The organism is Streptomyces sp. AA4 (assembly GCF_000158875.1).
In the GTDB taxonomy this organism is placed as follows: Bacteria; Actinomycetota; Actinomycetes; order Mycobacteriales; family Pseudonocardiaceae; genus Amycolatopsis.
The window spans coordinates 2,656,275-2,713,945 of the sequence record NZ_GG657746.1 but is presented as its reverse complement, the minus strand read 5'-3'; the positions used below and the strand labels follow the sequence as shown (position 1 = coordinate 2,713,945).

Genomic DNA, 57,671 nt, shown 5'->3' with positions numbered 1-57,671 from the left:
ATGCGGCGCGCTCGCCGCGGGCATCTTGATCTTGTCCGGATATTCGAACACCACACGCCAGGAGAGCAAATCCTCCCGCGTGCGGACTCCCTCGGCGAGACACAACTGGACCGCCTTCCCGAGGTCGACCGCGCTCCCCCCTCCCACGCTGAGAATCCCGTCCGCCCCCGCTTCCCTGGCGGCGGCGGCCGCGGCGAGCACCACTTCGTCCGGGACGTGGGGGCGACCGCCGGTGAATACCCCGGCCACCCGCCCTCCGGTCGCGCGCGCGGCCGTCGTTCGCACGTCGATCTGCCGATCGAGGCTCGGCGACGCCACCACGAACAGCCTGCCCACCTCCAGCCGGGCGCACTCGTTCGCCAGCGAAGCCATCGCACCCGCGCCGAACAGCACCCGCTCCTGGGGAACCGAATCGAACCGCCCCGCGGGCGGAGGGGGCGTCGAAACCGAGCTGCGAGTAGGCATGGGACCTCCTGGAAGACGTGGTCATCGCGGGCGCGCAGGCTCAAGCTACGCCCAGTTTCAGCAAAGGCCAACCGGTTGACCTTTGCTGAGGACGGTGCGAAGCTAAGCCGGTGGACTTCGCGATACCGCCTGAACTCGCCCTGTTCGTCGACTCGGTCCGACAGTTCCGGGAGAAGGAGCTGATGCCGCTCGAGCCGGCTTTCCTGCGCGACGGCCGGCTGACTGCCGAGACCCGGACCGCGCTGGAAGAGACCGGGCGGCGCAAGGGATTCTGGGCGCTCGAGGCACCCGAGGAGTACGGCGGTCAGGGCATCGGAATGCTCGCGACCTGCCTGGTGTCCGAAGAGCTGTTCAAGCACCCGGCGATGTTCGAATTCGGCGGCAGTCCCGAACCCGTGCTGTACGAGTGCTCCGACGAGCAGAAGCAGCGTTTCCTCTTTCCGGTCATCAAGGAAAACCTCCGTTGCTGCTATGCCTTCACCGAGCCGGGCGGCGGGTCCGACGTGGCCGCGATCCGGACGACCGCGGAGCGGAAAGGCGACACCTGGGTCATCAACGGCGTCAAGACGTTCATCTCCTACGCCGAACGCGCCGGCTTCGTCATTCTTTTCGCGACCACCGACCGCGCACGGGGCGCGAAGGGGGTGACCTGTTTCCTCGTCGAGAAGGGAACCCCCGGATTCAGCTTGTCCCGCCCGATCCCGACGATGGGCGACGATTGGGAGCCGCACCAGCTGACGTTCGAAGATTGCGTGATCCCGGACGCCAACCGGCTGGGTCCAGTCGGCGGCGGCTGGAAGCTCGCTGTCGAGCAGCTGACGCACGGCCGCCTGAAGATCGCGGCCTACCAGCTCGGCATCGCACAGCGCTGCCTTGACATCGCCGTTGAATGGGCCAGAAACCGGACCACCTGGGGCAAGCCGATCGCGTCCAGGCAGGCAGTGCAATGGATGGTCGCTGACTCAGCGACCGAGCTCGATGCCGCGCGGCTGCTCACCTATCGCGCCGCGTGGCTTTACGACCAGGGCAAGCGCAGCGAGACCGAGGCATTCATGGCCAAGCTGTACGCGACCGAGATGGCGCAGCGAGTCACCGACCGGTGCTTGCAGATCCTCGGCGGCCTGGGCTACAGCAAGGAACTTCCGATCCAGAGTTTCTACCGGCAGGTGCGCGTGTGGCGGATCGGCCACGGCACGTCCGAGATCCATCGATGGATGATCGCCCGCGACCTGCTCGGCTCCGCGGCACGAGACTGAGGAGAAATCATGGACGTCGTCGGGAACCGGACGCTGAGCGACCTCCTGACCGAACGCGGACGGCGGTTCGGCGGCAAGAACTTCCTGACCTTCGTGGATCGCGACCGCTCCGTCAGCGAATACACCTACACCGACTTCGTCGAACGCGTCCAGCGCGTGGCCGCGGGCTTCGCCGCGTCCGGTATCGGGAACGGCGACAAAGTCGTCGTCCATCTGCCCAACTGTCCCGAGTTCCTCTTCTCCTGGTTCGGCCTCGCCTGGCTGGGAGCGGTCACCGTCCCGTCGAACGTCGCCAACACCGCGGCCGAGTTGGACCACGTCGTGTCCTTCTCCGACGCCACCGCCGTGATCACCACGGCAGAGTATGCCGCGCTGCTCGACCAGGTCACCGCAGGCAAACCGGCCATCCGGACCCGGCTGCTCGCCGGCGATCCGGTGCTCCGCTCCGGATGGGTGCCGTTCACGGAACTTCTGGACCACGGACTCGCCGCCGCGAATGCGGAGGTCGGTTCCGACGATCTTGCCGAATTGCTGTTCACCTCAGGGACGACTGCCCGGCCGAAGGCCGTCATGCTCACCCATGCCAACTGTCTCTCCGCCGGCGAGAGGGAATGGCGGGCACTCGGCCTGGACCCCGCCGACCGCTGCCTTACCGCGCTGCCGGCATTCCATGTCAACGCACAGACGCTCACGATCTTGTCCGCACTCACGGTGGGAGCAAGCTGCGTACTGCTCGCCGAGTATCGCGCGAGCAGATTCTGGGAGCAGGTGCGCGAACACCGCGCCACTGCGCTTTCCCTGGTCGCTATGCAAGTCCGCACGCTGCTCGCCCAGCCGCCCGGTGCCGCCGACCGCAACCACTCGGTGCGTCGGGTGATGTTCGCGATCAACGTGCTCGACGACGAGAAGGACGCGTTCGAACGACGGTTCGGCGTCGAACTCATCAACGGCTACGGGCTGTCGGAAGCGATGACGATCGTGACGATCGCGCCGGTTCACGGCGAGAAGCGGTGGCCGTCGATCGGGCTGCCCGCTCCGGATCGGCGGGTGCGCATTGTCGACGAGCGCGGAGCCGACGTCGGGACCGGCGTCGTCGGCGAACTCATCGTCGGCGGCGTTCCCGGGCGCAATCTCATGCTGGGCTACTACAAGGACCCCGTTGCGACAGCGGAAGCCCTGCGGGATGGCTGGCTCCATACCGGAGACAACGCCTATGCGGACAAGCTCGGCTACGTCTACTTCTTCGACCGCCGCAAGGACGTGATCAAGGTCGCCGGCGAAAACGTCTCCGCGAGCGAGGTCGAGCGGGTATTGCTCACCCACCCTGGCGTGGCCGAAGCGGCCGTCGTCGCGGCGTCGCACGCTATTCGTGACGAAGTGCCCGTAGCGTTCGTCGTCAGCGCTCCGGGCAGTGCGCCAACGGCTGCGGCGCTCATCGAATACTGTGCGCAGCACCTGGCGAAGTTCAAGGTGCCCGCAGAAGTGACGATCATGGATGCGCTTCCGAAGACCTCGGTCGGCAAGATCGAGAAACGGTCTTTGCGCCAGCAGCCCGACGCTGCGAGGGCACTCCGATGACCGCGATGACCGCCCACTACCACCGTCTGCGGGACGAGCTGGGCAAGGTGTGCAGCGCTGACCTCGGCGTCCTGACGCAACGCGACATGGACAGGTTCTCCATCGCCGCCTGGTCACCGCACAGTCAGGCGGCCACCGCGCCGCCGCTCTTTCTCAGCTCGGTCATGGGGTGGGGCGCGGGCCCGCCCGAGGAGGAACTCGACACCGACGGAACGTCGAGTTCGGACACTCGCGGACTGGCTCTGACCGGCGTGCGGCTGATGGGCGCGGGCCAGAACCTGGAATTCCACGCCCCCGTCCGCGAAGGCACCCGGGTAACCGCGCGCACCAGCCTCCGGGACATCGAGCTGAAGCGGGGCCGGACCGGCCAGCTGCTCGTGCTTTCCATCGAGCGGCAGTTCACCGACGAGCACAGCCAGTTGCTGGTCACCTGCCAGGAAACGTTCATCGCACGCTGAGGAGCCCCATGACGAGATCGCGGACAGCATCGACGCGCCGGTTCGAAGCCGGAGCGCCGGTCGCGCCCTACACCGTCCGGCCCACCACCGTGCAGCTCTTCCGCTTCAGCGCGGCCACCTGGAATGCACACCGGATCCATTACGACGAAGCGTATGCCCGCAGCGAGGGGTACCCGGGGGTGCTGGTGCAGTCCCACCTCCACGGCTGTTTCTTGGCCAATGCTCTCCTCGAGTGGGCAGGACCGGACGCCATGCTGAGGTCGCTGAGCTGGCGGAATCGCCATGCGGCAATCGCAGGCGACGTTCTGACGGTCACCGGCCACGTGATGTCAGCTGAGACCGACGGAGCCGAAATGCTCGTCGAGGTGGAAATCGCCGAACGCGACCAGCGCGGTGCCCTGTGCGTATCCGGGCACGCAGTCGTCCGGGTGCCGGGACAAGCAGGTGCGCAATGAAGCTGCGTCTCTACCGGACGATGTCCCTGATCCGGCAGTTCGAGACCGCCGCGTCCCGGCTGATGGCATCCGGCGAGCTGGCCGGCTTCCTGCATCTGTCGATCGGGCAAGAGGCAGTCGCGGCGGGTGTCTGCGACGCGCTGGACCGCGACGACTACCTCACGACGACGCATCGCGGACACGGACACTGCCTCGCGAAGGGCGCGAACGTCCGGCAGATGATGGCGGAACTGTTCGCCCGCGCCGGCGGCTATTGCGGCGGGCGGTCGGGCTCGATGCATGTCGCCGACCCGGCGCTGGGGATCCTCGGCGCCAATGCCATCGTCGGAGCGGGAGTGCCCATCGCGCTCGGCGGCGCTTTCTCGGCCCAAGTGCTGGGGGATGCCCGGATCGCGGTGACGTTCTTCGGAGAAGGCGCGGTCGCCGAGGGCGTGGTCCACGAGTCGTTCAACATCGCGGCACTGTCGAAGCTGCCGATCGTCTTCGTATGCGAGAACAACGGTTACGCCGAAATGACACCGGTCGAGACTCACCTGCGCGCCGCATCTGTCACCGAATACGCGCGTCCCCACCGGATGCCGGCAGAAAGCGTGGACGGCAACGACGTGCTCGCGGTCCGGGACGCGGCGCGGCGGGCAGTGGAACGAGCGCGAGCCGGAGAGGGGCCGACGCTGCTGGAATGCCGCACCTACCGCTGGCACGGCCATTTCGAAGGAGACGCCCAGGGCTACCGGAACGCCGAGGAAGTCGACCAGTGGAGGACGCGGGATCCGCTCCTTGTCCTGCGCGCGCACCTGGACGGCACCGGTGACCAGCTGGACGCTATTGACCGTGCCTGCGCGGACGAGGTCGCTGACGCCATCGCGTGGGCCCGAGTCCAGCCTGACGCTTCTCCTGACTCACTGACCGCACACGTCTACCGCTCGAAGGAGGTCGTCGCATGACGCGCCGCAAGTACTGGCAGGCGATCAACGACGCGCTGCGCGAAGAACTCGCTCGCGACGAACGCGTCGTGCTGTTCGGCGAAGACGTGGGTGCACCCGGCGGCCCGTTCGGTGCGACCAAAGGACTGTTCGACGAATTCGGGCCGGTCCGGGTCCGGGACACCCCGATCAGCGAGGCGGCGTTCACCGGCATGGCAGTCGGTTCAGCAATGGCCGGACTGCGCCCCGTCGTCGAGATCATGTTCCTCGATTTCCTGCCGCTGGCGCTGGACCAGCTGGCCAACCAGGCGGCCAAAACCTGCTACCTGTCGATGGGCCATTACTCGGTGCCTCTCACCCTGCGCACCATGTGCGGGGCGCATCTGGGCGCCGGGCCTCAGCATTCGCAGAATCTCGAAGCGTGGCCGGCGTCGGTGCCCGGGCTCAAGGTCGTGTGGGGCGGGACCCCTGCCGACGCCAAGGGACTCCTGAAGTCCGCCGTCCGCGACCCCGATCCCGTTGTCGTCATCGAAAGCGCGGGGCTCTGGTCGGCCCGCGGCGACGTACCCGACGACCCCGACCACGTGGTTCCGCTCGGCGAAGCCGCGATCCGCACTCCCGGCACGGACGTCACCCTGGCGTGTTGGGGCGGCATGGTTCCCCGCGCCGACGCCGCCGCAGCCGCGCTCGCTGAAGACGGCATCAGCGTCGAGGTGCTCGACCTTCGCACTCTGCTGCCGATGGACTCCGCCCGGATCCTCGCCTCGGTCGCCGCAACCGGCCGTTTGGTGGTCGCCCAGGACGCGACCGGCCCGGGCAGCGTCGGCAGCGACGTCATCCGGATCGTGGCCACGCAAGGATTCGGGTCGCTGCGCACCGCGCCCGAACTCGTGACGCCGCCCTTCGCACCAGTGCCATTCCCGCCGTCGCTCGCACAGGCGTATTTCCCGCAGGAGAGCGAGATCGTCGCCGCGGTCCGCCGCGTCATGTCGAAGGAGACCGTCGTCGCATGAGTGAAATCGTGGTGCCCAAGTGGGGCTTGACCGTCGAAGAAGTCACGATCCTGGAGTGGTACAAGAAGCCGGGCGACCCGGTGGCTGCCGACGAACCGGTCTGCCTCGTCGAGACGGACAAGGTGACCCAGGAGATCGTCAGCCAGGTCGACGGCACCGTCCTCGAACTGCTCGCGGAGGACGGCGACGAGGTCCCGATCGGCCAGCCCATCGCGAAACTCGGTCCCTGAAAAGGGAATCAGTCCGCCGCGTTCCGAACGTGAAGGGGTCCAAGGCTGTCGCATCACGGATCGCCACGGGTGCCTCGCCAGCTCTATAACTGGCTAAGTGACCTACGCCTCTGCTGTTCACGACGGACCACGCGCCCCCGGCCTGTACACCTACAGCCCCAGGGTCAGCTCTTGGACGGTGCGCGCGGACAAGCCTGTTTCCTACGAGATCCGTTTCCGCCCCGATGTTCTCGCGCCTGATCACCCCGACCTCGCGTCCGCCGGCGGCACGGTCGCCGGTGCGCGCCGCCGCATCGTCGTCATCGACGAGAACGTAGACCTGCGCTACGGCGACCGTGTCCGGAAGTACTTCAAGCATCACGAAATCGACGCGACGATCACTGCGATCCCCGCCGACGAAACAGTGAAAAACTGTGACACGGCGACACAAGTGATCCGGGACATCGACAGGTTCGGCATCGCCCGGCGCACCGAGCCGATCATCGCCATCGGCGGCGGCGTGCTGATGGACGTCGTCGGCATGGTCAGCAGCCTCTACCGCCGGGGAACCCCGTTCATCCGGGTGCCGACCACGCTGATCGGCTTGGTCGACGCCGGCGTCGGGGTAAAGACCGGCGTCAATTTCGACGGGCACAAGAACCGGCTCGGCACCTACCACCCGGCAGACCTCACGCTGCTGGACACCTCGTTTCTCGCGACACTCGATCATCGCCACATCAGCAACGGCCTCGCCGAGATCCTCAAGATGGCGCTGATCAAGGACGCGCGGTTGTTCGCGCTGCTCGAGCGATCCGGTTCCCGTTTGCTGGCCGGGAAATTCCAGGACGACAGCGGTGAAGGCGTCGAGGTGCTCACCCGCGCGATCCACGGGATGCTGGACGAACTGCAGCCCAATCTGTGGGAAGCGAAGCTGGAACGCGCAGTCGACTACGGACACACATTCAGCCCCACCGTCGAAATGCGCGCGCTGCCGGAACTTCTGCACGGCGAAGCGGTCTGCATCGACATGGCGATGACAACGCTGATCGCCTGGGACCGCGACCTGTTGAGCACCGAACAGCGCGACCGCATCTTCTCGGTCATGCGCAAGCTCCAGCTGCCCACCTGGGATCCGGTACTCGAGCCGGACTTGCTGACGAACGCACTGCGCGAAACGGTCCGGCACCGCGACGGCAAGCAACGCCTCCCCCTGCCGCGAGGTATCGGCGACGTCGTGTTCGTCAACGACGTCACTCCGCGGGAGATCGAACTCGCGCTCGTCCGGCAGCGCGATCTCGGCACCAGCCACGCCGACCTGAGGGGAGGACCCCACGGCAATGGCCACCAACACCCCACGCCTCTTCGTGGCCGCGGCGAGTGAGAGTGAAGGCTTCCGCAGGACGGTCACCGTCGCGCTCGCCCACCTCGGCAGCGGAGACCGGCGCGTGACCAAACAGGCCGCCGTCGTCAGCGCGGCAGAACATTCGTGGCCGGACACCTTCGCGACACTGGCGGCTCGTGCCAACGCGTTCCTCGACGAGGCAGTGCCGGCAGCTGAAATCGAGCTTGTCCTTGCCCCGCGGATCGACGAGCTGACCGGGGAACTCGGCCGGCGTCTGACCGCTCGCGAAAGCACAGACGACGGACCGAAGCCTTGGACGGACGCGGACACCGTGCTCTTCCTCATCGACGCACGGACGGCAGCACCCGGCGACGACGTCAACGCCCGGCTCGAAGCGGCGCTGCACTCGCTCGACCGTCTGCAGCAGAAGACCGGGCTGGGACTTTCGCCGTACTCTGTGCTCGTCTACGACGACCACGACGAAAGCGCCGTGTATTCGCACGCCGGCTGCACCGCACGCAAGACCCCCGACGAAGCATGGGTGCTCGCAGTCGATGCGATCCGTGCATTCGCCGACCTGGTACAGCTGCGGCACGCCAACGCACGCGCAGTCCTGCCGCAGACGGAAGTCCCGGCGACTCTCGCAACAGCCTTGACCGACTTCCTCACCGACGAGTCCGGCGAGAAATGGGGACTGCACTTCTTCACCGGCTCGATCGTGTCCAAGGTGATCCAGGATGCGACGACGATTGCCCGTCGCGCAGGCAATCCAGTGCTGCGGGGCCCTAGCGAACACAGTCTCGCCTGCGGCGCGCTCGCACGCTGGCAGCTGCGGGAAGCCCCTTTCCTGATGGTCATGACGGCGGGCATGGTGGACGAACTTCGCGGCACGCTCGCGAACCTGCGCGACTCACAAGCCCGCGGCTTCATCGTGATCGGCGAAACCGAACCTGGGCAATGGCAGCCCTTCCAGGGAACCGTCCACGACCACGAGGACGCCCGCGCGGTGTTCGCCGCCCGGCGAGTTCCGTGCATCCACCTGACAGATCCCGCCCGGATCTCGCAAGACCTGCAGGCCGCGTTTCGTGCTTACCACCAGCGAAGCGGCCCGGTGGTGCTGCTGGCCTCGCCAACCGTTCTTGCCCACGCCGGCGGAGTGGAGCTGCCGAAGCCGACGTCCGGCGTCGCTCGCCCCCAGGTCTGCGAAGATACCGTTGATGCCATCGCGCGCATCGTCAACACCGAGCAGAGTGTGCTGGTCTGGCAATGCGGGCATCTCGCCGAGCCCGAACGCGAACTTGTCCATCGCCTGGCGCGCCTCGCCGGAATCGCGCTCACCGATTCTCTCGGCCGTCCGGGCACCGTCGCCCGTTTCCATCGCGGCAAAGCAGTGAAGGAGTACCTCGGCACGCTGAGCCTCTACGGATCTTCGCCGGCAGTGTGGCGGCTTTTGCACCCGTCCGGCAAGTCCCTGGGCTACGACGAGCACGCGATCTTCTTCCTGAAGAGTCGGATCCCCGACCTGGCGACGCCGTTCAGCGAGAAGGCGCTCTTCACCCGGTTACGGGTCGTCCAGGTCACCGACACGCCGCGGCACATCGCGCCGTTCACCGACCTGCCGGTCGTCGAGGACCTGCACTCCTTTCTCGTCCGGTTGAGCCGGCGCGTAGCTCCCGACGCGGAGGTCGTCCGGTTCCGGCGAGAGGCGATAGCCGCGGCGCTCTCCGCTCCTCCGGACCCGTTGCGCGACGTCCCCACCATGCCGATGACGCACGAGTACTTCTTCACCCAGCTCAACGGGGTGCTCGAAAACCTGATCCAGCACAACGGATATCGCTACACCGGGTTCTATGACGTCGGCCGCGGCGGCGTCTCCGCGGTGCGCAACCTCTCGAGAACGGGCGAAGGGCTGTCCGGCTGGTACGGCCGCGCGCTCATGGGCGATGCCTTGCTCGGCATCCCGGCATTGGCACTCAGCGAACAGGGAAACATCCTCGCGTTCATCGGCGACGGGGCCGCCGCATTGGTGCCGTCCTTCCTCCCGAGTCTTGCCCAGCAACTGCGGTACGAGTCCGGCCGAGTCGACGGCAACGTCACCATCTTCACACTGCTCAACGGCGGGTTCTCGATCATCCGCTCCTACCGCGAACTCCAGCACGCGACAACTGCCGACGCGCAGATGTCGCTGCTCACCCAGGTGGAGGGCGGCTGGAAACAGCAATGGGGCGGCACGACCGTCACCCATGAGCGGCTGACGACCATGAATGCCGAGCGGATGAAGGAACGGCTGCTCGCTCCGGCCACCGTCAACCTCGTCTCGGTGTACCTGGCGCACGAGAACGAGGGCGACAGCGTCATGCCGGCGTCCCGCAAAAACTGGCGGATGCCGTGACCGTCCGCGACAACGGGAGGTAACCGCGTGGATTTCGAAATCCCCAGCGAACTCGCGCTGTTCGTCGACGGCGTGCGGCAGTTCCGCGAGCGCGAGCTGATGCCGCTCGAGCCGGACTTCCTGCGCGACGGCCGATTCAGCACCGACCAACGGGCGGAGCTCGAGAACCGGGCCCGCCGGCAAGGTTTCTGGGCCCTCGACGTACCCGTCGATTACGGCGGCCAAGGCCTGAGCACTCTCGGCACCTGCCTGGTTGCCGAGGAGTTGTTCAAGCACCCCGCCATGTTCGAGTTCGGCGGCAGCCCCGAGCCGGTGCTCTACCACGGAACCGATGACCAGAAGGAACGCTACCTCCACCCGATCGTCAAAGAAGACAAGCGCTGCTGCTACGCCTTCACCGAACCCAGCGGCGGATCCGACGTGGCAGCAATGCGCACGACCGCGGCCCGCAAGGGCGACGACTGGATCATCAACGGGACGAAGACGTTCATCTCGCACGCCGAACGGGCCGACTTCGTGATCCTCTTCGCCACCACCGACCGCACGCTGGGTGCTCGGGGGGTAACGTGCTTCCTGGTCGACATCGACACTCCCGGATTCACCCTGTCCCGCCCGATCCCGACAATGGGCGACGACTGGGAGCCGTTCGAGCTGGCCTTCGACCACTGCGTCGTCCCGGACGCCAACCGTCTGGGCGACGTCGGCGGAGGCTGGGCATTGGCCAATGACCAGCTCACCCACGGCCGCCTCAAAATCGCCGCATACCAGCTCGGCATCGCCGAACGGTGCCTCGACATCGCCGTGGAATGGGCGAAGCAGCGGGTCACCTGGGGCAAGCCCCTGGCAAGCCGGCAGGCAGTGCAGTGGATGCTGGCCGATTCGGCGACAGAGCTGGAAGCCGCACGATGGCTCGTGTACCGCGCCGCCTGGCTGGCCGACGAAGGCCGCCCGGTCAAAACCGAGGCATTCAAGGCAAAGCTCTGCGCCACCGAGATGGCCCAACGCGTCACCGACCGCTGCCTGCAGATCCTCGGCGGCCTGGGTTACAGCAAGGAACTCCCGATCCAGAGCTTCTACCGGCAGGTCCGGGTGTGGCGCATCGGGCACGGCACCGCGGAAATCCACCGGTGGATGATCGCGCGAGATCTTCTTGCATGAACGATCCCCCAGCGAGTTCCCTATTCCGCACCCAACAGGCCAAAAATCTAAACGTCACCAAGAAGGGCAGCAATGGCAGTCGAACGACACCTTGATTTCGTCGAAGAAAAATGGAGGGACAAATATTTCGCACTTAGCCTTCGCTATCGCGGACAAATCAAACAAGAGCAGATGAAAACAGCATACGAGTCACTCTTCTCCCGTTACGCTATCATGCGCTCTATAATCGTAAACGAAGGAGACCGGGCGATTCTGAGACTTCCAGAAAACCACTTCCCAGAATATACATTCCTCCATGGAGGATCCGACCTACTTCGAAGCGAGCTACGTTATCAAACTCGTTCGCCCAACGGACTGTCACGGCTCATCATTGTCCAGGATGAAACTGGCGGACACATTGCCCTCCAGCAGAACCATGCAGTCTTCGATGGGCCGTCGACACAGCACCTTATTCGAGAACTCTGGAGGGCCTACACCAGAATAATTAGCGGACACAAGATATCATTCCTCAAAAAATCGAAGCTGACTCAGCCCCCTTCGAATTTCATGCTGGGAGTATGGAATGCGACCGATCGCATGATCCTCGAACTAGATGCACAGACTGCCAGCCCACTTCCCGAATATCACACCCCAATGACAATACATCGAACGACGCGGCTACCAGCGACGGCAACAGCCAATTTGATCAGCGCTTCACGCAAGCACAAGGTGTCACTGCATGGCATGATCTGCGGTGCGTTACTGAAGTCATTTAGTGCTGCACGCGAGAGTTCCGGCGCTGAAATCATGACTTGCTATTCTCAGGTCGACTTTCGAAATCGAGTAACGCCGCCAATCGGACCAGTCGACACCGCGCTCGTCGATTTCAAGCACCGGGTCGACATTGCAGTCGGACCGGAATCGACCTCTCTCGAACTCGCCAAAGAAGTCAAGAAATCCTTGCAGCAGGAGCTTCGTCGCCGGACAACGAATAGTAGTGCCGAGACGGCACTCCTCGCCGAAAACGCCCAGACCAGTCCGAGGGAAAGGACCTTGCAAGTTGGCAATGCGGGTCTCATTACACACTTTCAGACCCCACCCGACCTAGAAATACTGGAGCTTACCCTTCTCTCCGAGGTTGCGGTAAACGACACTATCCCGATAAACCACGCAGATTTCACAGCTTTCACCTTTGGCGATCGACTGTCGATCGATGTGCGATTTCCGTGCGATATTTTCAGCGAGGGCGACGCGCGAAAGATCGAGGATGCTTATGTCCATGAATTAGCAAATGCGCACCGATATTTGACCACTTGACGACCGCAATTCCCCGCACTAGCCACGTACGCAGAGAGATCCAAGCTTCTCAGCATAGCCAGGTGCACATAAATTCGCGAACTGGATCCGTCAGGCGATTCGCGACCCGGAAGACGAAGGCCAAGCAGTCTTGGCCCGCTCGAACAACGGCGGTCCTCCGACAAGTTCATGCGAGCGATGACATGCAACAAGTGATCCGTTGGAAACGCCATCGAGCGTAGGCCGTCTTGTGCGGCAGATGTCGATCACGTGCGGACATCGGAAGGCGAACGGACACCCCCCCGTTCCGGTCGTACGGACTCCGACTTCGACTCGGCGTCGGGCGATGCGCCGGCGCTGTTGTTCGTCCGGATCCGGGACAGGCGCTGCGTCGAGAAGGGACTGTGTATACGGATGACTTGGATGGTCATACACAGTCGCAGCATCGCCCTGCTCCATGATCCGGCCACGATAGAGAACGACGATCCGATGTGACAGATAGCGGACAACCGAGAGATCATGGGCGACAAACAAGTATGACAACCCCAGCTCTTGCTGAAGCTCGCGGAAAAGATTGAGAATTTGTGCCTGGACCGAGAGGTCCAGAGCGCTGACCGGCTCGTCGCAGATCACAAGTTTCGGATGGACCAACAGGGCACGGGCGATGGCAATCCGCTGGCGTTGCCCGCCCGAGAACTGGGCAGGATAGCAGGCAGCCGAGTCGGCAGAAAGGCCGACTCGTTCCAACATAGAGTTCACTCGTTCCGTGACAACAGCCGCTGGCAGAGCGCGGCCGCGCAGCGTTTCGGCCAGTGTCTGCCCGATCGTTCGCGTCGGGTTCAACGAACTGTAGGGATCTTGGAATACCACTTGCAGCTGCTGGCTCGCCTGCCTCCGGCGCCGATGGGAGGCTTGTGTCATTTCGACACCATCGAACAGGATCCGGCCGCGGGTAACCGGGGTGAGGCCGAGCACTGCGCGACCGATAGTGGTCTTCCCCGATCCTGATTCGCCAACCAGACCAACGGTTTCCCCCTTCGCGATCTCGAGGTCTACGTTATCGACCGCCAGCAAGGGCGGCCTGCTCCGACCGACGCGAAACTGTACGGTGAGTCCCTGCACGTCAAGTATGCGGTTGGGGATCTCGGCAGGCGTAGTTTCGTTGTTCATCGCACTCCAGCCCTTCGCAGCGTCCAGTCAGTTCAAGGCAATTCGCTCAGGCGGATGCACCGAGCCTGACGGTCCGGAGCTGGCCCTTCAAACGGGATCCACCGGTCTGCGCACGCCTCGGTCGCATAGCAGCAGCGAGCTTGAAAGTGGCAACCGGCAGGCCATTGCCCCGGTCGAGGCACGTCCCCTCTAATGGACGGAAGCACTGCCGTGGTGATCGCCCGATGCGGGTTCGCCGCAAGGAGCGCCCGTGTGTATGGATGTAAAGGTTCGTGGAACATCGGGCCGAGGGGGGCTTGCTCCACGATCTGCCCGGCGTACATGACCACAGCCCGAGTGCAGAGGTCAGCGACCACTCCCCAGTCATGAGTGATCATGAGGACCGCCATATCCCGCTGCACCTGGAATTCACGCAGCAGGTCCAGGATCTCCGCCTGGACGGTCACGTCCAGTGCCGTCGTTGCTTCGTCCGCGATGAGCAGCTTGGGCTCGCCGGCCAGCGCGCGGGCGATCGCCACCCGCTGCGCCATCCCTCCCGAGAGTTCGTGCGGATAGCGTCTCGCAACAGCCTCTGGGTCGGGCAAACGCACCTCGCGCAGAAGTTCAATGGCCCGTTCCCGCGCCCGCTGCGGCGACACACCCTGATGCTTTCGGACAGCCTCAGCCAACTGCCACCCGACCTGAAATCCAGGGGTCAGGCTGACCATGGGATCTTGCGATACCAGGCCGATCTGCCGTCCCCGCACCCGACGCAACTCTCGCTCACTGAGTTCCGCCAGATCCCGGCCGTCAAACCAAATCCGTCCAGCTTCTATCTGTCCGGCGCTGGGGAGCAGACCCATGACAGTCATCGCCACTGTCGTCTTTCCGCACCCGGACTCGCCGACGATGCCCAGCGCCTCGCCTCGCTCGATCTTCACGCTCACGTCTTCGAGTACTGCACTCGGCCCAAACCTGACGCAAAGGCCTTCAACCGCGAGCAGCGCCTCCTCGACTGGCAGGGACCTGCGCTCGCACGACGCTCGCCGCTCCCCGGACTGCCGTGCTTTCGGGCGTGAATGTCTTCCGAGGCGAGCAGAAGGTGACCAGCTTTCTGTCGTCGCTTCCAGAACCACGTCGCCGAGCACACCAAGCGCCAGAATAGTAAAGGCCACCATGATGCCAGGCGGCCATATCAGCCACGGTTGCAGCACGATGGCCTTTGCCCCGTCCGCGATCATTCCCCCCCAGCTAGGCGCTGGTGCCGGCACCACCAAATCCAGGAACCCCAGGCCACTTTGCACCAACAAGGCAACCCCGGCCAACAGAGATGCTTGGACGATCACGACACCGGAGATCCGGGGAAGTACATGCCTGGTGATGATGTACGACCGGGATAACCCGGACACCTGAGCGGCAGCGATGTACAGCTCCTCACGAACCGGCAAAGTGGCGGAACGCACGACCCGCATCAATCCCGGCGCCGCAAACACCCCTAGGGTGATCATTCCTGCAGCCATGCTCTGCGGGAACACAGACAACACAACGAGGACGACCACGATCCCAGGCATCGAGAAGGTCATGTCTGCCAACCAGCTGACGATCCGATCTAGCCAACCGCCGAAGTACCCCGCCATGAGCCCGAACGGCACGCCAAGTGCGAGCACGACGACCAGTGCCTCGACCACTCCCACAATCGTGACGCGCGTACCGACCAGCAGGCGCTCCAAGACGTCCCTGCCTAATGAGTCTGTACCAAGCCAATGGTTGCCGCTAGGAAGTTGAAGTGCAGCCAGCAAGTCACCAGCGTGCTCATCAGCGACGTGTGGAAACAACAAGGGTGCCACTACCGCGACGCCTGCTAGCAACGCTAAGTAGCTCAAACACGCAACCGCTAGAGGACGATGCAGAAGGTTCGGTGACCTGACGCTGCCGACGGGGACAGTCGGCGTAATTGTACGACCGTAGGCTCTTTTTAATCTAAATCCAGTAAAGTTCAACGGACACGCACCTTTGGGTTTAACCACGTGTACGCGAGGTCGATGATCAAATTGATCAACACAACGATGATTGTGTAGTAAACGACGACGCCCTGAACCATAGGCAGGTCGTGCCGGATCGAAGAGGTGACTGCGAGCGACCCGACGCCAGGTAATGCAAAAACAGATTCGATCACGACCGCGTCACCGAGTAGTCCAATAACTTGCACGCCCAGGACGGTGACAACCCGAATGGAGGCAGTCTTCAAGGCATGCCGAAAGAAGATCGACGACGGCGAGATCCCGTTCGCCCAAGCCATCCGGATACACTCGCTGCCCAACGCGTCAAGCATCGCTTCGCGGGTCTGTTTCGCTACCGCCGCAACTCCGCCCATTGACAACGCAGTCACAGGCAGAGCGAGGGACAGAAGCCAATCGCGAGGCGACTGCTCCAACTGCACGTAGCCAGTCGCCGGGAACCACCTCAACTGTACCGCAAAGAACATAATCAGCATCACACCCAACCAGAACGAAGGGATCGCAAATCCCGCCAGAGCGAAAGCGTCGACAGCCCGCCCCAGCAGACCACCGCGGACCGCGCTAAACACTCCAATGCTCACCCCTGCAACGAGCATGACCAGTAACGCGCCGAAAACGAGCCATAAAGTGACCGGAAGCCTGCTCGCAATCGAGGTCGTGACGTCCGGGCCATACAAGGACGTCCCGAGGTCGCCCGTAACGGCATGCCGGAACCAGTTCCAATACTGCTCGTAGATAGGCCGGTCGAGGCCAAGCTGGTGACGGAACCGGACGTAGTCGCTGGGCGATGCGTTCAACCCAAGGATTTGCCGTGCGGCGTCACCCGGCGTCAGTGAGACGAGCACGAAAGTCAAAGCAGTTACCACGAAAAGCAGCACGACAGCCAGCAGCATTCGGCGCACGACCAGTCGCACGGCAGGCGCGCACAGCATTGTCTCCATACGACGCCGCAGGGACGGCCCGGTCCGTCGGCCCACAGCCCCCGGCGTTGCAGGTGCGGCACCCCTCGCGACGTTCACTGCGGTGTCCATTTGATCGGGTTAGGGTGCAACATGTTGACGCTATACTCGACATTCTTGACCGCTGATGACGTGTACAGAATAGTCTCACTGGTGAAAATCGGAATCACCATAGCTTGCTCGGTGATACGTTCTGTCATCTTCTGCCAGTAGGGCGTCGGATCGGCGGCGACGTTCGCCTGTGCGGCCAGGCTTTCGAGTTCGCCATCCTTGACATGGAACGTGTTCATCGGAGCATCCGGCGATATCAACGTGGTATAAGAAATCGGCATCAAGGTCACCGACCACTCAGAATGAAGAACAGGCGTCGTGCCGCTAAATGCCTCCTGAACAAACTCTGAATCAGTGGTTGCCGCCTTGACATCAAGTTTTATCCCAACTTTACCCAAATCTCTGGCGATTGCCTGTGCACCTTGTTCACCGTTCACACCTTGAGCAACGGAAGTTACGACTTTCAGGGTAAATCCATTAGAATACCCTGCTTCAGCAAGAAGCGCGCGGGCCTTCTCCGGGTCAAATGAATAGTAATTTCGATATTTTTCAGCCCACCCATCGATGGTGACCAGCGCTGACGTCGGCCGGCCGTACTTTCGGACGAGAGCCCGAGTGATAGTCTCACGGTCGATCGAGTAATTTATCGCCTGCCGAACGCGTACATCCTTCAATTGCGGCGCAAGCCGCCCAGCAAGATCTTCAATGAACATCGCGTTGATCGAATTGGGTGCCCGAACGAGGCCCAGACCAGCTTTCTCGGCAGCATCAGCGGTGCCTAGGCTTCCATACGCCACGTCAAGCTGGCCAGTCATGGCCGCCTGCAGCATCGCAGTATCATCGGGGATGATTCGGACCGTTACCTTACCGTATTTGATGGCAGATTGGTCGTAATAGTTCCTATTTGGAACAAACGAATAATGATCGTTGGCAACCGTGCCAGCTGGGTCGAGAACATAAGGCCCAGCTCCCGCCGGTACCGTGTCGAGGGCAGATGGCGTCGCCAACCCCTGAGGCGATATCACAGATCCCGCTGGCACCTGGTCGGACAAGAGGAATGGCAATATCGGATTTCCCTCGGCCAAATACAGAAGCACAGTCTCGCCGGAGGTGGCCTCAACTTTGTCAATTTTTCCGATATTACTTGCCAGTGGACTGTTCTTTAAGAAATATTCCAGCGAAGCTTTTACTGATCGAGCATCCACCACCTCACCGTTGGCAAACTTGACACCCTGCCGAAGAGTCAGCTCGAACTGCCGGTTTCCGGATCCGAGAAAACGCCACGACGACGCCAAGCCGGGCGCAAACGAGCCGTTCGGATTTCTGCGAATCAGCGAGTCGTAAGCAAGAACACGCAGCACGTTTCCTGGACTGTGTTGCGCCTTACCTGGATTAAGCGTGCTGCCCGCATCAGGAAGCCCTATTCTCAATTCCTCGGAATCGCGTTGCCCCGAACCTTCCTTTCGCCCGCACCCCGCCACAGCCAGGATCACGGAAGAGCATGCTCCAGCCAGAACAACTCGCCTGCCTACCGACGCCATTGACGTGCTCCTCTACTGCGTCACTCAGTCACCGAATCGGCTACCCACTCGCTTTCCACAGAAAACCGGTCGAACTCCAAACCTGCTATCAGCATGGAAAAATCGTCCTCAGTATCGCAAATAGCATCTTCGTCAAGCTTTCCGAGGTCTTTCCAGCAGTCGGCACCACGCCAGGTCCGCGGGTTTCTCCCGACCGGCCATGCCGCAGATTTGAGGACGACATGCCGGTGAAGACTCGGCAACCGTCGAACATTGGGGACATGGATATCAAAGTAGTAACGATCTATATTGGATATTTCCCGACCATCCGGAATATGCCATGTTCCACGATCGACAACATAGTTAAATGTTTCGCTATTCGTTCGCGACAACTTCTCCTCTGCCCGATATTCTTCAACGATATCAAATACGTCGGTCTGCAATCCGGAGATTGACAACAGGAACCCGCCCGCCAAAATCGACTTCCACTCATCCGAAGCCATCGCATCATCTAGATCTGCATAACTGTCGAACCATAGGTCCTCCCCTCGCCACACCCGTGGCTTATCCGAATGAATACCCAGAAGGCCCGGGAGGAGATCATCGACTGGAATTGCCTTTAATACGACATGCCGGCGCAGTCTGGGAAGTCGCCGGATACCGGGCACGTAAACGTCGAGGTAGTAGCGATCGATCGCGTCCGGAAGTTCGCCATCAGGAATATGCCAGGTGTTACTTAGCTTGATCATGGTTCCCCTTATCGGTACGGTGACTCGCAGCTTCAAAAAGTAGCGACCACATTGACAGGGCTACCGGTACCTCCGACGATCCGCAGAGGATCAAAAGTAAACAGGAAGTCCCAACGATCCAGTTCCACACAGATGGAGGCCACCTCCTCGAAGTCAGCGTTGTCTATCGTGCACAGCCCCATTGCCGCAATACCAATGTAGTGCAGAGGCAGGGGAATCACGTCATAGCCGGACGGCAGCACATCGTGGGCGGTATCAGTCGCCGTTACTGCTATTCCTCGTTCGTGTAGCCACGGAAGGCAAGCCGCGTGAAAGCCGGCTTGACCGGCGTCATCGCTACCTCTCGATCCCCCTGTACGCATTCGACGGCCGTTCCCGGTGCGCAGAAGGAGCGCGTCACCCTCACTGACTCGCAGGCCGACACGTTCCTCTGCCGCTTCGAGATCCTCCGGAAACACACCGTCGCCCGGCTCGAGCCACTTCACACCCCGCGTTGCGGCAATGTCAAGCAAAACGCCACGGGTAAACACTCCGTCGCGCGCCGCGGTAATGTCGTTTACGGTGGCTCCTCGCTCCGAGGTCACCAGCGCGGCGGACTTCCCGTTGTACATCCGGCCGTCCCAAAACATGTGGCAGAGCGCGTCCACGTGAGTCTGGTAATGGACGGGCAAGGAGATGTGCTCACCCGCCCAGGCGCCCCGGTGCCCGTCGCCCTCGTGGTATTTGATCGGCGGTGGCAGGACTCGGTTATGTTCGGTCAGCCCCTGACCGGTTGCCGACATGAAGCGGTGCATGGGGCCGGCCCAGCTGGACTCGATGTCCCGACTGCAGGACACACGGATGCCTTCCCGCACTAATCTCGCGGCGCGCCGCCGGACCTCAGGAGTGATCAAGTTCAGCGTTCCTCGCTGATCGTCATCTCCCCAGCGTCCCCAGTTCGACAGCGTGTCGAACCAGTCCAGGACCTCACTCTCCAGAGGCAACTTCTCCATACGGGACTCCTTTGTCCGGCAAGGTCCGTCTTCAGTTCGCCGCACGCACCTCGAAGCGACATCGCTACGCCGAAGGTTAAGCACCTCATCGGTTTTGGTCAACCGGTCGACCTATGCTACTCTACGTAGCATAGGTCGGCCTTCCAACTCACCGAGTCGTGCGTGCTCTACTATTGGCGAACCGGTCGACCGATGAAGTGAGGACACCGTGGCATCAGTTCCCCTGCCCAAGCCAGAGAGCCGTCAGCGGCGCGAGGGGCCGGGCGTCGCCACCACCCGAAGCCTGATCGACTACCTGCTCTCCGGCGAGGTGGAACCCGGCCAGAAGATCCCGTCCGAACGGCAGCTGGCCGAGGCGCTGGCGGTCGGGCGATCGACTATCCGGGAGGCGATCAAGTCGCTGGAACTGCTCGGACTCGTCGAGCAGCGGGTCGGCGACGGCACCTACCTCAGCGGATCGAGCTCCGAACTCCTGCCGCAGGTCATCCAGTGGGGTCTGCTGCTCACGGTGCACGAACGCGACGACATGCTCGAGGCTCGCCGGCACCTCGAAGTGCTGCTCGCCGGCCTGGCGGCGGAACACCGAACCGACGAGCAGCTGGCGCGGCTGCACGAGCTCGTCGAGCAGATGCGCGCGGCTTCCGACGACCTGGACCGCTACGTCGAGGCCGACATCGCATTCCACCTCGAAGTCGCGCGCTCGAGCGGCAACAGCGTGCTGGTCGGCGTCCTCACCAACATCCAGTCGCTGCTGCACGTCTGGGCCTCGCGGGTAATCCACACCGCGGGGGAAACCGAAACGTCGCTCGCCATGCACGAGCCGATCCTCAAGGCCATCGACGCGGGAGACCCCGCGGCCGCGCGTGACGCCATGCGGGCGCATATGGACCGCGCGATTCGACGGCTGCGTGCCGGCCTGCCTTCGCTGACCGGCTCTGTCGCCAACTGAGACGCCGGCACCGCAGGCACCGTCCGGAGACTTGCGGCAGGCGAACGTCGAGTAGCCGCGGTGCCAGCGGATCCCGTCCTGCTTGCGGCCAGGATCCGCTGGCGCCGCGTTCTCTCTCCTCAACGGACCGGGTTAATGTGAACCACCGGGCGGCACTGCCTCCCGTGCGATCACCACAAGGTTTGCCCGCCTTCGACAGCGAGGTTGTGCCCCGTCAGGTAATCCGAGGCTTCGCTGGCGAGGTACACGACGGCGGCCTGCAAGTCCGTGACCTCTCCGAGGCGCCCCATCGGGATGTCCGCGACCCACCTTTCCACCAGGGGCGCGAGCGCGGGATTCGTCTCGATCAAAGCGGTGCGAATGATCCCGGGAGAAATGCAATTCACCCGCACTCCCCGGTCCGCCCATTCGGCGGCCAGCGTCCGGGTCAGCTGCACTACGGCAGCCTTTGACGAGTTGTACGCCGCCTGCTTCTGCGGGTGCGGAACGATCATCGAAGCCATCGATGCCGTATTGATGATCTTGCCGTACCCCTGCCCCAGCATTACCTTCGCCACAGCCTGACAACAGGCGAAAACCGCGCGGGTGTTCAGCGCGAAGACTTCGTCCCATTCGTCCATCGGCGTTTCTTCCGCCGCCGAGTTGCGATTGACGCCGGCGTTGTTGACTGCGATATGCAACCCGCCCAGCGATGCCTGCACTTGCTCGACCATTTCGCGTACCTGAGCCGGGTCGGTGACATCGACGACCAGGGCAGCGGATCGAGCACCCTTGGTCGCCAGCTCGTCCGCGACCGTCTTCGACCGGGCAGGGTCGACGTCCACGACCGCTACCGCTGCTCCGGCCTCGGCGAGGGCGTGGGCAAACGCGCGGCCGATCCCCTGCCCGGCCCCGGTCACCAGCGCGACGCGACGGTCGAGCGCAAGCCGTTCGAGGATCTTCTTGTTGCCCAGGCCGTGATACACGACGTCGCCTTCAGCGGTCCGGCTGGAAAATTCAGTCATCGTCTCTCCTTGCGGTCACGTGAAATCAGGCAATGTCCGGGCTGCTGGGACGTGTCCGTCCGCGAGGGGTCCGCCGCGGAGCTCGTCCGCGATCGCGTCGGACGCAAATTCAGCGAACCGGTCGGCGATCGCCTCCATCGCGCCGAAGAGCACAATTCCCGCGCCGCGCCGCCGCCACCGTCGGGCGTCTGATTCTTTCCGTACGATCACGCACAGACGCGCGTTGTGCGCAGATTTGATCTGCGCCTCGATCTCGTCGATCGCGGCGACCACCTCCGGATGCGAGTACTGCAAAGGACGCCCGAGCGACATCGAAAGATCGCTCGGACCCACCCACACCGCATCGAGCCTGGTCGTCGCGGCGATTTCCGAGACATGCGGGATCGCGGCAACGTCCTCGACCTGGACGACGACGATCGTGCGCTCAGTCGCGTCGCCGATGTGCCGCTCCGGACGGTTCGTGCCGTAGCGGCCCGCGCGAGTCGACATCGCGAAACCGCGATCGCCGAGAGGCGGGTAGTGCGCGGCCCGCACTGCCGCAGCAGCCTCCTGGGCATTGTTGACGTGCGGCACGATGACGCCGGCGGCGCCGGCGTCGAGTGCCGCCAGGATCTCCGTGCGGTCGTTCGACTTCACGCGCACCAGGACGGGTATGTCCGCGGAATCCGCGGCGCGGATGTGGTGCTCAAGCAGATCCGCTCCGTTCGGGCCGTGCTCGGTGTCCAGGACGATCAGGTCCAGACCGACGTGCCCGGCCAGCTCGGCGAGCGCGGGCGCGGGCATCTTCAGCACGACGCCGGCCAGCACGCGGCCTTCTCGCAGCCGCCTCGCGATTCCCAATTTCGGCCCAGTCCGCCGTCTTTCGGGCTCAGCAGTGCCCACGAGTCGCTCCTTTCGAGCGTCAGCGCGACGACAGGACACCCCGGTCCCCCACCACTGCCGTCGTATCTAGTTGCCAGACTGCCGCACTTCGGCCGACCGGTCAACCATTGACGCGCTCAGTGATCACGCTTACTGTCTGTGCTCACTCGCAGAACACGGTCGAGGAGGAGTTCGCGATGACGCACGCGTTCAACCATGCCGGTCTGTCGGTCACCGACCTGGACAAGGCCGTCGAGTGGTACAGCGGGGTTTTTGGCCTCCGCTTGATCCGGGGTCCGTTGACGCTGGACGTCGCGGCTCCGGGCAACGAACCGCCCGCGGACATCTTCGGCCCCCGCTGGAAGCGTGCGCGCATCGCGCACCTGGCCACCGCGAACGGGACGGGGATCGAACTGTTCGAATTCGAAGACCCCGCCGCCGAGCGGCGAGCAGAGAATTTCGACTACTGGCGAACGGGGATCTTCCACATCGCGTTCACCTGCCCGGACATCGAGGACGCCGCACGGCGCATCGAGGAATCGGGCGGCCGGCGGCGAAGCGGATTCCACGAAGTGGCGCCGGGATGTGTTGTCTGCTACTGCGAGGACCCGTTCGGCAACATACTCGAACTGGTCAACCGCAGCTACGAGCAGGTCAACGCGAATCGTGGGGACTGATCTGGTGAACCACGCGCTCTACCTTGACGCAATCAGCGCGATGCCGGGCGAACCGCTGCTCGCGCACGCGGCAACGCGGACTTCCGCGCCCCTGTCGGTCGACATCTATCGCATCGTCGGAACGCGGGAAAGCCGTTTCGAGCCGGAGCTTGAGTTCGTGATGCGGGCACCGTGCCCGAGCCCGGCCAGATACTCCTCGCGCACTGCCGAGCGGATGGGCCCGGGGGACGCGGACGTGTCCGGCTGCCAGTGGCCCGCGCACGCGCTCGTACGCGAAATCCCGGCGTCGTGGCCGAGCGGCCTCTACCTTGCCCAGCTGACCGAACGCGCGGAACCGACCATGAAAATCAGTCCGCAATGCGGACAGGATGCGCTGTTCGTTCTCCGGCCTTCCCCTGAGGCCAGCCCCCGGCCGATCCTCTGGCAGGTCAACGTCGCAACCTGGAACGCATACCACATTTGGCAGAACAGGAATCTGTACATCGGATACGTAGGCGACGACACCGGGCACAGCGTCAAGGAACTTCGCGCGCACACCGTTTCGTTCCACCGGCCCGGCATAGGACTCGCTTCGCGCAGCAATATTCCCGCATTTCCGCCGACGGCGTTCATGTACAACCTCGCCCTCCTGCAGTGGCTGCACGATGAAGGCATCGAGGTCGACTTCTGCGCAGGCGCCGACCTCCACGCCGGCACCGTCGGCCTCGGCAAGTACCGGCTCCTGCTCAGCGCAGGACACGACGAGTACTGGTCTAAGCCCCAGCGCGACGCCGTAGAAGCTTTCGTCCGCGGCGGAGGAAACGCCGCCTTCCTCGGCGGGAACCTGTGCTTCTGGCAAATCCGCTACTCGACAGACCTGACGAGCCTCAGCTGCTACAAACGCGGGCCGGACGTCAATCCCGGCCGGGGCGATGGCGAGCCGCTGGACCCGTTGTACCGCGATCCCGCTGCGTACCCGGACCACGACAATTCAGACGTCACCGTCGAATACTGGTCGGCACCCCTCGGCCGGGACACCGTCTCGCTGACCGGTGTGTCAATGCGGGATCTCAGCGGAGAACCTCCGGACGGATCAGCCAATCCCCCATGCGGAGCGGCATGGTGGTGGGAGAACTTCGGCGGTCCTGCCCGCCCCGCGCGAGGATTCCGGGTGACCGAACCTGGACATTGGGCATTCGCCGGCACCGGATTGGCCCGAGGCGACGAGTTCGGGACGGAGCAGAAGGTCGTTGGGTTCGAATGCGACGGGCTCGACGTTGATTGGCACGACGGAGTTCCGGTTCCTTCACGCCGCAACGGAGTGCCCGCCGATCTGCGTATTCTCGCCTACGCGGATTGCAGGGACTGGGCAGAATTCGACTACTCGACGTCGCCCCCCAGACGATCGGCCAGCAACCCCAACAAGGCCGCAGCCGGAGGCGTAGTCCCGATCGTCACCTTCACCTCGGGACGGGGAACCGTGTTCACCGCGCCCTCGACGGACTGGGTCCACGCGCTGACCTCGATCGTCGATTACACCGACAAAGCGACACCGCAGCGGATTCTCAGCCCGTCGAGAGAGGTCCAAACGATCACCCGGAACGTGCTCACCACCTTGTCCGCAAGCACACCGGGTGACCAGTAGCGCACGAACCTTGCTTACAGTTCTTCCTGCGGAATCGGAGGAGTCACCCGTACTGGTTGATACTCCGCGGAAAGCACTGATCCCATGCGGTGGACGATCTTCTCGAAAGCTTCGACATACCGAGCCATCACATCCTCGGACTGCACCTGCAAGGGCTCCTGATCCGGACCCAGCACAAACGACTGCTCGAGGATGCGCGTTGTCTCCGGGTACTGCCCCGGGTCCCACGGCTTCAGCGGCAGCTGATCCACCTCTGGCCGCCAGGCCTGGTACCGGTCCCGCCTGAAGACAGGTTGCGCGGGGAGCGGATGGAGCTGCCAGGTCGAGACCGCCACCCCCTCGGCGCGCAGAGCGAACAGGAACCTGTCGCGAAACTCCGTGTCGCTTCCCTCCCAGCCGAACTCGCTGGGCCGGAAGCAGACTCGGTAGCGGAAGAACGAGCTTTCCAGACCGTCGGGAACCTGCGGCGGGATAATCCCCCGGATTCCCGCCAGACCTTTGGTCAGTACGGCGGCGTTCGCCCGGGCCTGGGCGTTGTACGCGTCCAGGCGCTTGAGCTGAGACCGCGCCAGCGCGGCAGTGATCTCGTGAATCCGGTAGTTCCACCCGATCCCGCGCGACCAGAACGCGCGCACCTCGCCGGCCTTCGGCCGCGGCGTATCCTCGCCGAAAATCGCCAGTCTGCGCGCGGCGGTGAACACGCCCTCGTCATTGGTCACGAACAGCCCTCCCTCGCCCGCGCTCAAGTTCTTCGCGCCGTTGAGGCTGAAAGCTCCGGCAACTCCCATCGTGCCGACCGGCTCGCCGAGGTATGTCGATCCATGCGCCTGGGCAGCGTCCTCGATGATCGCAAGCCCGTGGCGCTGAGCAATATCCCGCAAGGCCTTCATGTCCGCTGGAAGCCCGTTCATGTGCACCGGCATGATGGCGGAAGTCCGCTCGGTGACCAGCTTTTCGGCCTCCCGCGGGTCGATGTTGAACGTCGACGGATCGATATCGCAAAACACCGGGCGCGCGCCCGCATGAAGCACCGACATCGGCGTCGCGACGAAACTGAACGCAGGCACGATTACTTCGTCTCCGGCGTTCACCCCGGCCGCCACCAGAGCGCAATGCAGGGCGGCGGTGCCGCTGTTGACCGCGAGAACGTACTGCGCGCCCGAGTAGCGCGCGTACTCGTCTTGCAACGCGGTCACTTCGGTGCCGTGCGCACCCCAGAGCTCGCCGCTGTCGAGCACTCGCCGAACGGCCTCATGATCAGCTGGGACGATGTCCGGCCACCGCCGATGCGCACCGGCAGGCACCACCGGCTCGCCGCCTTCGATCGCGAGAAGATCGCTTTTCACCATGGCTCCACTCTCATCTGCTCAGTGCTCCTCGACGCCACACCGAACGCTGCGGCGACACCGGGCTGCCACCCGAGGGAAATATTGGTCGACCGGTCGGCCAGTGGCAGGTTAGTACACTGTGTACGCTCGCCGCAACACACCGACTGCCTCCGTGCCGAACGCGCTCTCCCGCATGGAGTCCAAGCGATTGAACAGAACTCACCGCGGGGCTAGGCCCGTTGTAGCTCAAACCTAGCGGCCACGACTCACGATGTTCGTCACCTACCCGATCGCTCCGGTCCATTTCGCGCAGGTAGGACTGCCGCGTGCAGACTGTTCCCCGATCGCCTGAACAGAAACGGTGCCATACCAGCGCTTAGTCGAGATCCGCTCGGCAGGCAACTTTGTTGACGCTACGTCGAAATTTCGACGGCCCTGACCTCAGCTTGACTCCACCCTCTCATCCGGACGGATGCTGGCAAAGTTCGACAATCACGCCCCACGGGTCCTTGCCGTAAACCCACCGCCGGCCCGCATACAGGCCGGACTCAATCGTCTGCGGGGCGGTCATGAAGGCGACCCCCTCCGCGCGCAGGCGGTCATACGCCGCGTCAATGTCAGGGACGGCGAAAGCGATGTGGCCGATTCCGGTATCGCACGGCCGACGCGACTCGCGACCTTGCGGAACAAGGAACTCGTGAAGTTCCAGAAGCCCGGTGCCGCACCTGAGCAACGCGCCGCGCAGCCGCACTCTTTCCCCCGGGAGTCCGATCGCGTCGGAGGCGACGTCGGTGTCGGCTTCCCGGCCGACCAACTCCGCGCCGAACGCGGTGACGTAGAACTCGATCGCGGCTTCGAGGTCGGGGACGACTATCCCGGTGTGGTCCAACCCGGCGATCTCCCGTCCGCGCACGTCAGTCGCCTGCTTCTTCCGCACGGATTCTCGCAGCGACCCGCTCGACATGCGCTGCCATCGCCGCGCGCGCTGATGCGATGTCGGACGCGTCGATGGCTTTCACCAGCAAGCCGTACTCTCCCATCGACTCGCGGGCGTCCTCCACCCGGGCGATCCGTGCACGCAGCAGCGACTGGATGCTGGAAAGCACGCCCGCTAGCACTTCGTTTCCACCCGCTTTCGCGATCTGCTGGTGGAATGCGGAGCTGGCTCGGGCGAACCGGTCAGGGTCCTCCGCCGCCTCGGTCATCGCGGCGTGAAATCCGTGCAAGCGCGCCAATTCTTCCGCCGACCGCCGCGCCGCCGCGAGTCCGGCGACGTCGACCGCGAGGTGACAGCATGCCTCGAGCATCTGCCCGGCGTTGTGAGCGTCCAGCATCAATCCCCACTGCACGGTTTCAGGCAGCAATTCCGAACTCGTGCTCGCGAAGTACGTGCCGTCGCCCACTCTCCGGTCCAGCAGTCCCAGCACCTCGAGGGGATTGATCGCCTCTCGCAGCTTCGCTCGGCGGACGCCGAACATCTCGGCCAGCTTACGCTCCGGCGGCAGCCGGTCCCCCGGGCGAAGCTCGCCCCTTTGGAGATAGGCGATCAGCCAGCGCGCCACGTCCCTGGCCGGCGCGTTCCCCGGTCCAGACATCCTGGTCTCCCCTCGTTCTCCGAGGAGCAGTCCGCCACGGACTGGTCGGAGAACTACTCAGAGTAGTGCCTACGTTTGCGGCTGCCTGGCCATTGCGCGCACAGAGCAATCCAGATTGCGCATTCAGCGACGCAGCGTGTCGGAAGGCCGCTCGCCGAACAGGTCCCGGTATTGCCCCGCACCGTGACCGTGATGCTTGATCCCGTTCTGCGCGAACACCTTCGACACCGTGGTAGTTCCAGGCGCGGCCGCGTGCAGCGCGTCGTGCACCCGCTGCAGCCGCGCCATGCGCAGCTCTTGCGTAAACGTCGTACCGATCTCTTGCAGCCCCTGCTGGAGCTTTCGCGGGCCAATGTCCAGCACCCGGGCCAGCCGGGTGACCGACCAATCTTCTTCCGGACTGTCCTTGATCAGGCGAATGGCGGAATTCACCTCGGGCCTCGCCGCTGGAAGCGCCTTGGTGCACATCGCCGGGCTGTAATTGTGCTGTTGCGCCTGCAGGAGACTCGCCATCAACGCGTCCTCCCACGACCCGACCAGGTCGGCTCGGTCGACAAGGTTCTCCTCGTGATCGAGCTCGCGCGCGAACATCAAGGACATCCGCCGCCAGCTCGCCGTCAGCCCGGCTGTCAGGTCCATGCCGAGCCGGAAGGACAGAGAGCCGTCGTTGAGCGGATAGCCGAGTCCGTCGCGCAGGCGTGCCTCGAGCGCGACGCGATCGATCCTGATGATCAGCTGCGCGCAATCAGCCGTCCAGCGCATGCGCAACGGCCGATCCGGATGCGGAATCGTCGCCAGGCCCGGGTAAGAGTCGATTTCTTCGGTGCCCGAGCGAATATGCGCCTTTCCCGACAACGGCATCATGACTACGAAGAAGTCGTCGAGCCTGCCGGGGTCGATCAGCACCTCGCCTCCGTAGGCGATCACATTGACCGCCACATTACGCAGCCGTTTCGACCGCACGAACGCATTCAGGCGGGCGCCTCGGCCGTACAACACGAGCTCGTGCGGACAGAAGAGACGAGCCACTTGCTCGCGGACCTGATCCAGGTCGCCCGAACGAAACACTTCGTGCCGCCTCAGCAACGTGAAGGGCTCCGTCATCGCTCTCTCCCCCAGAAGCAACGTTTCCTTCAGCGTCCCGAACCCGGACGACTGGGCCTGCAAATTGCAAACTGCGTCTTGATTCTGGCCACCTCGGCAGCGGTGCCGTACCACCATGCGGGTCAACCTCCGGCCCGAGCAGGCTTCCGGCAGGCCGTTCGCTCGCGCCGAGGGCGTCCTGCGGGCACCGGCATTCACGCTGGTCAAGCTCATCTCGAACGATACGGGAGCACCCCTCTGTAAGCAAATGATGACACCAACCGAGAAGGTGTCACCCGGTCGAATCGCCAGAGTGGTTCACCAGCTCGTCGGACCGATCGGCGGAGGGCGGCGGGCTGTCCGGTTGGCGCCTCGTTTCGTCCGGTTCACGCAAGCCGGCAGCACTTCACGGACCGAGTGCGATGAGATGAGCGGCGTACTCGGGAGGGAACGATGACGGACAAGAACCTGGTCACTCTGGTCAATCCGAATCTGGTGCACCCGCCGATCACGCCGTATGCCCTCGACATCCTGTCGACTTCTCTGGAGGCCGCGGGTTTCGAGGCGGAAGTTCTCGATCTGACATTGGTCCGCGATCATTGGCGAGCAGCGGTTCACCGGTACTTCGCCGAACGTTCACCGTTTCTGGTCGGTGTCACGGTGCGAAACACCGACACGATCTACCCGCAGGAGCAGCGCGTCTTTCTCGATTCGCACCGGGAGATCATCGAAACGATCCGCGAGGTCACCAGCGCGCCGGTCGTCGGCGGCGGTGTTGGTTTCTCCTCGATGCCATTCGCTCTCGTCGACTATTTCGGCATTGATTTCGGCGTGAAAGGACCGGGAGAACTCACTGTCGTGCTGCTGGCCGAGGCGCTGGCCAACGGCCGGAGCACCACCGCGGTGCCCGGGCTCATCGTCAACGACCACGTCGGGCACGTGACCGAAACGCCGGCCGGCGATCCCCAGATCCACCGCGGCCGGGCACGGATGGTCAATGTCGTCACGCCGTACACCCGGCGGTCCGGCGTGCCGCACAAGGTGGACAATCTCGAGTACTACCGTCGCGGCGGCCTCGGCAACATCCTGACTCGAAACGGCTGCCCGTTCGCCTGCACGCACTGCGTCGAGCCCGACGCGAAGGGGACCAGATTCGCGCTTCGCGCTCCGTCCGCGGTCGCAGACGAGATGGAATCGCTGGTCGAGCAGGGAGTGCACGACCTGCACACAACGGACAGCGAATTCAACCTCAACATCTCGCACAGCAAGAAGGTGCTGCGCGAAATAATACGGCGCAAGCAGGCCTCGGCCCGGTCTCCGTTGCACGAGCTGCGGCTGTGGATCTATGTCCAGCCGGCGCCCTTCGACCGCGAATACGCGGAACTGCTCGCCGAGGCGGGCTGTGCCGGTATCAACGTCGCCCCCGATCATGTGCGCGACGAGGTGCTCGACGGCTGGAAGGTGACCGGGAAAGGCCGCCGGTTCTACGGGGCCGAGGACGTCGGGCGAGTATGCGGTTGGGCGCACGGACTAGGCATGCTGACCATGGTCGAAGTACTGCTCGGCATGCCTGGCGAGACCGAGGAGACGGTGCGCGAATGTGTGCGGACCACCTTGGATCTCGGTGCCACCGTCGTCGGTTACACCCTCGGGATCCGTGTGTTCCCCTATTCCCCGCTGGGGCGGAACCTCGCCGCGCGGAGCAACGGCTCCACATCGATCCCCGGCATCCAGTCGAACACGGCGACCGAGCCCATCCTGTTGGCGCCACTCGACCAGTGTGCCGACACCGTCTCCTACGAACGCCAGTTCATGTTCGATGGCCACGGCCGGTTCCGGCCGGTCTACTACTTCTCGCCGGATCTGCCCGAAGGCGATGCCGGGTCGCCTGGCCCGAGCGACCGCTGGGAGAAAAGCCTTGCGCTGCTGTGGGAGTGCGTCCCCGCCGCGGATCGCCCGCGAGTCATGTTGCCGACCTCTCCCGGGTTATCGCCGGAGGACAACAACTACGCCGACAACCCGCTATTGCTGCGCATGAACGAGCTCGGCTGCACCGGCGCATTCTGGTCGCATTGGCCTCAGCGCGAGGCGATCATGCGCGGCGCCCTCAAGTGACCTGTTGCAGCCGCAGCAGCTCCCGGCCCAGTTCGTCAGCACTGGCGACGACCTCGGGCGGTGGCGGCTCGGCGGGTTTCAGCTCGTCGGCACGGCAGACGAGCGACATCAGGGAATCCAGCCAGTTCCGCCCCGCCGCGGTGGCGAGATCGAGGAACGGCCGAAGCCGGGCATGCGGACAATACCTGCTGCGGAACGAGTGGCGGATGTGCACATGCACGAACAGCACCTCGGCTCCAGCAGGCCAGACTTGCCAATGCCCCTCGGCGGGATCGATGACCGCCGCACGCTTCGCGTTAGCGCATCCGTCGGTCCCCCCGCTCATCAAACGAACCTCTCCGCGCAGCGGGATCACCGCGAGATAGGTCTCGAGCAACGGCCCCAGCTCCAGCTCCACCGGACCGCCGAAAGCCAGGTACGAAAGCGCGAGGCCCGCGCCTACGTCGACGTGCCGGATCCGCGCGTCGAACAGCTCGGGATCGAGCCGCTCCAACCGAAGACAGGACACCCACGACGGCCGTTTCGCGTCCTCCGGGGGCATCGGCCAATGCTCTTGCTCCATCGCTGACCGCCCGCCCTTCGCCATCGAAACCCGGTCGTCGCAGCATGTCCGCGTCCGGCCGTTCGCGCCAGGGCAGAATGGATGGAGAACCTAAGCCATCAGTCGCGATCCGGACCTCCGCCGGCGCGAATCGGATCGTTTGCCTGCCGGGGTCGTCGTTACGGTCGAACGGTGCCCGCTTTCATGGAACCTTTTCGCATCAAAACGATCGAGCCGATCCCCTTCCCCAGCAGAGAAGAACGTGTGCGCGCGCTCGCCGCGGCGGGGCACAACCTCTTCCGGGTGCCTGCCTCGGCGATCTCCGTCGACCTGCTGACCGATTCCGGAACCAGCGCGATGTCGGCCCAGCAGTGGGCGGCGTTGCTGAGCGGGGACGAATCTTACGCCGGCGCCAGGTCTTTCGAGAGATTCGAGACGGTCGTGCGCGACCTCACTGGCTACCGCGAAGTGATCCCCGTGCACCAGGGCCGCGCCGCGGAGCGCATTCTGCTCGGTGCGATGCTCGGAGCCGGCGACATTTCGGTCGGCAACACCCACTTCGACACCACCCGCGCCAGCGTCGAGGCCGCCGGCGCGACCGCTGCCGATTTTCCGGAAAGCCAGTCGCCTGCCTCCGGCTTCGGCGGCAACATCGATCTCGACAAGGTCGAGCGGTTGCTCTGCTCCGCGGACGGTGCGCGAGTGCGCTGCGTGGTATTGACAATCACGAACAACGCGGCCGGCGGACAACCCGTTTCGATCGACAATGTCGCCGGCGCGCGCGCCCTTTGCGATCGCCACGGTGTGCCGCTCCTGCTCGATGCGTCCCGATTCGCCGAGAACGCCTACTTAGTCACCGTGCGGGATCCAGAGCACGCCGGCGTCGCGCCACGCCGTGTCGCGCGTGAGATGTTCACCCTGGCCGACGGATGCTGGGCGAGCCTGAAAAAAGACGGGCTGGCGAATATCGGCGGGCTGATCGCGCTGAACAGCCAAGAGGTCGCTGCACGCTGCCGGGACCAGCTGATCGCCGTCGAGGGTTTCCCGACCTACGGCGGCCTCGCCGGGCGCGACCTCGAGGCACTCGCTCAGGGGCTCGACGAAGTGACCGACCCGGCCTATCTGCGCTATCGCTCGGAAGCAGCCCAGTGGTTCGGGTCCAGGCTTGCCGCCGCCGGCGTGCCGGTAGTCGAACCTGTCGGTTGTCACGCGGTCTATGTGGACGCCGCCGCGCATCTGCCGCACATTCCTCCCCACGAACTGCCCGCTACGGCATTCGCCAATGCGCTCTACAGCGAAGGCGGAGTGCGTGTGTCGGAGCTGGGGACGCTGGTCTTCGGGCGCCGCAATCCCGACGGCGGCCCGGATCTCCCGGCGCCCCGTGAACTCGTGCGCTTCGCGCTGCCGCGCCGGGTTTACACAAGCAACCATCTCGAATACGTCGCGGAAGCAGCGGCACGGGTCACCGCGGCGAAGGACCGCATTCCCGGCTACCGCGTCGTGGAGCAGGCCGACACGTTGCGGCACTTCACAGCAGTTCTGAAACCCTTGGGCTAAGGATTGGCACACCGGTCGACCAATGTTACGGTGAGTCCATGTTCTTGAACTCGCTCGACCACTACAACATCGAGACAGACAACCTCGGCAGCACAGTCTCGTTCTACCGGGACGTCCTCGGCATGACACTCGGCGACCGGCCGGCGCTCGAGGTCAAGGGCGCGTGGCTGTGCATAGCGGGCCACGCGGTCGTGCACGTGAACGAGGTCGGCGAGAACCGCGTCGCGCGCACCGGCCCGATCGACCACGTCGCATTCGAAGCCCAGGACTTCGAGGGGCTTTGCCGCAGGCTCGACGAACTCAGGATTCCCTACGACACGGTAGATTCCCGGCCCCGCCTGCCTCTCCGGCAGGTATATGTCTTCGACCCGAACCTCATCCGGCTGGAACTCAACTTCCGTGGCGACTGACCGCGTGCGCGCGCCGGCGACCGCACCGCCGGACGACGCGGCGCTTCCTCCTGTGCGGCGGGTCAGTTCCGCCGAAGTCGCCCGGGCAATCGACGGCGGCCCTTGCGTAGCCGTTCTCGACGACGACCCGACCGGGACGCAGACGGTCGCCGATGTCCCCGTGATCACCAGCTGGTCCGACGCGGATCTGCGATGGGCGTTGAGCCAGAGGACCAACGCCTTCTTCGTCCTGACCAACACCAGGAGCCTCACCGCGCACGACGCCGCGGCTCGCAACCGGGAGGCAGCTCGCGGACTCGCCGCCGCAGCCCGCGCGATGGGGCGCGAGGTCGTCGTGGCCAGCCGCGGCGATTCGACCCTGCGCGGCTACTACCCGCTGGAGACCGACGTACTCGCCGAGGAGCTCGGGCCGATCGACGGCGTCGTTCTGGCCCCCGCGTACATCGAGGCCGGACGGGTCACTGTCGGCTCCACGCACTGGATGCGCACACCGTCGGGCATGATTCCGGTGGGCGAGACCGAATTCGCCAGGGATGCCGTTTTCGGTTACCGCAGCTCGGATCTCCGAGACTGGGTCGAGGAGAAGACCGCCGGGCGGATCCCGTCGGAGGAGGTTCTCGCCGTAACTCTCGCTGACGTGCGGAACGGTGGTCCCGACCATGTCGCCGCCTTGCTTGCTACGCTCCGGAACGGGCGGCCAGCCGTCGTGGACGCGATGTGCGACGACGATTTGCGCGTGCTCGCGCTGGCGATCGTCCGCGCCGAGGCCGCGGGCATCAGGCTTCTGTACCGAGTTGGGCCTTCTTTTGTGCGGGCGCGAATCGGGCAGGACGCCCGCCGGCCTCTGGCTTGGCCCGGACGGCGCACCGCCGGCCACGGACTCGTCGTGATCGGCTCGCATGTCACGCTCACCACTGCTCAGCTTGAGGAATTGCGTCGGCTGGACGGAATCAGCGAGGTCGAGCTCTCCGCGCCTGCGGCACTCGACACGTGCTCACGAGCCGAGCACATCGCCGAGGTCGCCGCCCAGGCCGCCGCGGCCATGGAGCACAGTGACGTGGTGATCCGCACGAGCCGAACAGTCGTCACCGGCAACGGGCGCGACGCCAGCCTCGCGGTCGCACGCCGAGTCTCGACGGCGCTTGTCGAATCCGTCTCCGCCGCCGTCCGATCACGCCGCCCGGCCTTCGTCGTCGCCAAGGGCGGCATCACGTCAAGCGACATCGCGACCAAGAGCCTCGGCATCCGGCACGCCGTCGCCCGGGGCACCCTGCTGCCCGGCATCGTTTCACTGTGGGAACCGGCTGACGGACCGTTCGCGGGCGTACCGTATGTCGTGTTCGCGGGCAACGTCGGCGGCACGAGCTCTCTTGCCGAGGTAGTCAAGAAGCTCAGAAGATGATCGGGAAGCCGGGTACGACCGTCCTGTGGGAGCAGCTATACCGATCAGCGCGAGCACGGCGGCGAGACTCGCTTGCCCGCCGTTTGTGCCCAGACCTGACGGTGTACCAGGCGGCCTCCGCTAGATCGGTGGCATGGCAACGTTCGCCCACCGGCGCACGAGGAGTGCGGGGACACGCAGCCGAAGCTCGCTCGCGGCACATTTCGTGGCCTGGTCCCTATTTCACGTGTCGACGACGCCGTGCTCCTCACGAAATCGCCTGCGGCACCCTGGTGATGAGCGGGCTCTGCCACGTCCAACGCGGGCAGCGGGCTTTCGCCGTCATCACCGGGCCTCGGCTGAAGGTGCCGGCCGGTTTGCGGTCACGGTGCGACATCCACTCGTCCTCTGCATAGGCGCGCCATTTCTCACGGTCGGCGGTGAGCGAACCCCGCCGCTCGCCTTGCCGCGACTCGTGAACCAACGCTCGCTTCTCTCCGGTCAACACCGACCGAACGGCGGCCTGGGAAAGTCAGAACGTCGATCGTCCCCACCGGCGTCCGCGGGTGCCGGGCGCGGGCGAACACTAAGGTCACGCTCACCGGCTGACCCGGCGCGGCTGTGCCGTTCATTGAGGCAGATGTCCTTCCACGTGTCGACGGCCACCGAGTCGCCGTACCACTGGTGCGCGTTCTCGTGCACGATCGTGTTCACGTCGCCCATGGAAGCGGAATAGACCGGGCGGCTCACCGTCTCGAGCGAATAGTCGATCGGCACGTCCGGGTAGCTGCCGCCCGCGGCGCTGGCCGGGTACTTCCCGAACTTCGACTCCAGGAAGTCGAGGACCTCCGGCAGCCTCGCGTCGGCCTTCTAGGTGGTGTCCGGCGCGAACGCGCTGACGATCAGGGTGCCGTCCGCGCGCTGGCGCTTGCTCAAGGTCCACTTGTCGATCGCGAGCGTGGTCAGGTCGGGCGCGGCCGGCGTGTCCTCGGACCACACGTGCGTGGTGCCCCCCGCGGTCTTGAACGTGCCCGCCGCGCGGCCGTCGGAGATCGCCTTTCACTCGTCCGGAACCGTGACGGCCAACCGGAACCGGGCCTTGTCGCGGGGAGTCTCGTTGGCCGGGTACCAGGTCATGGCCGACTGCGGCCGGCCGGCCGCGAACGCTCCGCCGGGCCTGATGTGCTGCCAGCCGTTCGAGCCCGGCATCGTCGTCGGGACGCCGTGGTAGGCGATCCCGGCGCTGAAGCGCAGCCCGCATACGAGCGAGTTGCGCGGCGTGATCACGAGTTCGTGGTCGCCGGTGCGGCTGAACTGGGCGGGAAGGCCGTTGACCTTCACCGAGTCGACGGTGAGGCCGCGCAGGTCGAGGTTGAACGAGCTGAGCGGCTGGGTCGCCCGCGCGTTTACTGTCTGCAGGCCGGTGAGCTGGCGGCTGTCCGGCGCGTAGGAGACCTTGAGGTCGTAGTCGGAGACGTCGTACCCGCCGTTGCCGTCCTGCGGGTAGCAGCTGTCCCCGGCCCCGTCCGTGCCCGGGGTCGGCTCGTCCTGGCCGGCCGAGGCGATGGTGGCGCCGAGCGTTGCTGCGGCGAGGGCGGCGACGGTCGTTGCCGGACGACGCCAGCGTTGCGGTGCGGTCAGGACACTCCTGATCGTGGTGAACGGATTTCGGTGCGCTGAGTGCCGTGGGCCGCCCCGAGAGGACGGGACGGCCCACGGCCAGGTCAGCGTGCGGCGACGCGCGCCTAGGGTCGCGGCTTGATCAGCTTCGGGTATTCCTTCTGGAACTTCTCGATCATCGTCGCGGACGGAACGATCTTGTTCGGGTTGTCTTGCGCAAGGGCTTGCCGCTCGCCCCACGCAGCCGCGGACTTGCGCTGGCCGGGAGTGCCGTGGCTGTGCTTGCAGTCGCCGACGGAAGCCATCAGGTAGGCGAACTCCTGCTGCGCGCGGGCGTCCCACGCCGCGCCCTTCGCGTGCGCGAGGAAATAGCCCGCGTAGGCGTCCGGACCCAGTTCCCTGGACTCGTCGCCCGGCGAGTTGCCGTGCGCGGCATCAACGTGGTGCCCGTACTCGTGCCCCACGATCCCTTCCACCGAAACGTCGCCGAAACCGGCCCGGCCGGCCAGGTCGAGCATGCCGTCGCCCAGCAGGATGCGCGGGCCCGGGAAGATAGGCAGCGCGGCCGCAGTCTCCGACAGCAGCGGGTTCCGCCCGCCCTGCAAAGCGGGCACCTCGTGCACCACCTTGCTCGCCAGCGCGCCCGCCGCCGCGGCGCGCGCCGGGGCGAAGCCGAGCGCGAACGTCTGGGTCATCTTCTCCGGGCTGGCCGTGTCCGTGCCCTTGAGCGCCACCAGCTGAATGTCCCAGCCCTCGACGTCCCAGAACCCGCGCAGCTTGTCGATCACGGCAGCGGCACGGGCCGTGTACTGGCCGTCGGTGCCGAATACCTGCGGGCTCTTGTCGTTCGCGACCTGCCACGCGTACTCCACGGCGAGGACGCCAACCACCGACATCGCCCGCTGTTCGACATCCGTGAGCGATGCTTGGAGCTTTGCGATCTCGGAATTCACCCACCCGGGGGTGCAACCCGGAATGACGCCCGGGTCGCCTTCGGCTTTCCGGCCGGACCCGGCAACCGGCGACTCGACCAGCGGCTTGCCCTCGCGCAGCGAGCTCGCTGAATCCTCTGCCTTGAAGAGGTCGTCTACTTCCCGCTCCAGCTGTGCGATGTCCTTCTCCACCGACGAAGGCTTCGGCGCGGCCGCCGCCGGGACGGCCGTACCGGCCGCAGCCGCTACCAGAACGCCGACAGCGACGAAGGTCCTGCCGAGAGTCCGGGATCGTTGTGACACGAGAGTACCTCTCCTCCGGTTGTCTGCACGAAGCCGCGAACGTAAGTCAATTTCCGCCCGGAGAACAGGCAGGTGAACCGAAAACCCCAGCCTAGGGCCACAACTTTCGTAGTGGCTCGGACCGCCGCATTCCCCATTTCCGGAACACGAGCGAACAGTCGGGCGTTCCCGCGAAAAGTCATGCGAAAATCAAGGCCAGCGGGTCGATTCCCCGCGGGCCGGCTCCGTCCAGGACAGTCAGAGCGCGGAACGGAAACGACCGCGGCAGCGGCGAACGCGGCGGGAGCGGACCGCTGCGGCTCGTGCCCCGAACCGTTCGCCGGAGAACCCGCCGAACCGGTCGCCGACGTTTCGGCGCTTGGCCCGCATTCGCCGCCGGCTCCGCCGTCGGAGGACTTCTCTTCGCGGCGGCGGCTTTCTTGCGTCGGTGGTTCCGAAGACCGCGACGTCTTTCTTCAGGCGTCGACGGAACTTCGTCCGGGCTCGGCGTTTCCGCACCTCGAGGGCGTCGCGCTGGCCGAGGTCGGCGGGGTGCCGGACGTGCTGGCCGGCGGGGTCGTCGGCTCCGGCTTCGTCGAGACAGCGGGAAGCTCTCCGGCGAAAGATGCGCTGCTGCTTGACGAGTTCGCGGTCCCCGCGCTGTCCGGAGCCGCGGAGTTCGGCACCGCGAGACCGGCCCCGCGCTCGGAACGCTCTCGCCCGGTTTCCCCGCCGACGCGCCGATCGGCGCGTCGGCGCCGGGCAGTTCGGCGGCAGCGCCGCGGCAGCGGACCGCCCATGCCATTACAGTGTCCACATAGGAGTTCGAGTTTTTGTACCGGCGCACGGCGATCCGCTGGCCGCCCTCCGCGGAGCGCATCGCCGCGAATCCGCCCGCTGCGTTGAGCGCCGGGCCAAGGACGCGCTCGTGTCCCTTGAGCCGGTCCCGGTCAGGCCGCCGCCCTCGTGGACGACAAGGTCGGCTGGCCCGTCGACGGCCGGAGCGTCCGGTGGTTCCCGGGGGAAGCCAGCGACTCGCCGTATCCGGCGGATACCTCGTCCGCATCCGGACATAGCCGCAACCAGTAGCGCCCAACCGACCGGACCGCGCACTCGCCAGCCAGCGCATCGCTCCGAGAACCGACCGCTGAGACCGCGTACCGCGGCAGGCCAGCACGGCCGGTGCCGTTGGGGCTAAGGCGCGCGTTCGCCTGTCTCCGCCGGTGCTTTGGGCGGACATCGGACAGCTGCCGAGTCTGGTCACGCGCCGACATCGTTGTTCCCGGGCATGACCGCCTGGCCTTCGGGCGGTGCCCTGCCGCATCGCGTTCATTCTTTTGCGGAGCGTGTCGATCGGCTCGTGCTGTCTGCCCGCCTGACGAGACCGGACAGCCGGGCCGCGCGGAGGGAGCAGCTCGTCGCTGACATCCCTGCCGCGCGGCCCGGCATCTCCGGACGGTTCGGGCGTTCGCCGTCTCCGGTTATTGCGCTGACGGCTTGGCGAAGGCGAGCCGGACCGTGACCGTGCCGCCGTCGCGCGCTTCGCCGGCCAGCGTGACGCTCGTGCCGGTGTCCGGCACCGCCACCGCGGTTCCCGGCAGCTTCTTCGCTGCCCAGAGGCGATCGTCGAAGGCCGGTTGCGCGGGAGCCGACGGCACGGAGATCCTGGCCTGGTACTTGATGTTGTCCTCGTTCCGGTTCGACCACCGCAGATCCAGCGCGGGGGTCGGGGTCAGCGTGAAGGCCGCGTCGTACATCTGCACGGCGACGGGGGCCGCACGGCCGTCGTCGGACGAGATCTGGTCGGGGTGGGCGTCGATGGGGATCACCTGACCGGCCCCGGGATGATCAGCCATCTTGTTGTCGGTGTAGGACCGGTTCCAGTACCACAGCAGCATCCCCGGCTGGTAGCCGTAGCGCTGCACGACGGAGGAGCCGGCGGGATCGCTGAAGAAGTACGCTCTGCGCAGGTCGGCGTTGTATCCGGTGTAACGCCGGTTCTCCGCCAGGTAGTAGCGGCCCTTGCCGTCCGGGCCCTTGGGCAGGATGACCACCAGCGCCTGCGCGTTGTCGCTCTGCTTCGCGTCGGATGCGTCCAGGGCGACATCGCCTCCCTCCCCGTAGCGGACGGCCGTGTAGTCCACCCAGCCGAGCATGAGCTTCTCCCACGGCCCGAATCCGGACGGCGCCGTGCCGATGGCGGTGTCCGAATCCGACAGCCACGACCCCTTGTCCATGATGGACCAGAAGCCCGCGGTGTTGTGGGTCTCACCGACGGTGTCGTAGAGGTCGGGCAGGCCGAGGTCGTGGCCGAATTCGTGCGCGATGACGCCGACCCCGGCGTTCTCCGGCTCGATGGTGTAGTGGGATACGCTGATCCCGGTGCCGCCGACGTCCACCGGAACCGCCGTATCCCGGCTGTGCGACCAGATGTTGTTGCGGAGCCGGGGGTCGTCCTTCTGATTGCGTTTGACTCCGGTCGCATCGGCTCCGATCCCAGCGTGGATGATCGTCAGGTGGTCGATCTGGCCGTCCGGCTTGTCCTGGCGGGAGGCGCGGTCCCACGTGTCGAACGTGGCCAGTTCGGCTTTGATCTGGGCGTCGGACCACTGGGCGGCCTTGCGGTTGGCGATCCATCCGTTCATGCCGTCGGCGACGAGCTTGTCCAGCTTTTCGTCGTCGACCTGGTTGTAGTAGGCCTCGCTGTGCGGAAGCTTGACCCACTCGGTCACCGAACCGGTCACGTCGAAGCGGCCCTGTGACTGCTGCCGGTAGAAGTCCTTGAAGGAGGGAGCCCCGTCGCCGAAGAACAGGTCCCGGTAGTGCTGCTGGTCGAAGTCCGGGACCCAGTACGTCGAGTTGTCCTTCTTCGGGTCCGGGCGGGGGATCTGGTTGTGCACCGGGCCGGCCGGCCCGCCGATGGCGGGGGTCGTGTCGTCGCCGAACTCGACGGCCAGCACGAACACCTTGTGCGTCCCGACCGTCTTCAACGACTCCGCCGTGCCGGGCGCCGGGTCCGCCGAGCCGGACGCCGCGGCCGGACCGGACCGATGCCCCCCGGGATTGTCGGCAACCGCCGACAGCTCGCGCTCCATGTTGTCCGCGGCCGCCTGCCGGCGCACCTGCTCGGCAGGCGAGGGCCGGTCGTCCAACCCGGCAAAGTCCGCCGCGCCGTCCGCCCCCGCCGCGGCCGTCCCGTGCCTCGTCGCCGTATCGCGCCTCCCGGACGGTTTCGGAAGCTCAGGACTCCCCGGCGCGGCAGTCGGTTCCGGCAGCGCCGGCCGGCCCTCCTGCTGCCGCGGCGTTTCCGCACTGTGCGGCACCGGGCTGGCGGCACGGGCCGCACCTGGCTGCCCGCCGGCCTGGGGTGCGGCCCGATCGATCAGAACCCCGTCGCCGACCAGCATCCCGACTGCCAGCAGCCCCGCTACCCCAGCGGCGATCTTGGCCCGAAGCCGTCTCTTGCTCACATTCATCCGCTCTCCTCTGTCGGAGTACCCGCCGTCAGGCCGCGACCGGCCGTGAAACACCACAAGCAATACCGGAACAAACCGGACCGCCCCACTGAGCGAATTCCCCCGCAGAGGGCGGCGAAATAACCGGCGCATCATTCGCCGGTTATGATTTCGCGTTGAATCGCACGTTCGGCTTCCTTGCCGAACAGCTTCAGCAGCCAGGACGCCTGCGACGTGGAACGAAGCTGGGCCTGCCGGAGAGGCAAGAAAACCTTAAGCGAAGCTGAGTGTCAAGATTCAGGGCGTCGACCAGGCAAGCAAGTGCAATTGTTCATTCGACAGCCATGACACGCGAACGGTCGCCAGATGATTTATCCAAGACGTCCGACTCGAACAATGCCAGCTGCGGCACGGAAAACCTCCCGCTATTTCCGCGGCCGGCCGGCCTGCTCCCTGCTGATCCAGGACGCCGCCGCAGACAACGCGCAAGAACCCGACGAGAACGAAGCAGCCGAACGCGACCGGCAAATCGCGCACATTGACCGCATCCTCGACCGCTTCCGCGACGACCCACTCCAAGAACGACCCACCCTCGCCCGAGAGGAAGAATCCGACGAGGACGCCGTCATCGTCAACGACCTCGTCCGCCTCGCACTCGAGCTTCCGCACGCCCAGCGAGACTCCGCCGCCCGCGAACGTCTCCGCGAAACCTTGCTCGCCCTGCTCGGCGACAACGAGCAGGTCGCCGCCGACATCAACGCCAACGTCGCCAGTTTCGAATTCACGTTGGCCCTGATGGCACTGCACCATCGGCCGCAGCTGATGACCACCCGGTGGCCGCGTGTCGAAGCGGCCCTCAACCTCGAGGCGACATCGAACGTGCGGTCCGCCCAAGGACTACGAGCCCGTCCTTCCGGAATCCCCCATGGGCAACGCGCTCGGTTTCCAGTTCCAGCTCGGCGAGCGCAACCGCGATGGCGACCAGAGCGGCGAACTGCGGTTCTTCCGCCGCAGCGGCGTCGGGCGCGAACTGCTTCTCCAACTCCCCCCAACTGCCCGCGATCGACAACAGGCCTGGCCCGAACGTCCTGCTGAGGTCAGCGACCAGCTGGCAGACACCTCCAGCCGCGATCACGTCGGCACCGGCCTCCGCCCGCACGACGACGAGGTGCGGCTCGTCCTCGAATCCGCCTTCCGCAAAGAGTTTTCTGCTGGCCAGGCACCGCCACCCCGCTGCGATCGCAGAAGCCCGGGGCCGGCGGCGGATCGTGCGGCGGCGGAGGCCGAGTCGGCGGCGTCGGCAGCTGCCTGGCAGGCGGGCGCGACTTCGGCGGCGATGCGGGCGCGTTCGGCGGTGTCATTGGCGGCAACCTGGGCAGGGTCGACCTGGCTGCCGCCAGTCGCACGGGCTTGGTTGGCGACGTTGTGCGCGAAGTCGGCGTCAACATCGGATCCGGCGAACGGCGCGGCCATCCCGATCGCGGAGTCCGCCGGGTTGGCGATGCCGGACGCGGACCGCACCCGCCGCACCCGCCGCACTCGCGGCGCGGGGTAGCGATGTCGGCCTGCAACGCAGCGGTCGAGGCATCCAACGCGGAAGCGTTGGCTTCGTCCCGGGCGCGCTGCGCGGCCCCCGAGCGCCGGAGCGGACTTGCCCGCGCGCTGCTGGACCTGGTCGGCGGCGTTGCGGGCTTCCGCGCCGCGCGTGCGTCGGCATCGGCGGCGTTGGCGCGCATGGCGGCCTGGCGGACGAGCGCGGCCTCGGCGAATGTGACGTCCTGGTCCGCCCGCGCGGCAGCGGCTGGGGCTTAAGTGGCGGCGGTGCGAGCACGTTCGGCCGCAGCTTCGGCGTCGTCGGCACGAGCGTTACTGGCCGCGAAGACCCCGGCCGCTGGACGACCTGACCTATCGGGTGATCCTCTGCAGCTGGCCGTCGTCTTCGGCCTCGACCCGAAATCCGCCATCCGCTACGCCTCGTCGGCCCGGCAACTGCTCGAAACCACGATCGGACGCGACGACTCCAGGTTGAGCCGAACCCACGGCGGCCCTGCCGGGCACCGACCTGGTGACCTCGCGGATTCAACTGTCGCCACTTCTCCGCTGTTGCCGCCGTGTGCGGTCGCCTGGGGCGCAGCGGCTCCAGATCGTTCCTGTGGTCGTGGCGGTGCGTCCCGGCTCCGTCCGCCCCAGCTGACGCGGGTTGTCCGCCTCTCTCGCAATTTCTGTTTCACCGCATGCCGCAGACTGCCGCCCGAAGTTGTTCAGAATGGGTATTTCATGAATGCGCATAAACCTGTATTCCTATTCGGCCGCGTGCCGAACGCGGCCCCGGAACCAGTCGAATGCCGGGCATTTCAGGTGTCTTCGGACAGGTTGCGACGTGAGGCCGTTCGCGCTGATGGCGGCCCCTCTGCGGGGTTACCTGAGCCGGGCGGCGTCCTTCGGCCGTATTGAGCCGGACGTTCGAGCTGATAGGAATCACTCGCGTCGGGCGGCCGCTAAATCGTCGGCGGCCGCGACGGTTGGCGCGAGCACGATCACGAGGGAGGAAAATGGTTATGAGGCGCGTAAAATGGGGCGTTCCCGCGATCGCGGCGGTGGTCGCGTCGGGGGTCTCGACGGTCGCGGCGGGGCTCGCGGTGGCGATGGTGCTGAGCGCCGGGAGCGCCGGGGTTTCCCCGGCGGGGCCGCAGGCCGCGCCGGTCGCCGCGGTACAGCCCGCAGCGGCCGCGGTGGCCGCGGGAGGGCCGGTCGAGGACAACTTCAAGCAGATGGTGCAGCAGTTCCGCAAGGACCACCGGGCCGCGTCGGCGCAGGAGAAGACCGCCGCCGTCACCCGGGTGAAGGACGGGATTTCGTCCGGGGCGCTGGTGACGCACGTGCCCGACGGCGCGCGCCTGGGGATCGGCGCGGCGCGGGCGGCGGTCGGGCCGGACGGGACGACCGTGGCGATCCCGATCCAGGGGGCGGGCCTGCACCCGATGAGCGGGCTGACCGTGCAGATCGGCAAGGACGGCGCGGTGCACACCGCCGAAGCTCAGTTCCTGCCGCAAGGCCCGGACGCCGGGGTGATCACGACCTGAGCCGACGGCACCCTGACCCAGCACGTGCGCTCGACCGGCGAGGGCGCTTCGCCGTCCCCGGCGGCCGGGGCCGCGCCGAAGGCGACCCCGATCGCACACGTCCAGCAGGCCGGGTTCTTCGACGACCTGTCCGCGTGCCTGGGCGGAGCCAGCATCCCCGGCTGGCTGATGGGCATCCTCGGCGTGCCGTGCGCGTTCCTCGGCCCGGCCTGCGCCGCCGCGGTCGGTTTGTACTACGGCAACGCGGTCCTGACCTGCCTCGGCTTCTGAGGCACTGAACAACCGGAGGGGTCAGGCCGTCCCGGAATCGGGGCGGCCTGACCCCTCCGGCTCGGGCTGGGGGCCGGGACGGCGGGCCAGCTCGAGGACGGCCGCGACGTGGCGGTCGTAGCGGGCGTGCCCGAGCGGGGTCATCCGGAACCAGGTGCGCGGGCGCCGCCCGATCCCGCCCTTGCGGACCTCGAGAAAACCAGCCTCCTCCAGGACCCGGCTGTTCTTCGACACCGCCGAATCGCTCAGCCCGGTCGCGTCCCGGACCTCGCGGAATTCCACCCACTGCGGACCGGCCGCGAGCAGCGCGCAGATCGACAGCCGGGGCAGAGGATGGATCACCGGGTCCAGCCCGCTCACCGCCGCCCGCTTCCCGCCGCGACGATGTCGCCGCGGATTCCCGCGGCCATCCACCCCACCATCGCCCCGACCGCGACGCCCCCGGCCGCCGCGACCGCGAGACCCGCCCAGACCAGGGCAGGGGAACCGTCTGCCCGGCCCAGCCAGAACGCGGCGGCCAGGCTCGCCCCGCACGTCACCGCGAACACCGGGAACCGCGACCGCAACGACGGATACGCCGCGAACGGCCGCAGATCCTGCCGGCCGGTCCCGGTCCGCACGGAGAACAGCGCCATCGCCGCCACGAACAACACGCCCCCGGCCAGCCCGTAAGGCAGACCAGGAATCCCCAGCAGCTCCAACCGCGCCACCGGGATCGTCCCGCCCGCCACCAGGAACCACGACACCCCCGCCAGCGTCGCGACCCACCAGCCCGGCCCCACCCGCGCCGCGGCGACCCGGCTCAACCGCGCCACCGCTGCCGCTTCCTCCCCGTGCTCGCCCATGGCATTCCCTCCTCGCTCCACATCGTTTTCCAATCGGAAAGTACTTTCCGCACGTCCGGATGGCAACCGCTGGCCGTGCAGGCCCCGGCGCACGCGACAGCCCGTACCGCTCGCGAGGGGGATGGCGTCTCCCCGCGGCGGGTGAAGTGCCGCGCCGCCTAGGACCGGTGAACATTCACCCGGGCAGGGCGTGTTCACCGTGCTCAACCCGGACAGCCTCGCCAACTCGATGCGAGTAGACACTGCCTGGCGCAAAAGCGAACGACCCGCCTCTTCGTCCTGCTGGAACGAGAAACCAGGCCACGACCAGCGGTAGCCCGGCACGGCACCCCGCTGACCAGCGGACTCGTTAAAGACGGCGGCGGTTCCGGGATACGGGAGACCTCCGATATCGCCACATTGTCAAGCGGCCACCGGTTCCGCGGATGTCGGCTGAGACCGGTGGAAAGCTCAGGTTTCGCCGAACGTCTGTCCTGTGTGGAGGCAGCGGCAGAGCTGCCCGAGCATCCGGCTGAACAGGTGCCGCAGCGCGGTGGAGAGGCGGTCGCCGGGCCGGACCAGGCCGGATTCGTTCCGCTGGCCAAACGCTGGATCGTGGAGAGGTCACTGGGCTGGATCATGCGGGCGCGCCGCAATTGCCGGGACTGCGAACGCCTGCCCCGGCGCAGCGAGTCGTTGATCCCTGTGGACGTCGACGACGTTGATGGCCCGTGCCGGAGCCGGCCCGCTGGGGTAGCGGTGTCCTCACCACGATCAGGACACCCCGCGCCACCGGTCGACGGCACACTGAGCACTGCGGGCACGGCCGCGCGGGCCGCCACCCGGGTGGGGGATTTTGGCCGCCACCTCGGGCTGTTTCTTGCCTTGACGTCCAGAGCGAGCGCATGGTGGTCTGGACCATTGCGGAACGTGGGCGGCCTTCGGTACCTGAATGGCTGCCTGGCCGCCCCGGATCGTCAGGCGCTGACGGTATCCGTTGGCGGCTGACGGCAGGGAGTGCTCGTCATGACCAAACGCCCTCGTGTACCTCGGTGTGTGACGCGCGCGGTCTTGGCGCTCACGGTGGCCGCGTCGGCGCTCGGGGCGCCCGGTTCGGCCCAGGCGGCACCGGCGTTCGACACCAGCGCCGCGTCCGCCGCCGTGGCCAGGGTGCTGCCCCGACAAGCCGCCCAGTTCACCCTCACCCCGGTGCAACGCCGCCCATCCGGTGACTATTTCACGGTGAAAGGCCGCGCCGGCAAGATCGAAGTACAGGGCACGAGCCCCGGAGTGCTGTTGACCGGGGTGAACTGGTACCTGAAGTACACCGCGAAGGTGGACGTCTCCTGGCCCGGTGACAGCCTGTCCCGGTTGCCCGCGACCCTGCCCGCCCCCTCGCAGCCAGTGACCCAGTCAGCGGTGGTGCCCAACCGGTTCGCGCTCAACGACACCGACTCCGGCTACTCCGGCCCCTACAAGTCGTGGGCCGACTACGAACGTCAGATCGACGTGCTGGCGTTGCACGGCGTCAACGAGGTGTTCGTGGACATCGGCACCGACGCGGTCTATGACCGCACGTTCCGGCAGTTCGGCTACACCGCCGACGAGGTGCGCTCCTGGATCCCCTCCCCGGGCCATCAGCCGTGGTGGCTGCTGCAGAACATGGCCTCGTTCACCGGCCCGGTGTCGCCGCAGTTGCTCGACGCCCGCGTCGCGATGGCGAAGAAGGTCATCACGCGGCTCAAGGACCTGGGGATGACCCCGGTGCTGCCGGGGTATTTCGGGACCGTTCCGCGAGGTTTCGCGGACAAGAGCAAGAAGGCCGATGCCTCGTCGGACGCGCGGGTGATCGGGCAGGGCACGTGGGTGGGATTTGACCGGCCGGACTGGCTGGATCCCCGCACGAGCAGCTACCGCAAGGTCGCGGCCGCCTTCTACCAAGCCCAGCACGACCTGTTCGGCGACACCTCGATGTACAAGATGGACCTGCTGCACGAGGGCGGCAAATCCGGTGACGTGCCCGTCGGGGACGCGGCCCGCGGTGTCATGACCGCCCTGCAGACCGCGCGCCCGGGGGCCACCTGGGTGCTGCTGGGATGGCAGAACAACCCGCCTCGAGCGATCGTCGACGCCGTGGACAAGTCCAAGCTGTTCGTCGTCGACGGCCTGTCCGACCGCTACGGCCAGCGCGACCCCGACTCCCAGTGGAACAACACGCCCTACGCGTTCGGCACGATCTACAACTTCGGCGGCCACACCACCATCGGCGCCAACACCGGCGTCTGGACTCAGCGCTTCCCGCAATGGCGTACCAAGCAGGGCAGCGCCCTGACCGGCATCGCCTACCTGCCCGAGGGCACCGGCACCAACCCGGCGGCTTTCGAGTTGTTCACCGAGCTGGCCTGGCGTCAGACCCCCATCCACCAGGCTGCGTGGTTCGCCGACTACGCCAGCCGCCGCTACGGCGGGCCCGACACCCGCGCCGCGACCGCCTGGGATCTGCTGCGGCAAACCGCCTACAGCATGCCCGCCTCAGGGTGGAGCGAGGCCCAGGACAGCCTCTACGCCGCCCGCCCGAACCTGGACGCCGCCACGGCGGCGACCTGGAGCCCCGCCTCCCTGCGCTACCAGCAGGCCACCTTCGGCAAGGCACTCGACGAGCTGCTCAACGTCGATCCCGCGCTGCGGGGCACCGACGCCTACCGGTTCGACCTGGTCGACGTGGCCCGGCAAGCCCTGACCAACACCAGCCGCACCCTGCTGCCCCAGATCAAGACCGCCTACACCAACCGGGACCGGACCCAGTTCACCACCCTGACCAGCCGGTGGATGAGCAACATGACCCTGCTGGACAAGCTGCTGGCCACCGACTCCCGATTCCTGCTGGGCCCGTGGCTGGAAGCCGCCAAGTCCTGGGCGGGCACCGACACCGAACAGGCACGCCTGGAATACGACGCCCGGTCGCTGATCACCACGTGGGGGCCCCGGGCCGGCAGCGACGACGGCCGCCTCCACGACTACGCCAACCGGGAATGGTCCGGCCTGGTCAGCGACTTCTACGCCAAGCGCTGGAAGCAGTACTTCGACAGCCTGAACACCGCGATGAACACCGGCGGCCAACCGGCGTCCATCGACTGGTTCGCCGCCGAGGACGGGTGGGCCAAGCAACGCAACCCCTACCCCACCACCCCGGCCGGCGATCCCTACGCCCTGGCCGCCCAGGTACGCGACACGCTCGCCGCCGCGTCCTCCCCTCGCCAGGGGGCGATCGTCGGGATCGGCGGCAAGTGCGTTGACGTCACCAACGGCAGCTCAGCAGACGGCACGCCTGTGCAGGTGTGGGACTGCAACGGCACCGCCGCCCAGACCTGGACCGCCCAGGCTGACGGAACAGTGCGAGCCATGGGCAAGTGCCTGGACGTCCGAGGCGGCGCCACGGCCGCCGGCACCGCCGTGCAGCTGTATGGCTGCAACGGCACGCCCGCCCAGACCTGGACCTCCCGCAAGGACGGAACCTTGGTCAACACCAAGTCCAACCTGTGCCTGGACGCCACGGGAGGATCGTCCACGCCGGGCACACCACTGATCGTCTGGACCTGTATCGCCACTCCCAACCAGAAGTGGGCACTCCCCTCCTGAATTACCGGCAGCGATCCACGCAGGACTACGGTAGGGTCGGCCCGAATTGATCGGTTCGGGCCAACCCCACCGACGCGCATGCCAGTCACCAATCCTCCGCCGACCGCGGCTTTCTTGGTCTCCGTTGCTCGGTCAGTGCCTGATCTCGCATCGTTGCTCAACGGTTTTCCTGCAGGCGCTCAGCTACCTGCGAGAACCGTCCCTGGCACCGTGGCTGGCTTTGCGCGCCCAGCTCGGCAGCGGCTACGCCGACGACGTGCGGGGCATGGCGAACTTCCGCAAGGCGGTCGTCGCCGCCATGGTCTCGGTACGCGCGATCTGCCCCGAAGCCAGCGTCAGAGCACCAAGTACGGCCTGCTCCTCACGCCGGTCCCGCTCCGTGGCTTGCGCGCCATCACGGCTGGGGCGCAGGCCCGGCGCATATCTGAAAGCCGGCCAGCTCCCAGGGCCGCGGCCTGGATCAGCTTCCGGCAGGCTGCGTCAGAGACGGGCTGGCGCAGTTGCGGTTCCGGCACCCTCCTTGGCCTCGTAGACCGCGGTGTCGGCTCGCCGCAGCAGATCGTCGATGTCCTCGACGTCGGGCACGGGAAACAGGGTCGCGCCGGGCGACACCGTCAGGGCGCCGCTGGGACACGGGAGACCTCCGATATCGCCAATTGTCAAGCGGTCACAGGTTCTGCAAGTGTCGGCTGAGGCGGGTGGAAGGCTCGGGTTTCGTCGTAGGTCTGTCCTGTGTGGAGGCAGTGGCAGAGCTGTCCGAGCATTAGGTTGACCAGGGGCCGCAGGGCGGTGGAGTGGCGGTCGCCGGGGACGCGGCGTTTCCGGTAGCGGGCTTTGGCGGGTTCGCTGTGGGTGGCGGCGATGAAGGCCCAGAGCCAGCCGACGGCGGCGAGGCGGTCGTTCTTGATCGGCCGGCAGGTGACGGAGATCGCGCGCCGGACGTGCGGGCGACGGGTGCGGACCCTGCGTATGCCTTGAGCACGCGGGCCTCGGAGAAGCGGATGCGGTCGTCGCCGATCTCGGCCAGGACGCGGGCTCCGGTTGAGTCGGCGAGGCCGGGGAAGCTGGTGATGATCGCGTAGTCGGGGTGTCGGAACGCGTCCGCGGCCACCGCACGAAGTCGTCGGCGCCAGTGCAGGCGGCGTCGAGCGTGGCGAACAGCGCGAGGGCCTGGCGGCCGAACGCGTCTTCGACCAGCCTCGGCTGGCTCAGCTGGGGTTCGCGCAGTGCCGCCTTGATGTCTGCGGTGGCCTGGCCGACGCAGCGGGTGCGGCCGGCGCGGCGATACGGGCTTTCGACAGCGCGGCCGCGGCGGCCAGGGTCGGGGTGATCGCCAGGATCGCGGCGAGGTTCGTCGCGGACTTGCCCGCGAAGGCGGCGAGGACGGCCGGGCAGTACTCGCGCAGGACCGCGCAGTTCGTTGCTTGCCTTGGTGCGCCGCCAGATCGCGTCCTGCTGGGCGCGGGCGAGCACGGCCACGGCTTGGGCGAGGTCGCGGTCGGCAGGGACGCGGCGGCGCGCAGAACGTTCGCCAGGGTCGTCGCATCGGCGTGGTCGGATGTGGATGCGGGACACCGAGTGCCGCTCACGATAACGGGCGGCGGCCATCGGATTGATCGCGAACACCGGCCTGCCGGTCGCGCGGAGCGCGGCGACGAGCAGCCCGCGGGGTGTTTCGATCGCGACCGGAATCGGGGCCTCGGCCGGGTCGCCGAGTTCGGCGAGCAGCTCGGTGAACTCGGCGACGACCTCGTTGATTCTCTTTTCGCCATCAGCCTGCCGGCGCTGTCGACCACGGCCAGGTCGTGACGGCCTTCCGCCCAGTCGATCCCGCAGCACAGTGTCAACCCCGTCACCTCTGGTCGATCAGTGACCTCTGCCGGTCAGAGACCCAGCGAGAACGCGCAGCGCCCTCCTGACGAGGCTCGACGGCCTTCCCTCCGATGAGTTGTTCGCGATTCCAGCGACCCGCACGGCAAGCCAGTCTTCGCGGCATAGCTCACCGGCTCCCCAGAAACAAGGCATCCGCCGTGCGGGCGGGCTCGAACCACGAGCACCGACCTGACCCGGCGAGATCCCGGTCGCGGTCGACCGAGCCCGCCGGTCCCGCACGTGGACTCACCGGCCCCAGAGGCGCTCAGGCACAGCACTCGCGCGGCGGACCACCAGCGCCGACGGCGCGTCGACCGATCTCCCCCGAGGGCTCACGGCTCTCGAAACCTTCCGGCCTCGACCCAACGCCGAGCAGCCCGCGGAAGTCCGTGTTGCCGATCTTTTCGACGCCTCGGGAATCAGGTAACGAGAAGGCTTCCACCACTTCGAGCGGGCTGTCCGGGATTCAGGAGAAACCTGCCAAGTGAGCAATTGAGGTGAGGTTCACCGAGGTTCGGAGGCACGCCGCGTTCCTGGATTTCGCGAGCGCGGGTGTTGTGCCCGGCGATTCCGGCGTGGATCTGCTCGACCGCCAGGCCGGTTCCCGCGGTCAGGAGCGCAGTGTCGAGGTATCGGTGGGGTTCGCGGCCACCGTCCACAATATCTCTCCCGCCCGCAGTTCCGCATCCACGAACTGGCGCGGTCGGTACTGTTTCGCCAGCGCGTCCAGGCGCTCTTCGGAACAGACGCAGACCAGCCGTTCCCCGTGCATCGCCGGATCTCGCGCGACTACTGCGGCTCGGTGTCGTCGGCGACGACACCGAGCCGCACGCCCTCGTACCGGATTCCTCACCGATCCACGAGGACTGCCGGTACGCGACCGTGACCTGTGTGGCGCTGCTGCCGACATCGGCACCGGTCGTGGTGGACGACGCCGTGCGGACCGGTCGCACGCGGACCTGACGGAGGCCGGGTGGATCGATGTGACCACCCGGCCTCCGCGTTCCCGTGCCGCGTCAGCCGGGCCGGCTGCGCAGGAACCGCGTCGAGTTATCCCAACGCAGGCCCAGGACGATCCGGATTCGATGACGGCTGGCGCACGGAAATACTAGGAACTTTGCGGCGCGGTAAACTTCAACGTTTTCGGCACCGCCTCGCTCCCGATGCGCATACCGTACAAGTGCAGACCAGTATTATCGCGAGGAACTTCCACCCTGGTCCCATAGTACGACATATTGTACGACTTTCCTCTTTCCAGCTTCAACGGAAAGGCATAGCTCTGGCAACTCATCTGGACTTCCCCGGTCCCTTCACGCCGCATAGTGCCGTCGTCGTACAATAACGGAGCGGAGTTGTAATTTTCAGCTATTGAACAATTGAACCTAGTCTCCGCTCGGTCGGTATCCCGCACCCAGAATAGCCCAAGAGACTTGCTCCAGTAGTCGGCAGCCAGGTAGGGAAGTCCGTAAAGTGACCCCTTGTCGTCGTTGTAAAAGCGGACACAGCCCCTGACGAAGGCCTTCTTGTCCTTATCTTGCGTCGTAGTCCCATCGTCGCACGCCTTGCCCACTTCCTTCAAATTGTTCCCGTCGGCAACTTCGGCTACCGGAATCAATTGGATGTCGGTAGTCGAATCCTCTGACTCGGTGAAGAATTCCTCAGAACTGTGCGTGACCTGCCACAGGTTTGTAGCCTGGTCGACGGACGGACTCAACTTTATATCCTTGAGGTAAATGGAGTTCGACTTTCCGTCGGAGCCAACTGAAAATGGCTCGCTGTAGTATGAAAATTTCCCTGAGTGAAAGTTAGAATTGCCGTGAAATTCTGTCGGCCATGCGCCTGACACTTTGACTACATACTGGCCGAAGTAGTCGTTATTTGAGCACGAAGGCTCGATCCTGTCCGCACCCGGAAAGGTCACGCTGCAGAAGGAGGGCGTTCCGATGACGTGCGCGCCGTTCTCGGATTTCGCAAGGGGGAATGGACTTTCCGTGTAGGTAAGGCCCTTGATGCTCGCTGCTTGGGAAGGAAGTTTTGCTTCTGCGATTTTCGCGCTGTCTAGTACGTAGAATCTAGTCGTTTCGTTCGGGTGTACCGGAGTTACGATATCGTCGATTATTTCATCCGAGCATGCCCCATCCGGCTCGGGGGCGTTTCTCTTCAGTTCGCTATGAGGATTGCTGTGAACTTGCCCGCCCGGCCAGTTGACGCGCGCATTGATTCCAATCAAGGAAACCACGAGGTGCCTCGGAGCGGTCGGGCAGACGACGTTCCGCAAAGTCTGCACATCCACAGCTGGGTGGGCAGCATCGACAGATGCCGAATTCGGGTCAAACCCAGCATTTCTCATGATTCGGTGGACTCGCGTGGTTCCGTCAAACGATTCTTCGAGCGGCCTGGCTTGGGAGTACCGTCCCTCTCTGGTGATCTCGTACGCCTGCACGTTTCGAATATGCCGAGCGGATATTCCTCCAGCGAATACCACTTCTTCTTGCCCTGCGTAGCCTCCGTACAAGGACCCTAGCGACCGGGCGACGTCGAACCCGCCGGGGGCGAATATTTCGTACCGATACCACCGTTCCGACACGCCTGCGGCGCTAGTGGAGGCTGGGTACCAGCGAGAGCTTTGCGTCGCGCCTACAAAGATACTGGAGAAACTGCGATCCGACTGCCCCGGGGCTCCCATCTCGTGGACGTACCGGTTCAAATTTGAATAGCTGTCAAGGTCCTGGCCCGGCTGTATCGCCCTCGGCGCGAACCCGGTTCTCAGAATTTCGCTGGGACTGCGGCGATCCCATCGGTAAACGTGCGTTCGGACATCCAGGTTATCAGTAGCATCCCGGGCCACCAGGCCTACGCTTGGCTCAGTTATCCTGTTGGCGTTTACTAGGTCCGCGTACATGGTCCGCAATTGCGTCTCGTTTCGCTGCCCCACAGCGGCGGCAAACAGCCGCGGAGAGTACGGCGACGGAGTTCGCGACGGGCCGTCGTCCGCATGTGCGGACCCGCCGAAAACCGCTACCAGCAGCGACGCGATGAAGCTTGCGACCAGGGCAGCCGCAGATGCTGCCCGAGATCTCCTTGTAATTGCTCTCGAACTGGCCATGTGACTCCTTTTATCTTTCGTGCCCGGGAGGCGCACTCAAGGAGCGGATCCGTGGACCGGACACTGAGTCCTGCCAGCCGAAACCTCCAGGCAGAACCGCTCGCGAACACAGGACTCTCGACAGGCCGTTTCTTTCAACGGTTTTATTTACGAGAGCGTCCCGATTAAGCTGTCCGGGAGAGCGGTGGCGGGAGGCGCGGCATGGTGGCATGTTCGGCCACGGATCATCTTCCCGAGCAGGTTGACGCGTTTCGACGAGAGAGGACGCGGGTCTTTCCTCCTTTACCTCCACGTCTTTTCCGGCTGCAACAGGGACTTCGAGTACTTCCACCCGTGACCAGCGCTGCAGTCCCCCAGTCATGACCGGAGGACTGCAGCGCTGAAACGAGAACCGGGCGGAAGATCGCCACCGAAAGGAATATATGAATCCGCTTGCAGGTTGTCCAGAAAACCAGCGGGAATCACTCTAACGAGCCGAAGAGGTTCGGAGCTTGTCCACGGGGAGCGCGAGCAGCGGTTCCCACCTCGACGCGACGGCGGAACCTCGGTGGCCTGACTGCATCTTCGGCAGGAAAGTCAGACATCGGACGCAGCCAAGTCCAGCCGCTCGGACAGGCCTGGCAATGCAGTTCAAGCGCGGCAGATGCTTGCTGCCCCGCCGCGTCGGCCGGCTCGTGGGCCGAGGCGCAGCACCCGGCCGCAGGACTCCCAGCGCGCTTCAGATGGAGCCTGGCAGCTTCACCTCACAGCGCAGCCGATGTACCCAGAATGTGTTCCAGAGCCGGCCCAGAACGGGGCACACCCTTTGGTCCGCCGATTACGTCCGTAGCCGGGCCGTGCCCGATTTCGGGTACGGGGGTTTGCCGGAGATCGCGCGGGTGGCCATGCTGGGTGTCGTGGGGGACGAGATTCCAGATGACCTGGTGCGCCATATTGTGCACACGACAGGCCTGCCCCCGGCCATTGCCGGGCGGGTCGTGTCGGATGTCATGGGGTATTTCGTCGAGACCACGGAAGAGTACGTGCGGCGCCGACACAGCGAATTGCGCGCGGAACAGTTGCCGAACGCGCGGATCTGGGCGGTGATCAGCGATGAACTGGATCTTCGCCCGGTCGCGGCTCCGCGACTGTCGGAGCGGCAGTTGCGCCGCATCGTCCACGGCTGAGCAGCGGAGGGCATGATCATGTGCGGGATCGTGGGATACGTCGGGGCGCGGAACGCTGTTCCGTTGCTGCTCGAGGGCCTGCATCGACTGGAATACCGGGGTTACGACTCGGCGGGCATCGCGGTGGAACGAGGCAGCGGGCTCGAGGTTGTCAAGGCCAAGGGCCGGGTCGCTGATCTGCGACGCATCGTGCCCGCCGGACTAAGTTCGCCCGCGGGCATCGCGCACACCAGGTGGGCGACCCACGGGGAGCCGAGCGATCGCAACGCCCATCCGCATCTCGATGAACGTCAGCGGATCGCGGTTGTCCACAATGGAGTGATCGAGAACTCCGCGCAGTTGCGAGCCCAGCTGACCGCTGAGGGGGTAACCCTTTCGTCGGACACTGACAGCGAGGTTCTCGCCCATCTGATCGCCCGGAGCGAAGCGCCGGCGCTGGAGGACGCTGTCCGTGATGCCCTGCGCCGCGTCGAGGGCACCTACGGGATCATCGTCATGGACACCGGGAGCCCCGGCGAGCTGGTGACAGCCCGCCAAGGCAGCCCGATCGCGCTCGGCATCGGCGACCAGGAGATGCTGATCGCCTCCGACGTCGCCGCGCTCGTGCGGTACCCGCAGCACGTGATCTACCTCGACGACGACGAACTCGCCACAGTGTCCGCCGACGGCTACCGCACCAGCACCCTGGAAGCCGAGTCCACCACGAAGTCCCCGACCTCGATCGCCCTCTCCTCCACGGAGTACGAACTGGGCGGCCACCCGGACTTCATGAGCAAGGAGATGCACGAGCAGAGCGAGTCCGTAGACCGCTGTCTGAGCGGCCGGCTCGACCATCGGTTCATGTCGGCCCGCCTGGACGGCCTCGGTTTGTCTCCCCGCGAGTACCAGCAGGTCCGCCGGGTCAAGCTGCTCGGATGCGGTTCTGCCTACTATGCCGGGCAAGTAGGGGCAGGCATGATCGAGGAACTGGCCAGGATCCCCGCGGACGCCGAACCCGCCTCCGAATTCCGCTATCGCAATCCGGTCGTCGACCCCGACACTCTCTACGTCGCGATCAGCCAGTCCGGCGAAACCCTGGACACCCTCGCCGCCGTGCACGAACTCAAGCGCAAGGGCGGCAGAGTCGTCGGTTTGGTCAACGTCGTCAGCAGCTCGATCGCACGAGAATGCGGCAGCGGCATGTTCCTGCACGCCGGCCCCGAGTTCTCCGTCGCGGCCACCAAGTCCTTCACCAACATGGGAGTAGCGCTGGCCTTGCTCGCCCTCGAACTCGGCCGGGTGCGAGACCTGTCCCTGAGCGAGGGCCGCCGCCTGGTCACAGAGCTCGCCGACCTGCCAGCCCGCATCAGCGAAATCCTCGCCGCGGAGGACGACATCGCCGCGATCGCCGCCCGCTACGCCGAGGCGGAGCACATGTTCTTCGTCGGCCGCGTGCGCGGCTGGCCGGTCGCCAGGGAAGGCGCGCAGAAACTCAAGGAGATCTCCTACGTCCACGCAGAGGCGTACCAGTCGTCCGAACTCAAACACGGACCACTGGCGCTGATCAACCCGCACATGCCCACCGTCGCGGTCGTGCCCGACGACGAACTGCTCGCCAAGAACATCTCGACCATCGAGGAAATCAAAGCCCGGGGCGGCCCGGTGATCGCGGTAACCGACGCCGACTTGCCGCCCGGGCTCGCGAACGACGTGATCAAGATTCCCCGCGTGCAGCCGGAACTCGCCCCGATCGTCCTGTCCATACCGCTGCAGCTGTTCTCCTACCACCTCGCGAAGGCACTCGGCCGCGACATCGACCGCCCACGCAACCTGGCGAAGAGCGTAACCGTGGAGTAGCCCGGATTTTAATCCGTAGCGGCGGCCTAATGGGGATAGCAATCGGCCGCCCGCTGACCTGTCGCGGAGGACTGGCTCCACCGCCGAAAGGTGAACCCGACACAAGGACTGCACCGGCATTTCGCAACGTCTCCGCCCTATGCTCAGCCACACCTCAGCCGCGCCGCCGAAGGCGCCACGTCGGACGGCGCGGGCTTCCATGGCGCCTGGCCCCACGCCGGCAAAACCGTCTTCACGCCCGGCACCCACTTCACGATGATGACCCGCCACGCGGCACGAACGGCCGCCCACATCGCCGAATGGCTTCACCGGTACGCCTGACAGCGGACTCGTGCGCGCGACTCGCCGCGCACCCGCGCGGAAAGGAGAAACGAGCGACCCGGCCGCGCTCCTCACCAACGGAACGAGCTGTTCCCGGCTCGACCCGGGGCCCGACCGGACGAGATCGCCCATGGTCCGCATCGAATCCGGCGAGCGCCGCATCGAGGCAATCGCCTCC

48 protein-coding genes and 2 pseudogenes (1 of these 50 only partly in view) are annotated in these 57,671 nt (G+C 65.7%); 25 read left to right on the top strand and 25 right to left on the bottom strand.

The features are described from left to right. Positions 1-465 carry the beginning of an iron-containing alcohol dehydrogenase gene (locus SSMG_RS12680; protein WP_009076293.1) on the bottom strand. 750 nt of this gene lie to the left of the window's left edge, so the window shows 465 of its 1,215 coding nt (coding positions 1-465); the start codon lies at positions 463-465; its stop codon lies off the left edge, out of view. A gap of 110 nt (positions 466-575) precedes the next feature. On the opposite strand from SSMG_RS12680, the gene SSMG_RS12675 reads away from it, so the two are divergent. The 11 genes from SSMG_RS12675 to SSMG_RS43380 all read left to right on the top strand — a co-directional run bounded on the left by SSMG_RS12675 (position 576) and on the right by SSMG_RS43380 (position 12,545). Further along, positions 576-1,721: an acyl-CoA dehydrogenase family protein gene (locus SSMG_RS12675; protein ID WP_009076291.1), complete on the top strand. Its 1,146-nt coding sequence runs from the start codon at positions 576-578 to the stop codon at positions 1,719-1,721. 9 nt (positions 1,722-1,730) lie between these two features. Continuing rightward, a complete protein-coding gene (locus SSMG_RS12670; RefSeq protein ID WP_009076289.1) occupies positions 1,731-3,299 on the top strand; it encodes an AMP-binding protein in 1,569 nt (522 codons plus the stop codon). 5 nt (positions 3,300-3,304) lie between these two features. Next, a complete protein-coding gene (locus SSMG_RS42325; RefSeq protein ID WP_158688020.1) occupies positions 3,305-3,757 on the top strand; it encodes a MaoC family dehydratase N-terminal domain-containing protein in 453 nt (150 codons plus the stop codon). Between the two features lie 8 nt (positions 3,758-3,765). Next, on the top strand, positions 3,766-4,212 hold the full coding sequence (locus tag SSMG_RS12660) for a MaoC family dehydratase N-terminal domain-containing protein (protein WP_009076286.1): 447 nt from the start codon (positions 3,766-3,768) through the stop codon (positions 4,210-4,212). Next, positions 4,209-5,156 carry a thiamine pyrophosphate-dependent dehydrogenase E1 component subunit alpha gene (locus SSMG_RS12655; RefSeq protein WP_009076284.1) on the top strand — a complete coding sequence of 316 codons (948 nt, stop codon included), beginning with the start codon at positions 4,209-4,211 and terminating at the stop codon, positions 5,154-5,156. Before SSMG_RS12660 ends, SSMG_RS12655 begins: the two co-directional genes overlap by 4 nt. Continuing rightward, positions 5,153-6,148: an alpha-ketoacid dehydrogenase subunit beta gene (locus SSMG_RS12650; protein ID WP_009076282.1), complete on the top strand. Its 996-nt coding sequence runs from the start codon at positions 5,153-5,155 to the stop codon at positions 6,146-6,148. The genes SSMG_RS12655 and SSMG_RS12650 overlap by 4 nt, the downstream gene beginning before the upstream one ends. Next, complete coding sequence (locus tag SSMG_RS12645) at positions 6,145-6,378, top strand: lipoyl domain-containing protein (protein WP_037713502.1); 234 nt, start codon at positions 6,145-6,147, stop codon at positions 6,376-6,378. Before SSMG_RS12650 ends, SSMG_RS12645 begins: the two co-directional genes overlap by 4 nt. A 97-nt stretch (positions 6,379-6,475) precedes the next feature. Beyond that, positions 6,476-7,738, top strand: coding sequence for a sedoheptulose 7-phosphate cyclase (locus SSMG_RS12640; protein WP_009076280.1), 1,263 nt, complete (start codon positions 6,476-6,478; stop codon positions 7,736-7,738). After that, entirely contained in the window at positions 7,695-10,091 is a 2,397-nt protein-coding gene (locus SSMG_RS12635) for a hypothetical protein (RefSeq protein ID WP_009076279.1), read from the top strand. The genes SSMG_RS12640 and SSMG_RS12635 overlap by 44 nt, the downstream gene beginning before the upstream one ends. Before the next feature lie 27 nt (positions 10,092-10,118). Beyond that, positions 10,119-11,249 (top strand): acyl-CoA dehydrogenase family protein, encoded by a 1,131-nt coding sequence (locus tag SSMG_RS12630; protein ID WP_009076277.1) that lies wholly within the window; start codon positions 10,119-10,121, stop codon positions 11,247-11,249. 72 nt (positions 11,250-11,321) lie between these two features. Continuing rightward, on the top strand, positions 11,322-12,545 hold the full coding sequence (locus SSMG_RS43380; protein ID WP_078560773.1) for a hypothetical protein: 1,224 nt from the start codon (positions 11,322-11,324) through the stop codon (positions 12,543-12,545). A gap of 90 nt (positions 12,546-12,635) precedes the next feature. Here SSMG_RS43380 and SSMG_RS43375 read toward each other — a convergent pair whose 3' ends face one another. The 6 genes from SSMG_RS43375 to SSMG_RS12610 all read right to left on the bottom strand — a co-directional run bounded on the left by SSMG_RS43375 (position 12,636) and on the right by SSMG_RS12610 (position 19,962). Next, positions 12,636-13,694, bottom strand: a complete 1,059-nt coding sequence (locus tag SSMG_RS43375; RefSeq protein ID WP_078560771.1) for an ABC transporter ATP-binding protein — start codon at positions 13,692-13,694, stop codon at positions 12,636-12,638. Between the two features lie 32 nt (positions 13,695-13,726). Beyond that, positions 13,727-15,403: a dipeptide/oligopeptide/nickel ABC transporter permease/ATP-binding protein gene (locus SSMG_RS46105; RefSeq protein WP_199841131.1), complete on the bottom strand. Its 1,677-nt coding sequence runs from the start codon at positions 15,401-15,403 to the stop codon at positions 13,727-13,729. A 266-nt stretch (positions 15,404-15,669) separates the two neighbouring features. Next, positions 15,670-16,623: an ABC transporter permease gene (locus SSMG_RS12620; RefSeq protein WP_037717044.1), complete on the bottom strand. Its 954-nt coding sequence runs from the start codon at positions 16,621-16,623 to the stop codon at positions 15,670-15,672. 83 nt (positions 16,624-16,706) lie between these two features. Beyond that, a complete protein-coding gene (locus tag SSMG_RS43370) occupies positions 16,707-18,194 on the bottom strand; it encodes an ABC transporter substrate-binding protein (protein ID WP_158688019.1) in 1,488 nt (495 codons plus the stop codon). Positions 18,195-18,262: 68 nt separating this feature from the next. After that, a complete protein-coding gene (locus SSMG_RS45330) occupies positions 18,263-18,970 on the bottom strand; it encodes a hypothetical protein (RefSeq protein ID WP_009076266.1) in 708 nt (235 codons plus the stop codon). A gap of 32 nt (positions 18,971-19,002) precedes the next feature. After that, positions 19,003-19,962: a cyclase family protein gene (locus tag SSMG_RS12610; protein WP_009076264.1), complete on the bottom strand. Its 960-nt coding sequence runs from the start codon at positions 19,960-19,962 to the stop codon at positions 19,003-19,005. 208 nt (positions 19,963-20,170) lie between these two features. Between SSMG_RS12610 and SSMG_RS12605 the strand changes: the two genes are divergently transcribed. Next, entirely contained in the window at positions 20,171-20,911 is a 741-nt protein-coding gene (locus tag SSMG_RS12605) for a FadR/GntR family transcriptional regulator (RefSeq protein WP_009076263.1), read from the top strand. Positions 20,912-21,081: 170 nt separating this feature from the next. Here SSMG_RS12605 and SSMG_RS12600 read toward each other — a convergent pair whose 3' ends face one another. Both SSMG_RS12600 and SSMG_RS12595 read right to left on the bottom strand, forming a co-directional pair. Next, positions 21,082-21,915, bottom strand: coding sequence for an SDR family NAD(P)-dependent oxidoreductase (locus SSMG_RS12600; protein ID WP_009076261.1), 834 nt, complete (start codon positions 21,913-21,915; stop codon positions 21,082-21,084). A gap of 15 nt (positions 21,916-21,930) precedes the next feature. Beyond that, on the bottom strand, positions 21,931-22,797 hold the full coding sequence (locus SSMG_RS12595) for an HpcH/HpaI aldolase/citrate lyase family protein (protein WP_158688018.1): 867 nt from the start codon (positions 22,795-22,797) through the stop codon (positions 21,931-21,933). Positions 22,798-22,973: 176 nt separating this feature from the next. On the opposite strand from SSMG_RS12595, the gene SSMG_RS12590 reads away from it, so the two are divergent. Continuing rightward, positions 22,974-23,453, top strand: a complete 480-nt coding sequence (locus tag SSMG_RS12590) for a VOC family protein (RefSeq protein ID WP_037713498.1) — start codon at positions 22,974-22,976, stop codon at positions 23,451-23,453. A gap of 40 nt (positions 23,454-23,493) precedes the next feature. Continuing rightward, the gene (locus SSMG_RS12585; RefSeq protein WP_353611799.1) at positions 23,494-25,077 is read left to right on the top strand and encodes a N,N-dimethylformamidase beta subunit family domain-containing protein; all 1,584 of its coding nucleotides are present in this window, start codon (positions 23,494-23,496) and stop codon (positions 25,075-25,077) included. Positions 25,078-25,091: 14 nt separating this feature from the next. Here the strand turns inward: SSMG_RS12585 and SSMG_RS12580 are convergent, their stop codons facing one another. From SSMG_RS12580 to SSMG_RS12565, 4 genes are all read right to left on the bottom strand, one after another. Then, positions 25,092-26,426 (bottom strand): DegT/DnrJ/EryC1/StrS aminotransferase family protein, encoded by a 1,335-nt coding sequence (locus SSMG_RS12580; RefSeq protein WP_009076252.1) that lies wholly within the window; start codon positions 26,424-26,426, stop codon positions 25,092-25,094. Positions 26,427-26,865: 439 nt separating this feature from the next. Then, positions 26,866-27,294 (bottom strand): VOC family protein, encoded by a 429-nt coding sequence (locus tag SSMG_RS12575; protein ID WP_199841130.1) that lies wholly within the window; start codon positions 27,292-27,294, stop codon positions 26,866-26,868. 25 nt (positions 27,295-27,319) lie between these two features. Further along, positions 27,320-27,967, bottom strand: coding sequence for a FadR/GntR family transcriptional regulator (locus SSMG_RS12570; protein ID WP_158688016.1), 648 nt, complete (start codon positions 27,965-27,967; stop codon positions 27,320-27,322). Between the two features lie 156 nt (positions 27,968-28,123). Continuing rightward, positions 28,124-29,104: an AraC family transcriptional regulator gene (locus tag SSMG_RS12565; RefSeq protein ID WP_158688015.1), complete on the bottom strand. Its 981-nt coding sequence runs from the start codon at positions 29,102-29,104 to the stop codon at positions 28,124-28,126. 432 nt (positions 29,105-29,536) lie between these two features. On the opposite strand from SSMG_RS12565, the gene tsrT reads away from it, so the two are divergent. Next, entirely contained in the window at positions 29,537-31,198 is a 1,662-nt protein-coding gene (gene tsrT, locus SSMG_RS12560; RefSeq protein ID WP_009076246.1) for a tryptophan 2-C-methyltransferase, read from the top strand. Here tsrT and SSMG_RS12555 read toward each other — a convergent pair. Beyond that, entirely contained in the window at positions 31,191-31,739 is a 549-nt protein-coding gene (locus SSMG_RS12555; RefSeq protein WP_037713491.1) for a hypothetical protein, read from the bottom strand. The genes tsrT and SSMG_RS12555 overlap by 8 nt on opposite strands. A gap of 192 nt (positions 31,740-31,931) precedes the next feature. On the opposite strand from SSMG_RS12555, the gene SSMG_RS12550 reads away from it, so the two are divergent. Genes SSMG_RS12550 through SSMG_RS12540 form a run of 3 tightly spaced genes read left to right on the top strand, consistent with a single transcriptional unit; the run spans position 31,932 to position 35,108 of the window. Further along, positions 31,932-33,296, top strand: coding sequence for a tryptophanase (locus SSMG_RS12550; protein ID WP_199785888.1), 1,365 nt, complete (start codon positions 31,932-31,934; stop codon positions 33,294-33,296). Between the two features lie 38 nt (positions 33,297-33,334). Beyond that, positions 33,335-33,706 carry a VOC family protein gene (locus tag SSMG_RS12545; protein WP_009076240.1) on the top strand — a complete coding sequence of 124 codons (372 nt, stop codon included), beginning with the start codon at positions 33,335-33,337 and terminating at the stop codon, positions 33,704-33,706. Continuing rightward, the gene (locus tag SSMG_RS12540; protein ID WP_234392819.1) at positions 33,696-35,108 is read left to right on the top strand and encodes a four-carbon acid sugar kinase family protein; all 1,413 of its coding nucleotides are present in this window, start codon (positions 33,696-33,698) and stop codon (positions 35,106-35,108) included. The genes SSMG_RS12545 and SSMG_RS12540 overlap by 11 nt, the downstream gene beginning before the upstream one ends. Positions 35,109-35,355: 247 nt before the next feature. On the opposite strand, the gene SSMG_RS46840 is transcribed toward SSMG_RS12540, so the two are convergent. The 7 genes from SSMG_RS46840 to SSMG_RS12515 all read right to left on the bottom strand — a co-directional run bounded on the left by SSMG_RS46840 (position 35,356) and on the right by SSMG_RS12515 (position 42,186). Then, positions 35,356-35,484 carry a hypothetical protein gene (locus SSMG_RS46840; protein ID WP_255409863.1) on the bottom strand — a complete coding sequence of 43 codons (129 nt, stop codon included), beginning with the start codon at positions 35,482-35,484 and terminating at the stop codon, positions 35,356-35,358. Positions 35,485-35,588: 104 nt separating this feature from the next. Further along, positions 35,589-35,810 carry a M1 family aminopeptidase gene (locus SSMG_RS47610; RefSeq protein ID WP_353611798.1) on the bottom strand — a complete coding sequence of 74 codons (222 nt, stop codon included), beginning with the start codon at positions 35,808-35,810 and terminating at the stop codon, positions 35,589-35,591. Between the two features lie 147 nt (positions 35,811-35,957). Then, positions 35,958-36,086 carry a hypothetical protein gene (locus SSMG_RS46835; RefSeq protein ID WP_286156951.1) on the bottom strand — a complete coding sequence of 43 codons (129 nt, stop codon included), beginning with the start codon at positions 36,084-36,086 and terminating at the stop codon, positions 35,958-35,960. 60 nt (positions 36,087-36,146) lie between these two features. Continuing rightward, positions 36,147-36,947, bottom strand: a complete 801-nt coding sequence (locus SSMG_RS46095) for a hypothetical protein (RefSeq protein WP_009076237.1) — start codon at positions 36,945-36,947, stop codon at positions 36,147-36,149. Beyond that, entirely contained in the window at positions 36,833-37,942 is a 1,110-nt protein-coding gene (locus SSMG_RS12525) for a hypothetical protein (RefSeq protein WP_009076235.1), read from the bottom strand. The genes SSMG_RS46095 and SSMG_RS12525 overlap by 115 nt, the downstream gene beginning before the upstream one ends. A 1,460-nt stretch (positions 37,943-39,402) precedes the next feature. Next, positions 39,403-41,397, bottom strand: a complete 1,995-nt coding sequence (locus SSMG_RS12520) for a M6 family metalloprotease domain-containing protein (RefSeq protein WP_037713483.1) — start codon at positions 41,395-41,397, stop codon at positions 39,403-39,405. Between the two features lie 276 nt (positions 41,398-41,673). After that, entirely contained in the window at positions 41,674-42,186 is a 513-nt protein-coding gene (locus tag SSMG_RS12515) for a hypothetical protein (protein ID WP_037713481.1), read from the bottom strand. Positions 42,187-42,301: 115 nt separating this feature from the next. Between SSMG_RS12515 and SSMG_RS45325 the strand changes: the two genes are divergently transcribed. The 3 genes from SSMG_RS45325 to SSMG_RS12495 all read left to right on the top strand — a co-directional run bounded on the left by SSMG_RS45325 (position 42,302) and on the right by SSMG_RS12495 (position 44,729). Continuing rightward, the gene (locus tag SSMG_RS45325) at positions 42,302-42,931 is read left to right on the top strand and encodes a hypothetical protein (RefSeq protein ID WP_009076227.1); all 630 of its coding nucleotides are present in this window, start codon (positions 42,302-42,304) and stop codon (positions 42,929-42,931) included. 1,003 nt (positions 42,932-43,934) lie between these two features. Continuing rightward, complete coding sequence (locus SSMG_RS12500) at positions 43,935-44,459, top strand: hypothetical protein (RefSeq protein WP_037713475.1); 525 nt, start codon at positions 43,935-43,937, stop codon at positions 44,457-44,459. 24 nt (positions 44,460-44,483) lie between these two features. Continuing rightward, a complete protein-coding gene (locus tag SSMG_RS12495) occupies positions 44,484-44,729 on the top strand; it encodes a hypothetical protein (protein WP_009076225.1) in 246 nt (81 codons plus the stop codon). 21 nt (positions 44,730-44,750) lie between these two features. Here SSMG_RS12495 and SSMG_RS12490 read toward each other — a convergent pair whose 3' ends face one another. Then, a complete protein-coding gene (locus SSMG_RS12490) occupies positions 44,751-45,089 on the bottom strand; it encodes a transcriptional regulator (RefSeq protein ID WP_100266768.1) in 339 nt (112 codons plus the stop codon). Continuing rightward, entirely contained in the window at positions 45,086-45,574 is a 489-nt protein-coding gene (locus tag SSMG_RS12485) for a hypothetical protein (RefSeq protein ID WP_037713473.1), read from the bottom strand. The genes SSMG_RS12490 and SSMG_RS12485 overlap by 4 nt, the downstream gene beginning before the upstream one ends. A gap of 552 nt (positions 45,575-46,126) precedes the next feature. Here SSMG_RS12485 and SSMG_RS46830 point away from each other — a divergent pair. Then, positions 46,127-46,255 (top strand): annotated as a pseudogene (locus tag SSMG_RS46830) (IS5/IS1182 family transposase); the annotation flags it as partial. 324 nt (positions 46,256-46,579) lie between these two features. Next, a complete protein-coding gene (locus SSMG_RS12480; protein WP_037713471.1) occupies positions 46,580-49,192 on the top strand; it encodes an alpha-N-acetylglucosaminidase in 2,613 nt (870 codons plus the stop codon). A gap of 659 nt (positions 49,193-49,851) precedes the next feature. On the opposite strand, the pseudogene SSMG_RS47605 reads toward SSMG_RS12480, so the two are convergent. Together SSMG_RS47605 and SSMG_RS45320 are read right to left on the bottom strand one after the other, a co-directional pair. Continuing rightward, positions 49,852-51,039 (bottom strand): annotated as a pseudogene (locus SSMG_RS47605) (transposase). Positions 51,040-52,172: 1,133 nt separating this feature from the next. Further along, on the bottom strand, positions 52,173-53,507 hold the full coding sequence (locus SSMG_RS45320; RefSeq protein WP_158688014.1) for a hypothetical protein: 1,335 nt from the start codon (positions 53,505-53,507) through the stop codon (positions 52,173-52,175). Between the two features lie 1,547 nt (positions 53,508-55,054). Here SSMG_RS45320 and SSMG_RS12465 point away from each other — a divergent pair. Further along, positions 55,055-55,336, top strand: coding sequence for a hypothetical protein (locus tag SSMG_RS12465; protein ID WP_037717030.1), 282 nt, complete (start codon positions 55,055-55,057; stop codon positions 55,334-55,336). Positions 55,337-55,354: 18 nt separating this feature from the next. Continuing rightward, positions 55,355-57,172: a glutamine--fructose-6-phosphate transaminase (isomerizing) gene (gene glmS / locus SSMG_RS12460; protein WP_009076210.1), complete on the top strand. Its 1,818-nt coding sequence runs from the start codon at positions 55,355-55,357 to the stop codon at positions 57,170-57,172. Positions 57,173-57,671 lie beyond the last annotated feature (499 nt).

Excerpts from the sequence above, each read along its gene's own strand:
- SSMG_RS12670 (WP_009076289.1), top strand. The coding sequence starts at position 1,731 with ATGGACGTCGTCGGGAACCGGACGCTGAGCGACCTCCTGACCGAACGC.
- SSMG_RS42325 (WP_158688020.1), top strand. The coding sequence starts at position 3,305 with ATGACCGCCCACTACCACCGTCTGCGGGACGAGCTGGGCAAGGTGTGC.
- SSMG_RS12660 (WP_009076286.1), top strand. The coding sequence starts at position 3,766 with ATGACGAGATCGCGGACAGCATCGACGCGCCGGTTCGAAGCCGGAGCG.
- SSMG_RS12655 (WP_009076284.1), top strand. The coding sequence starts at position 4,209 with ATGAAGCTGCGTCTCTACCGGACGATGTCCCTGATCCGGCAGTTCGAG.
- SSMG_RS12650 (WP_009076282.1), top strand. The coding sequence starts at position 5,153 with ATGACGCGCCGCAAGTACTGGCAGGCGATCAACGACGCGCTGCGCGAA.
- SSMG_RS12645 (WP_037713502.1), top strand. The coding sequence starts at position 6,145 with ATGAGTGAAATCGTGGTGCCCAAGTGGGGCTTGACCGTCGAAGAAGTC.
- SSMG_RS12635 (WP_009076279.1), top strand. The coding sequence starts at position 7,695 with ATGGCCACCAACACCCCACGCCTCTTCGTGGCCGCGGCGAGTGAGAGT.
- SSMG_RS43380 (WP_078560773.1), top strand. The coding sequence starts at position 11,322 with ATGGCAGTCGAACGACACCTTGATTTCGTCGAAGAAAAATGGAGGGAC.
- SSMG_RS43375 (WP_078560771.1), bottom strand. The coding sequence starts at position 13,694 with ATGAACAACGAAACTACGCCTGCCGAGATCCCCAACCGCATACTTGAC.
- SSMG_RS12620 (WP_037717044.1), bottom strand. The coding sequence starts at position 16,623 with ATGCTGTGCGCGCCTGCCGTGCGACTGGTCGTGCGCCGAATGCTGCTG.
- SSMG_RS45330 (WP_009076266.1), bottom strand. The coding sequence starts at position 18,970 with ATGATCAAGCTAAGTAACACCTGGCATATTCCTGATGGCGAACTTCCG.
- SSMG_RS12610 (WP_009076264.1), bottom strand. The coding sequence starts at position 19,962 with ATGGAGAAGTTGCCTCTGGAGAGTGAGGTCCTGGACTGGTTCGACACG.
- SSMG_RS12600 (WP_009076261.1), bottom strand. The coding sequence starts at position 21,915 with ATGACTGAATTTTCCAGCCGGACCGCTGAAGGCGACGTCGTGTATCAC.
- SSMG_RS12590 (WP_037713498.1), top strand. The coding sequence starts at position 22,974 with ATGACGCACGCGTTCAACCATGCCGGTCTGTCGGTCACCGACCTGGAC.
- SSMG_RS12585 (WP_353611799.1), top strand. The coding sequence starts at position 23,494 with ATGCCGGGCGAACCGCTGCTCGCGCACGCGGCAACGCGGACTTCCGCG.
- SSMG_RS12580 (WP_009076252.1), bottom strand. The coding sequence starts at position 26,426 with ATGGTGAAAAGCGATCTTCTCGCGATCGAAGGCGGCGAGCCGGTGGTG.
- SSMG_RS12565 (WP_158688015.1), bottom strand. The coding sequence starts at position 29,104 with ATGACGGAGCCCTTCACGTTGCTGAGGCGGCACGAAGTGTTTCGTTCG.
- tsrT (WP_009076246.1), top strand. The coding sequence starts at position 29,537 with ATGACGGACAAGAACCTGGTCACTCTGGTCAATCCGAATCTGGTGCAC.
- SSMG_RS12555 (WP_037713491.1), bottom strand. The coding sequence starts at position 31,739 with ATGCCCCCGGAGGACGCGAAACGGCCGTCGTGGGTGTCCTGTCTTCGG.
- SSMG_RS12545 (WP_009076240.1), top strand. The coding sequence starts at position 33,335 with ATGTTCTTGAACTCGCTCGACCACTACAACATCGAGACAGACAACCTC.
- SSMG_RS46840 (WP_255409863.1), bottom strand. The coding sequence starts at position 35,484 with ATGTCGCACCGTGACCGCAAACCGGCCGGCACCTTCAGCCGAGGCCCG.
- SSMG_RS47610 (WP_353611798.1), bottom strand. The coding sequence starts at position 35,810 with ATGGGCGACGTGAACACGATCGTGCACGAGAACGCGCACCAGTGGTAC.
- SSMG_RS12520 (WP_037713483.1), bottom strand. The coding sequence starts at position 41,397 with ATGAATGTGAGCAAGAGACGGCTTCGGGCCAAGATCGCCGCTGGGGTA.
- SSMG_RS12515 (WP_037713481.1), bottom strand. The coding sequence starts at position 42,186 with ATGGTGCAGTGCCATCAGGGCCAACGTGAATTCGAAACTGGCGACGTT.
- SSMG_RS45325 (WP_009076227.1), top strand. The coding sequence starts at position 42,302 with ATGGGCAACGCGCTCGGTTTCCAGTTCCAGCTCGGCGAGCGCAACCGC.
- SSMG_RS12500 (WP_037713475.1), top strand. The coding sequence starts at position 43,935 with ATGAGGCGCGTAAAATGGGGCGTTCCCGCGATCGCGGCGGTGGTCGCG.
- SSMG_RS12485 (WP_037713473.1), bottom strand. The coding sequence starts at position 45,574 with ATGGGCGAGCACGGGGAGGAAGCGGCAGCGGTGGCGCGGTTGAGCCGG.
- SSMG_RS12480 (WP_037713471.1), top strand. The coding sequence starts at position 46,580 with ATGACCAAACGCCCTCGTGTACCTCGGTGTGTGACGCGCGCGGTCTTG.
- SSMG_RS12465 (WP_037717030.1), top strand. The coding sequence starts at position 55,055 with ATGCTGGGTGTCGTGGGGGACGAGATTCCAGATGACCTGGTGCGCCAT.
- glmS (WP_009076210.1), top strand. The coding sequence starts at position 55,355 with ATGTGCGGGATCGTGGGATACGTCGGGGCGCGGAACGCTGTTCCGTTG.